Here is a 55,954-nt window from a genome sequence, read left to right on the forward strand (position 1 = left end):
GGTTCGGAAAGGCCTCGAGGAACGCTGCCAGCTGGTTGCCGAGGATCGGCAGCAGCAGCAGAAGGATGAGAATGAACGCGAGTACGAAGATGAAGAGGATGACGATGGTGGCCCCGAGCCTGGGCAAACCGAACGCCTCCAGCCGGTCTGCGACGGGATCGAGCAGATAGGCCAGCGCCATGCCGGCGACGAAGGGCAGCAGGATCGGGCTGAACAGGTAGATGAACAGCGCAAACAGCGCGAAGGAGACCAGCCAGAAATTGATCTGTCGCTTGAGCGTCACGAAATCTCGTCCCTTGCTGGTGTCAGTCTGTTCTCCGTCCCCCAGCAGATAGGCAGCCGCGCCGGGGAGCGTCAAGGAGGCCCCCCGCCGGGATCTGCCATTTTCCCTCTTCACCACAGGCTGAGGGGCTCCCTTTCGCGCCCGTGACGCTCGATGCGGCTTTTCCGCCCCGCGCCTGTGCAAACAGGGCCCGGTTTCGCTTGCATTCCGGCGCTTCTGTGTTTGTATGCGCGCCCTGTACGGGTTTCGGAGACATGACAAGCATGAGCGAGGCGACCCCCTCCCCCAAGAACGGCCTGAGCTATGCCGACGCGGGCGTCGACATCGACGCGGGCAACGCCCTCGTGCGGCGGATCAAGCCGTTCGTGAAGGCGACGGCCCGTCCCGGTGCCGACAGCGAGATCGGCGGCTTCGGCGGCCTGTTCGACCTGAAGGCGGCCGGCTTCACCGACCCGGTCCTTGTCGCGGCCAATGACGGCGTCGGCACCAAGCTCAAGATCGCCATCGACAGCTGCGCACACGCGACCGTCGGCATCGATCTCGTGGCCATGTGCGTCAACGATCTCGTCGTGCAGGGTGCCGAACCGCTCTTCTTCCTCGATTATTATGCCTGCGGCGCGCTCGACGTCGACGTCGCCACCGACGTGGTGAAGGGCATTGCCGAGGGCTGCCGCATTTCCGGCTGCGCGCTGATCGGCGGCGAGACCGCCGAAATGCCGGGCATGTACGGCAAGGGCGATTACGATCTTGCCGGCTTCGCCGTCGGCGCGGCCGAGCGTGGTACCCTGCTGCCGCGCCGCGACGTCTGCGAAGGCGACGTGCTGCTCGCGCTCGCCTCCTCCGGCGTGCATTCCAACGGCTTCTCCCTGGTGCGCAAGATCGTCGAGCATTCCGGTCTCGAGTGGAGCGCCGATGCTCCGTTCGCATCCGGCGCGAGCCTTGGCGAAGCGCTGATGACACCGACCCGCATCTATGTGAAGCCGCTGCTGGCGGCGCTGAAGGCCGGTGCCGGTATCAAGGCGCTCGCCCACATCACCGGCGGCGGCCTGCCGGAAAACCTGCCGCGCGTGCTGCCCGACCATCTGGGCGCCCGCATCGACCTCTCCGCCATCTCCGTCCCGCCGGTCTTCGGCTGGCTGGCCAAGGCCGGCGGCGTTGCCCAGTCGGAGATGCTGCGCACCTTCAACTGCGGCGTCGGCATGGTCGTCGCGGTTGCAGCCGAGACGGCAGACGAAGCGATGGCGATCCTGACCGCCGAGGGCGAGACGGTGAGCCGCATCGGCGCCCTCGAGGCACGCACGGGCGACGAGGCTGTTGTCTTCGACGGAGCCCTGGCGCTTTGACCTCTGCCCCTTCCGCTTCCGGCCGCAAGCGCACGGCGATCCTCGTCTCGGGGCGCGGATCGAACATGACCGCCCTGCTGTCGGCAGCGGCCGATCCGGCCTTTCCCGCGGAAATCGTCGCGGTGATCGCCAACGTGCCGGACGCTCCCGCCCTCGACAAGGCGCGCGCAGCCGGCATCGAGGCCGTGGCAGTCAACCACCGCGGCCAGGGCGGACGGCAGGCCTTCGAGGAAAAGCTGGATGCGGAGCTGCGTGCCCGCAATGTGGAGCTGGTCTGCCTGGCAGGCTTCATGCGCATCCTGACGCCCTGGTTCGTGGAGCGCTGGCACGACCGCCTGCTCAACATCCATCCGGCGCTGCTGCCGGCCTTCAAGGGCCTCGACACGCATGCGCGGGCGCTGGCGGAAGGCTGCCGCCTGCATGGCGCGACGGTGCATTTCGTTCGCGCCGAGATGGATGCCGGACCGATCATCGCACAAGGCGCAGTCGCCGTACTCGATGACGACACGCCGGCAACGCTGGGCGCGCGCGTGCTCGAAGTCGAGCACCGCATCTACCCTCAGGCGCTTGCGCTGGTAGCAGCCGACGCCTTCCAGATCGACGGCATGCGGGTGCACCTGAAATCCGGCGCGGATGCGGCCCAGCCGCCGCTGATCGCCCCCAAGGGGTGAGACGCACGAGGCGGCCGGGCGCTCAGCCCACCGCCCGGCACCCTGCAACGCCCCCGTTCTCGGCCGCCGCTTCCCTGGCCCTGTTTTCTTCCAGTCGATGGCGCCACCACTCCGCATAGAGCCGCTTGCGGCTACGGGGTGGGCGCGCGTCCAGCACCGTCATCTCCAGCATCCGGTCCGTACGGAAGTTGCGATAGTTCTGCCGCAGCTCGCACCAGGCAGCCAGCACCCGGGCATGCTCGAAAAAGGCGAGAACGATGGGCCAGATCACACGGCGCTCGGGCGGACGATCGGGAACCTGGTAGAGGATCTCCACCTTCCGCTCCAGCCGCAAGGCCTCCCGGAGCCGCAACAGCTCGATCCGGTCGCCCGGCAGCTCGCAGGGAGGCGGGGCGTAGAGCGGCGCATCCAGAAATCCATCGCGCAGCCCTTGCGGCAGAACCGTCGCGATCTTGGCGACGCCATCGCGCGCAGTGCGCCGGATCGCCTCGTCGCCGCGCCCCTCCACCATGCGCAGGCCGAGCATGATGATCTCCAGCTCTTCTGCCGTGAACATCAGCGGCGGCAGGTCGTAGCCTTCTTCCAGCACATAGCCGACGCCGGCCTCGCCGGCCACCGGCACGCCGGAGGCCTGCAGCGCGGCGATATCGCGATAGAGCGTGCGCAACGACACTTCGAGCTCGGCGGCAATGGCCGCACCGCTGACCGGCCTGCGGTACCGGCGCAGGATCTGGAGAACCTGCAGCAACCTGTCGGCACGACGCATCACTTTCCCTTCCGCTGACATATTGCCACCTGATGCTGACAGTATGCTGTCAGGAAGGGTTGGCTACAAGACGCGAGCCAGACGCAAACCCCAGGAGATGCCTCCATGCTCGTTCTCGTCAACTTTCCCGCACCGCCGGAAATTCGCAGTCTCTCGCCCTTCTGCTACAAGGCGGAAGCGCTGCTGGCATTGGCCGGCTGCGACTACCGGCTGGAGCCGACCACCGATCTTGCCGCCCTGCCCCATGGCAAGGTGCCGGTGCTCAGGGATGGCGACCTCGTCATCCCCGACAGTTCTCTGATCCAGCGCCATCTGGAACGCCATCACGGACTTGCTATCGACGACGCGCTCACCGGCGTCGAACTGGCCATGTCGGAGGCCTTCCGCCGCATGGTTGAGGAGCACCTGCGTTGGACGATGGTCCATGCCCGCTGGATCGATCCTGCCGGCGAAGGGATGATGCTTTCCACTGCCCTCGCCGGGGTGCCCGAGGAGATGCGGCGGGACGTGTTCATGGGCCTGCGCGAGAACATCCGCAAGACACTGCATGCACAGGGCATCGGCAGGCATGCGCCGGAGGAGATCTACGCCTTCGGCTGCACGGCTCTCGACGCCATCGCCGCCTTTCTGGACGACAAGCCCTTCTTCATGGGCGACCGCCCGACCACGGTCGATACCAGTATTGTCGGCGTCGTGCTCAACATCCTTGCGAGCGATGTCGACACGCCGCTGATGCGCCACGCGGCCGCGATCCCGACACTGGCCGACTATGCCTTGCGGTTCGAGCGCACGGTGTTCGGCCCGGCAGCGCGCATCCCCGCAACCTTGCGCGGCGAACAGGCGGCCTGACGCCGCCTGCCTGCTTCCCTCGGTGCCGCGGGTGCGTAGGGTCAGTCCTTGCGCACCCACACGGCGGTATCGTGGAAGGCCGCCCCGCCATACGGCGCCACGGCATCGGCTCCGGTCAGCGTGTTGATACCGCGGCCGTCCGGATAGGCATCGTTCGGCCAGATCCCCTCGGCCACCACGACGCCGGGCTTCAGCCCCTCGGTGAGGCGCGCATGCAGGATCACCGCGCCGCGCCGGTTGCCGATGCGGATGCGGTCGCCGTCGGAGATCCCGAGCCTTTCGGCATCCATCGGCCCGATCATCAGGTCCGGCCGCCCTTCCTTGTCGCGGGAGGACGCCGTCTCGTTGAAGGTCGAATTGAGGAACGAACGCGCCGGCGAGGTCGCAAGACGGAAGGGATGCTCCTCGTTCGCCGCCTCGTTCACCGCCCAGTGGTCGGGCAAGGTCGGCATGTCCGCGAAAGGTCCCATCGGGCCATCATTGGGCGCCGGCACCGTCGGCCAGTCCGGCTTGAAGCGGAACTTGCCGTCCGGCCAGTTGAACCCGTCGAGATAATGCGCCTTGCGGAAGTCCGGCTGGCAGTCGACCCAGCGGTCACGCTCGATTTCCTCCAGCGAACCGAAACCGGAAGCCTTCAGCATCCAGTCGATATGCTCGCGCACGCTCATGGCGAAACCCGGATGTTCGGCCGCGCCGACACGTCGGGCGATCTCATTGAGCACATAGACGTTCTCGCGAGTCTCGCCCGGGGCTTCGGCCAGCTTCGGCCCCAGCAGCAGATACTGGTGTCCGCCGCCCTTGTAGATGTCGTCATGCTCGAGAAACTGCGTCGCCGGCAGCACCACATCGGCCATCTTCGCCGTTTCCGTCATGAACTGCTCGTGCACACAGACGAAAAGGTCCTCGCGGGCGAAGCCCTGCTTCACCAGTTCCTGCTCTGGCGCCACCGACACCGGGTTGGTGTTCTGGATCAGCACCGCGGTCACCGGCGGGCCGCGGCGCAAGGCCTCGGCATCGCCCGTCAGCACCCGGCCGATCTGGCTCTGGTCGAGTTGCCGCACCGCCGGATCGATCAGCGAGTGCCCCTCGATCATCGACTTGTCGAGCGTGTAGATCGCACCGTTGTTGTGAAACGCGCCGCCGCCTTCGTACTGCCAGGCGCCGGTCACGGCCGCGATGCAGGAGGCCGCGTGCATCGAGACGGCGCCATTGCGCTGGCGAGTGAACCCATAACCGAGGCGGAAGAACGTGCGCTTCGTCTGCCCGACCATGCGGGCGAAGAGCTCGATCTCCTCCACCGAAAGTCCGGTGATCGCCGCCGCCCATTCCGGCGGGCGCTGCGCCACATGCGCCTCCAGCTCGTCCGGGCAGTCGGTGTAGCGGGCAAGGTAGTCGCGGTCGGCATGCCCGTCGCGGAACAACACATGCATCACCGCACAGGCGAGCGCCGCATCCGTGCCGGGCTTCAGGACGAGGCCGAGATCCGCCTGTTTCACGGTCTGGGTCGGGTAGACGTCGATGGCGACGATCTTCGCCCCGCGCGTCTTGCGTGCGGTGATCGCATGAGTCATCACGTTGACCTGGGTCGAGACCGCGTTGGTTCCCCAGATCACCACCATGTCGGCAACCGCGATCTCCCGCGGATCGGGCCCCGCGAGCCGCCCGGTCCCGGCGATATAGCCCGTCCACGCCGGATTGGTGCAGATCGTGTCGAACTGGCGCGAGTAGCCCTTGGCATGGCGCAGGCGGTGGATCGAGTCGCGCTGAACCAGTCCCATCGTACCGGCATAGTGATAGGGCCACACGGCCTGGGCCCCGTGCTCGGCCTCGGCCTTCAGGAACGCGGCCGCAACCAGATCCAGCGCCTCGTCCCAGGAGATGGGCTCGAAGCGCCCCTCTCCCTTGGCCCCGACCCGCTTCAGCGGCTGCGTCAAGCGATCCGGATGATAGAGCCGGTCGGAGTAGCGCGCGACCTTGGCGCAGATGACGCCGGCCGTGTAGGCATTCGCCCGCGCGCCCTTGATCCGTCCAATGCGTCCGTCGGCGAACAGTTCGACCTCCAGCGCGCAGGTGGACGGACAGTCGTGCGGACAGGCGGAAGCCTTCAGAACCGGATCTTTGGCAACGGGGGCGTTCATGCGTCTCTCGCGGGCAAGGAAAACGGCGGCAAGGCTCACTCGCACCAAGCCGTCATGTCAAGGACCAGTGGCCGTACAAAAAGAAAGGGCCGGCACAGCGGCCGGCCCTTCCAGATAGCGTTGGCTGCGATGTCGCGATGCGACTTCAAACCTTAGCCGACGATTTCGGTCTCGGAGAACCAGTAGGCGATCTCCTGGGCGGCGGTGTCCGCGCCGTCGGAGCCGTGCACCGAGTTCTCGCCGATGTTCAGGGCGAAGGTCTTGCGGATGGTGCCCTCGTCGGCATTGGCCGGGTTGGTGGCGCCCATCACTTCGCGGTTCTTGGCAATGGCGTTCTCGCCTTCCAGAACCTGCACGACGGTCGGGGCCGAGCACATGAACTCGACCAGCTCGCCAAAGAACGGACGGTCCTTGTGCACCGCGTAGAAGCCCTCGGCCTCGCGACGCGACATCCACACGCGCTTGGAAGCGACGACGCGCAGGCCGGCATCCTCAAGCATCTTGGTGATCGCGCCGGTCAGGTTGCGACGCGTCGCGTCCGGCTTGATCATCGAAAAGGTGCGCTCGATCGCCATTATCGTTTTCCCGTTGTTGTCCGGCGGAGCCTCGCGCCCTCGCGGGCCCCGCCTGTCCGTGCCTCAAAGCCGGACACTGCTTGATCTCGTTGCGCCCGTGAGCGGGCGCGCCATGCGTATAGCCGGGGATGAGCGCCCCCGCAAGGCGCAAGGGACGCCGGATTCTGCTGTTTTCGGGAAAGATTCAGGCTGCCGGAACGCTGCGTCCGAAGCCGTCGAACAGATCGAGGCAGCGCTCGCGCCATTGCCCGACAGGCGATCCCGGCTCGATGAACTGGAACGGGCTGGTGATCCGTGCCCATTGCAGGGTGCCGAACAGCAGGTAGTCGGTGTGAAGCGGCGCATCGCCCCCGATGAAGGGCTGGCTCTTCAGCATCAGATGCAGCGGCAACAAGGCGGTCCCCAGCTCGGCGAGCCTGTCCTCGCGTCCGGCCTGGACCTCCTCCAGGGTCATGCCGAAACGGGCCTCGCGCGTCTCGCGAAAATAGACCTGGTCGGCCGGGCCGAGCACGTCCCAGATGTCCTTGATGATGAGCCGCACGATCAGTGAGCTGATCGAGGCGTTGACCCAGCCCTCGATCAGCTTGGCCGCGGCGCGCCCGCCCTCGCCCCCGAACAGGCTCGGCCGGTCCGGATAGGCCTCCTCCAGATAGGTGGCGATCGCCCAGCTGTCGCAGATCGTCCGCTCGCCATCGACCAGGATCGGCACCGTCTTGCCGACATCCGGCGCGATGGCCGGGATCTCGCAGAAGGGCTTGGGCCGGCATTCGAAATCGAGCCCCTTGTGCTTCAGCGCCATCCGAATGCGCCAGGCGTAGGGACTGAAGGGGCGCCCCGCATCGGCGCCGCACAGCTCATAGAGAACAAGGCTCAAGGTTTCGCTCCACTTTTCCTTGGATCGCGTTCGCGATGTCGGAGCGAACCTTATCCCCCGCATGGCGCCGCTCCAAGCGGCGCCGGCATCTCGGCAGCCCAGCCACAACCCAAAGGAGAGAGCACGCGGACAACAAAACCCAAGGATTGAACTTCAAGAAATATGCCGTTACGTCAACGATTTAAAGAGCCTCGTTTGCCCCACGTATTTACTGAAGCTTCAGTAGTTTCTCGTACCTACTGCAGCATCTTCAGTTCACGAGGTCGCCTCCCCTATGTCCATCAAACAGAAAATGCTGACGCTTGTCGGCGGCACATTGGCTGCCCTGCTTCTTGTCGCGGCGGTCCAGATCTACTCGCTCTACGGCTCGATGATGCACGACCGCCGCGAACTCGTTCGCACCCAGGTCGAGACCGCCGTGACGATGATCGAAGCCATCGCCCAGGACGCACAGGCCGGAAACCTGTCGGTGGACGAGGCTCAGCGGATCGCCAAGAACCTCCTGACCTCGATGCGCTTCAACGGATCCGACTACTTCGTTGTCATCGATTCCTCTCAGGCGAACCAGGGCGTCGTCGTCACCCACCCGAATCCGAAGATCGTCGGCCAGAACCTGTGGGCTTCCAAGGATGCCGACGGTACCGAATACGTCGTCGGCCAGGTCAAGTCCGCGCGGGCGGGCGGCGGCTTCACCGACTACTACTTCCCGCGCCTCGGCGAGACGGAGCCCTCCCCGAAAGTCGCCTACTCGGACGGTTTCGCTCCCTGGCAGTGGGCCGTGTCCGCCTCGCTCTATGTCGATGACGTGACCGAGGCCTTCTACGGCGAGCTCCTGGTCAGCGCGCTTTGGATCCTTCCGCTCACTGCCCTGATCGGCATCGCCGCCTTCCTGCTGGCCAACAGCATCAGCCGGCCGATCGCCGCGATCACCGATGCCATGCGGCATCTTGCGGCCGGCGACCTTTCGGTGTCCGTGCCGGGCGCCGGGCGCAAGGACGAAATCGGCCAGATGGCCGATGCCACCGAGGTGTTCCGCGACGGCATGCTGCGCGCGCAGGATCTCTCCGCCTCGCAGATCGAGGAACAGCGCAGCCGCGAGCAGCGTGCGCTGCGCATCGAGGAAATGACCCGTCGCTTCGACGAAAGCGCCTCCGCGCTGCTGACGGCTGTCACCTCCTCGGCCGGCACCATGGAAAACAACGCACGCTCCATGGCCAACATCGCCGAAAACACCAATGCCCGCTCCACGACGGTCGCCACTGCGGCCCAGCAGGCTGCCGCCAACGTCCAGACGGTTGCCTCCGCGACCGAGGAACTGTCCTCGTCGATCTCCGAGATCAGCTCGCAGGTCTCCAAGTCGTCGCAGATCGCCTCCCAGGCGGTCGGCGAGGCTCAGCGCACCGACAGCCAGATCCAGGGCCTTGCCAACGCGGCCGAAAAGATCGGCCAGGTGGTGAGCATGATCGCCGCCATCGCCGAGCAGACCAACCTGCTGGCGCTGAACGCGACCATCGAGGCCGCCCGCGCCGGCGATGCCGGTCGTGGCTTCGCGGTCGTCGCCGCCGAGGTCAAGGAGCTCGCCTCCCAGACCTCCAATGCGACCGAGGAGATCACCGCGCAGATCGCCACCATCCAGAGCGAAACCCGCACCGCCGTCGGCGCCGTCCAGTCCATCGGTCGTACGGTGGAAGAGATGAATGCCATCGCCGCCGCGATCGCTGCTGCGGTCGAGCAGCAGGGCGCGGCCACCGGCGAGATCGCCCGCAACGTGGAAGAAGCCTCGCGCGGCACCCAGGACGTGACCGAGAACATTCTCGGTGTCTCCCATGCCGCCAGCGAGACCCGTACCGCCGCCGACGACGTGGCGTCGGCAGCTGCCGCCGTCAATCGAGACGCCGCAGCACTCAAGCAGGAAGTCGAGAGCTTCCTGACGGGCGTGCGCGCCGCCTGATCTGCCTCGGCAACGAGTGACGAAAACCAGAGCGCCGGCCTTCGGGTCGGCGCTTTTTTATGCCGGCGACGCTGCGGCATCCGCGGCGCACCGGCCTTGCCGCACGGCCCGCCAGCATTGCCTCTCGCGAAGCGCAAAGTGACAGGCTATGATCTTGCTCTCGCCCGATTATCGTTCACGCACATGGGGATAGACATGAAGCCGTCGTCGGAGGATTTGCTCGCCGGCCTGCTCGACTGGGTACGCATCGAGACGCATACGCCGGATGTCGAGGGGCTCAACCGGCTGATGGATCTCGTGGCCACACAAGCCATGGCTTTCGGCGCGACCACGGAGCGTTTCCCCGGCCGCGACGGCCATGGCGACCATTTGCTGGTCCGCTCCCCATGGGGCGACCATTCGAAGCCGGGCATTCTCTTCCTGTCCCATCTCGACACCGTTCATCCGCGCGGGACCATCGACAAGGACCTGCCGATCCGCGTGGAAGGCGACCGCTGCTACGGTCCCGGCATCTGCGACATGAAGGGCGGCGCGTATAACGGACTTGCCGCCATGCGTGCGGTCGCTGCCGATATCGAGGCCGGCAGCACGCCCCCTGCCCTTGCCGTCAGCATTCTCTTTACCTCGGACGAGGAAGTCGGCAGCCCGACCTCGCGGGCGCTGATCGAGCGCATCGGCGGCGCGGCCAAATACGCCCTTGTGACGGAGCCGGCCCGCAATGGCGGCCATGTGGTCACCGCCCGCAAGGGCGTCGGTCGCTTCACGCTGAAGGTGGAGGGCCGCCCCGCCCATGCCGGCGCCCGCCACTGGCAGGGCCGCAGCGCGGTGACCGAGCTTGCCCACCAGATCATCGCGCTGGAAGCAATGACGGATTACGACCGCGAGATCACCGTGAATGTCGGCGAGATCAGCGGCGGCACCGGAACCAATGTCGTGCCGCAATTCGCGACGGCCGAAATCGACCTGCGTGTGCCGACGCTCGCCGCTGCCGATGAAATGGTCGCCCGCATCACCGGCCTCACGCCGAAGACCCCGGATACGAAGCTGACAATCACCGGCGGCATGAACCGCCCGCCTTTCGAGCAGTCGCCCGCAAGCAAGACGCTCTTCGACCATGCGGCGCGGCTGGCCGGGGAGATCGGTTTCGAACTGATCGGCGAGACGACGGGCGGCGGATCCGACGGCAACTTCATCGCCGACAAGGTTCCGACCCTCGACGGCCTCGGCCCGGACGGCGACGACGTGCATACGCTCAACGAGCACATCTTCATCCCGTCATTGGGCGAGCGGATGCAACTCATGGTCCGGTTGATCGAAACGCTGAACTGAGGAAAACGCCTGTCGGCCGGGCTCATTGAGTGCCGGCCGACAGTGTTTTGAAATCAGTCAGGCAGCCGCTTTCCGTCGGCACCGAAATAGTGCAGGTGCTCGGACGCGCAGGAAAGATGCACCCGCTCGCCCGCGGCCGGAACCTCGTGCCCGCCTTCGACCCGCACGATCATGCGTTCGCCGTCGTCGAGCTCCACATGGGCCAGCGTTTCCGCCCCCAGGGCCTCGGCGATCATCAGCTTGCCCGACAGCACCGCCGCGCCTTTCGCACAGAAGGAAAGATGCTCGGGCCGCACGCCGACCGTATCGAGCGCGCCTGCCGCACCGCCGGTCTCCGCCACCTTGCGCAGCAAACCGCTCGCCTGGAGCCGCGCCGCCTGCAGGAAATTCATCGGCGGGGAGCCGATGAACCCGCCGACGAAGACCGTTGCCGGCTTGTGGTAGACCGATAGCGGCGTCCCGACCTGCTCGGCATTGCCCCCGTTCATGACGATGATCCGGTCGGCCATGGTCATGGCCTCCACCTGATCGTGGGTCACGTAGAGCGAGGTGACACCGAGACGGCGCTGCAGCGTCTTGATCTCCACGCGCATCTGCACGCGCAGCTTGGCGTCGAGATTGGACAGCGGCTCGTCGAAAAGGAAGACCGAGGGCTTGCGCACGATCGCTCGGCCCATGGCGACGCGCTGGCGCTGGCCGCCCGAAAGCTGGCGTGGCTTGCGGTCGAGATAGGGCTCGAGCTCCAGCATCTTAGCGGCCTGCGCGACCCGCTCGGCAATCTCCGGCTTCGCAACACCTGCGATCTTCAGGCCGTAGGCCATGTTGTCGAAGACCGACATGTGCGGATAGAGCGCGTAGTTCTGGAACACCATGGCGATGTCGCGCTCACGCGGCTCCAAATCGTTGACCACCCGGTCGCCGATACGGATCTCGCCCGACGTCACGGTTTCCAGACCTGCCACCATGCGCAGCAGGGTGGACTTGCCGCAGCCGGACGGCCCGACGATCACGATCAGTTCGCCATCGGCGATCTCCGCATCGACCCCGTGGATGACCTGGGTGGTGCCGTAGGACTTGCGGACGTTCGAAAAAGCGATCTTCGCCATGAAACCTATTTCTCGCTTTCCACGAGACCCTTCACGAAGAGCCCCTGCATGAAGATGACGACGGCGACGGGCGGCAGCATCGCCAGCAGCGTGGTGGCCATGATCACCGGCCAGTCGGCGATATCGTCGCCGGACGGGAACATCTGCTTGATGCCCATCACGATGGTGTTCATTTCCGGCTTGGTGGTGATCAGCAACGGCCAGAGATACTGGTTCCAGCCGTAGATGAAGAGGATCACGAACAGCGCGGCGATGTTGGTCCGCGACATCGGCAGCAGGATGTCGAGGAAGAAGCGCACCGGCCCTGCCCCGTCGACCCGCGCCGCCTCGATCAATTCGTCCGGAACCGTGAGAAAGAACTGGCGAAACAGGAAGGTCGCCGTCGCGGAAGCCACCAGCGGCAGGATGAGGCCCGTATAGGAATTGAGCATCCCGAACCCTGCGACGACCTCGTAGGTCGGCACGATGCGCACCTCGACCGGCAGCATCAGGGTGAGGAAGATCATCCAGAAGAACGCCATGCGGAACGGGAAGCGGAAATACACGATCGCATAGGCGGAGATGATCGAGATGGCGATCTTGCCGATGGTGATACCGAGCGCCATGACGCTGGAGTTGAACAGCATCAGGAGGACCGGCGAGTTGACGCCTCTCGTCAGCGCAGCCGTGTAGTTCTCGATCAGATGCGGCCCGGGGATGAGCGGCATCGGCGGGCGGGCGATCTCCGGCTGCGTCACCGTCGAGGCGACGAAGGCCATGTAGATCGGGAAGCAGATGATCGCGATGCCGACGATCAGCCCGATATGGGTCAGCCAGATGCCGAGCCCGCGTTTTTCGACCATGCCGCTCATCAGTAGTGCACCTTGCGTTCGATATAGCGGAACTGGACGACCGTCAGCAGCCCGACCACGAAGAGCAGGATCACCGACTGGGCGGCCGAGGACCCGAGGTCCTGGCCGACGAAACCGTCGGAGAACACCTTGTAGACGAGGATCGTCGTCGCCTGCTGCGGACCGCCGCCGGTGATCGTGTGGATCACGCCGAACGTCTCGAAGAAGGCGTAGACGACATTGACCACCAGCAGGAAGAACGTGGTGGGCGACAGCAGCGGAAAGACGATGGTCCAGAACCGGCGGGCGAAGCTTGCCCCGTCGATGGCCGCGGCCTCGATCACGCTTTTCGGGATCGCCTGCAGGCCGGCGAGGAAGAACAGGAAGTTGTAGCTGATCTGGCGCCAGGCGGAGGCCACGACGACGAGCCCCATCGCCTCTTCGCCGTCCAGGACGTGATTCCAGTTGTAGCCCATTGCCTTCAGGTACCAGGCAACAAGACCGACATTGGGATTGAACATGAACAGCCACAGCACGCCGGCGACCGCCGGGGCCACCGCATAGGGCCACACCAGCAGCATCTTGTAGGCGCTCGATCCCTTGATCACCCGGTCGGCCATGACCGCGAGCCACAGCGCCGCGCCCATGGAGACGAACGTCACCAGGGTCGAAAAGATCACCGTCGTCTTGAACGAGGCGAGATAGTAGCGGTCGCTCAGCAGGAACTCGAAGTTGCCGAAGCCGACGAACTGCGAGGAAAGACCGAAGGGGTCTGGAATATAGGCGGACTGGTAGATCGCCTGGCCCGCGGGCCAGAAGAAGAAGACGAGTGTCACCAGGATCTGCGGCGCTAACAGCAGATACGGCAAGACCCGACTATTGAAGACGACGCGTTTGTGCATGGCGCGCTATTCCGGCTGCTCTGTCCGCCGGGTCTAGCCGACGGGCGAAAACGGCCCGGCAGGCTGCCGGACCGTTTCCCGTTTCTTGGAATGGGCAACGGATGCGGGACATGTCCCGCATCCGCGACCGTTTCAGGGGATCAGCGGTTGGCCTGCTCGAAGCGGCGCAGCAGCTGGTTGCCACGCTCCACCGCGTTGTCGAGCGCCTCCTTGGCCGACTTGTCGCCGGCCCACACCGCTTCCAGCTCCTCGTCGATGATGCCGCGGATCTGGTCGAAGTTGCCCAGACGCACGCCCTTCGAGTTGGCGGTCGGCGCCTTGCCGGTCATCTGGATGACGGCAATGTCCGTGCCCGGGTTGGCGTCGTAGAAGCCGGAGGCCTTGGTCTGCTCATAGGCAGCCATGGTGATCGGCAGGTAGCCGGTGTCCTGGTGCCACTTGGCCTGGATGTCGGCGGACGACAGGAAGTTCAGGAACTCCGCGACGCCGGCATATTCTTCCGGCTCATGGCCGGACATCACCCACAGCGAGGCGCCGCCGATGATCGTGTTGACCGGAGCGGCCTCGACCGAATCCCAGTACGGCAGCGGGCGGATGTCGAAGGCGAACTTGGCCTCGGACTTCACGCCGGCGTAACCGGCCGAAGATTCGGTGAACAGGGCGCACTCGCCGGCGCGGAACTGGGCACCGCTTTCGTTGCGACGGCCGGCATAGATGAACTTGCCGTCCTTGGCCCACTGGCCCATCGCCTCGATATGCGCGACCTGAACCGGTCCGTTGAAGGACAGCTCAGTGTCGACGCCGCCGAAGCCGTTCTCCTTCGTCGCGAAGGGAACGTCGTGATAGGCGGACAGGGTCTCCAGATGCACCCAGCTCTGCCAGGCGGTGGTCAGCGGGCAGGCCGCGCCGGACGCCTTCAGCTTGTCCAGCACCTCGCCCACCTTCTCCCAGGTGCTCAGGTCTGTGTTCGGATCGATGCCGGCCGCCTCGAGCGCATCGCGGTTCACATAGAGAACCGGGGTCGAGGAGTTGTACGGCAGCGACAGCATCTGACCGTCGGTGGTGGTGTAGTAGCCGGCAACCGCGGCCAGGTAGGCGCTCTGGTCGAACTCCTTGCCCGTCTCGGCCATCAGCTCGTAGACCGGCTTGATGGCGCCCTTGGCGCCCATCATCGTGGCGGTGCCGACCTCGAAGACCTGGAGGATGTGCGGCTGCTCGCCGGCACGGAAGGCGGCGATGCCGGCATTCAGCGCCTCGGAGTAGTTGCCCTTGTGCGAAGCGACCACGACGTAGTCGCTCTGCGAGGCATTGAACTTCTCGACCTGCTCGTTCAGCAGATCGCCGAGGCGACCGGTGAAGGCGTGCCACCACTGGATCTCGGTGGCGGCGAAGGACACGGTGGTGCTGCCGGCAAGCATCGTTGCGGCGACCAGACCGGCCAGCGTCTTGCGATAAGCCATAGTTTGCTCTCCCAAAGCTCGGGCACCCGGCCCGACATGCGGTTCTGGGCAACGCGGCCTCCGGTATAGAAGACGCGTTGAACGAAAATGTCCGCATTTCGTATTTGTTTCATATGAACGCCAGATGTCGCTCACATGAACATTAAGCGACACTTCCATGACAGACGCAAGAGCCCGAAGACAAGCGGGAAATCGCTGATCCACACCGTTCCCCTAGGGCATGTGGGCAAGTTGGTCACTTTCGTGTCATGCGTGCCCCTTAGCCCCCTGGCAGACCTTTTGCCGGCGGAACGAAGATCGCCCTCCGCGTCAACCGGGCGCCCACGTTTTCCCCGCTCCTTTCACACGAAATGCACACCGCCCGGATTCCCCTTCCTCCCTCCCCCTGCCTCCGGTAGGAACAAGGGCACACGAGGGGAAGTGAGAATGAAGGGTCCGGTTCCGGCGAACGACACAACCGCCGCGGCGATGCGCGTTGCCCCGCATAATGCGGAGGCCGAGCGTCAGCTGCTGGGCGCGATCATCGTCAACAACGAGACCTATTACCGCGTCTCCGACTTTCTCGAGCCCGAGCACTTCTTCATCGCTCCCCACCGGGAGATCTACGAGAAGGCCGGCCAGCTGATCCGCGCCGGCAAGGTCGCCTCGCCGATCACGCTCAAGACCTTCTTCCCGCAGGATGCCCGCATCGCCGACATGTCGGCCGCGCAGTATATCCTCCGGCTCGCAGCGGACGCCGCCTCGGTCATCAACGCCGAGGACTATGGCCGCGCGATCTACGACCTCGCGATCCGCCGGACCCTGATCCGCATCGGCGAGGACATGGTCAACATCGCCTTCGACGCGCCGATCGACATGCCGCCGACGGCGCAGATCGACGATGCCGAGCGCCGCCTGTTCGAACTGGCGGAAAAGGGCCGTACCGACACCGGATTCGTCTCCTTCGGCGACGCGCTGACCGCAACCATCGAAATGGCCGCCGCCGCCTATCAGCGCGAAGGCGCGCTGTCGGGCATCGCCAGCGGATTGCGCGATCTCGACGGCCTGATGGGCGGCCTGCAGCCGTCGGATCTCATCGTGCTTGCCGGCCGTCCCGCCATGGGCAAGACCTCGCTCGCCACCAACATCGCCTACAATGTCGCCGAGGCCTACATGGCCGAGGAGCAGCCCGACGGCACGATGAAGACCGTCAACGGCGGCGTCGTCGGCTTCTTCTCGCTGGAAATGTCGGCCGAGCAGCTGGCAACGCGTATCATTTCCGAGCAGACGGAAATCTCGTCCTCGAAGATCCGCCGCGGCGACATTTCCGAGCACGACTTCGAAAAGCTCGCCGCTGCCGCCCAGACCATGCAGCTGGTTCCCCTGCATGTGGACCAGACCGGTGGCATCTCCATCGCCCAGCTGGTCGCCCGTGCCCGCCGGCTCAAGCGCCAGCGCGGCCTCGATCTGCTGATCGTCGACTACATCCAGCTGCTCACCGGCTCGCAGAAGAACAGCGGCAACCGCGTGCAGGAGATCACCGAGATCACCACCGGCCTCAAGGCGCTGGCCAAGGAGCTGAACGTCCCGATCATCGCGCTGTCCCAGCTGTCGCGTCAGGTGGAATCGCGCGACGACAAGCGCCCCATCCTCTCGGACCTTCGCGAATCCGGCTCGATCGAGCAGGACGCCGACGTGGTGATGTTCGTGTTCCGCGAGGAGTATTATCTCGGCAAGACCATGCCCGAGGAAGGCACCGAGGAGTACGTCAAGTGGGAGGAGAAGCTTGACAGGGTGCGCAACCGGGCCGAAGTGATCATCGCCAAGCAGCGTCACGGCCCGACCGGTACAGTGAACCTGCACTTCCAGGGCGAGTTCACCCGATTCTCCGACCTCGCCGACCCGGACCGATTCCCCGAGCCGCAATGACGCGGCCAGAGCCTGGACCAGGGATGTGATCGATAACCACTCCGGCGCCAGCGCCACGCCTCTCATCGACAACGGCCGCATCACCGTAGACCTTGCCGCTCTTGCAGCGAACTGGCAGCGGCTCGCCGGCCTGATGGCGGAGGGCGCCGCATGCGGTGCGGCGGTGAAGGCCGACTGCTACGGGCTGGGCGATGCGCCGTGCCTGCAGGCGCTCTGGGCCGCCGGCTGTCGGACCTATTTCGTTGCAACGCCGCAGGAAGGCGCGGCCGTGCGTCGCCACCTGCCGGATGCTACGGTCTACATTCTCAACGGGCTCTATCCGGGTGCAGCCGGCTTTTACGCCGCCAACGGACTGCGCCCCTGCCTCGGCTCGCCGGACGAGATTGCCGACTGGCGCAATGCCGGCGCGCCGCTGCCCGCAGCGCTTCATGTCGACACCGGCATCAGCCGCCTCGGTCTGACGGCGGAGGAAGCCTCGGCGCTGGCCGCGAGCCTGGCCGATGGATCGCCGCTCGAGCTATCGCTGATCATGTCGCATCTGGCCTGCGCCGACGCGCCGGGCGACCGGATGAATCAGGCCCAGCTGGCGCGCTTCCGGGCGCTTGCGGACCTGTTCCCCGGCGTGCCGCGCTCGCTCGCCAACTCCGCCGGCATCTTCCTCGGTCCGGACTTCCATTTCGAGCTCGCGCGGCCGGGCATTGCCCTTTATGGCGGCCAGGCCTCGGCGATGGAGGAGAGCCGGCTCGATCCCGTCGTCACACTCGAGGTGCGGATCCTCCAGGTCCACACGCTGCCCAAGGGCGCGCCCATCGGCTACGGCGCGACCTTCACCGCACCGCGCGACATGCGCGTTGCCATGGTCGCGGCCGGCTATGCCGACGGGTTCCTGCGCGCGGCCGGCTCCACAGACAGCAAAGCAGGTGCGGAAGCCTGGCTCGCCGGCCATCGCCTGCCGGCCCTCGGTCGCGTTTCTATGGACATGAGCGCCTTCGATATCAGCGACGTGCCGGAAGACATTGCCGTGCGGGGCGCCTTCGTGGAGCTGTTCGGCCGCAACGTCTCCGTCGACGAGACTGCCAGCCGTGCCGGTACCATCGGCTACGAACTGCTGACGTCTCTCGGCCACCGCTTCGCCCACCGTTATGTCGGCGCGCCCTCGGATGGCGGGGAGCGGCCCTGATGGCCAAGCGCGGCACAAACTACGTCTGCCAGTCCTGCGGCGCGGTCGCGTCCAAATGGGCCGGCCGCTGCGACAGCTGCGGCGAGTGGAACACCCTGGTCGAGGAACGCAGCGGCGGCGGGGTCGGCGGCTCGCCCACGGCCGCCGGACGCAAGCGAGGACGCGTGGTGCCCCTGGTCGGCCTTGCAGGCGAAAGCGACACGCCTCCACGCATCGAGACACGGGTTGGCGAGCTCGACCGCGTCACCGGCGGCGGATTCGTGCGCGGCTCGGCCCTGCTCGTCGGCGGCGATCCGGGCATCGGCAAGTCGACGCTGCTGATTCAGGCCGCCGCCCGCATCGCCAGGCTCGGCCACCGCGCGATCTATATTTCCGGCGAGGAAGCGATCGATCAGGTGCGCCTGCGCGCCATGCGCCTAGGCCTGTCCGACGCCCCCGTCGGCCTTGCGGCGGAGACCAGCGTCGAGGACATCCTCGCCACCCTGACGGACGGCCCGCCGCCGGCCCTCGTCATCATCGATTCGATCCAGACCCTGTGGTCGGAGATGGTCGAGTCCACGCCCGGCACCGTCACCCAGGTCCGCGCTTCCGCGCAGGCCCTGGTGCGCTACGCCAAGTCGAGCGGCGCCACGGTGATTCTCGTCGGCCATGTCACCAAGGACGGCCAGATCGCCGGCCCGCGCGTGGTGGAGCACATGGTCGATGCCGTCCTCTATTTCGAGGGCGACGGCGCACACCAGTATCGCATCCTGCGGTCGGTCAAGAACCGCTTCGGCGCGACGGACGAGATCGGCGTCTTCGAGATGACCGACAAGGGGCTGGCCGAAGTGGCCAATCCGTCTGCGCTTTTCCTCGGCGAGCGCTCGGGCCGCACGCCGGGATCGGCCGTCTTCGCAGGGCTGGAGGGCACGCGCCCGCTGCTGATCGAGATCCAGGCGCTGGTCGCCCCCTCGCCTCTCGGCACCCCGCGCAGGGCGGTCATCGGCTGGGACAGCGCCCGCCTTTCGATGATCCTTGCGGTGCTGGAGGCGCGCTGCGGCGTGCGCTTTGCGCAGAACGATGTCTACCTCAATGTTGCCGGCGGATTGAGGGTCAACGAAACGGCCGCTGACCTTGCCGTTGCCGCTGCGCTCGTCTCGTCTCTCAGCGGGGTTGCCCTTCCCGCCGATTGCGTCTATTTCGGCGAGGTCAGCCTCTCGGGGGCGGTCCGAGCGGTCTCTCAGGCCCAAAGCCGTCTCAAGGAAGCCCGCAAGCTCGGTTTCACCTCGGCCTTCGTGCCGGAATCGAACGCCGGAGACGGCGCGAACGACGGTGGGCAGGTGACGGGGCTGAGCGAGCTGACGGATCTGGTCGCCCAGGTGGCGGCAAGCTCCGCAGGCGCATCCGAGCGGGACTAGGGGCCCGGACGGATCTGGCGGCCGGCAGCGTCCGATCGCTGCACGCGCCGGGCAAGGCAATGAACACCGCGCCCGACCCACGCGGAGAACTGGGTCGACAGGGCGTCTTGCGACGCGATCAGGGACCAGGCCGAGCGATGCCGATCACGCTTCTCGACGGAATCCTTCTCGTCATCATGCTCCTGTCGGCCGTTCTGGCCATGATCCGCGGCTTCGTCCGCGAAGTCCTGTCCATCGCCTCCTGGATCGCGGCTGCCGTTGCCGCCTTCTACCTGCATGGCCATGTCGTTCCCTTCGTGCGCCAGTACATCAACAACGACAACGTTGCCCTAGGCGTTGCCGCGGCCGCCGTCTTCCTGGTTACGCTGATCATCGTCAGCTACATCACGATGCGCATTTCCGACTTCGTGCTCGACAGCCGCATCGGCGCGCTCGACCGCACGCTCGGCTTCGTTTTCGGCGCCCTGCGCGGCCTTCTTCTGGTCGTCGTCGCGATGATGTTCTTCAACTGGTTCGTGCCGCAGGACCAGCCCGCCTGGATCGCCACGGCCAAGTCCAAGCCCGTGATCGACTCGATCGGCAACCGGCTGGTCAACGCCCTTCCGGAGAGCCCGGAAAACACAATTCTCAACCGCATCCGCAATCGCTCCGACAGCGCCCCTGCCGGCACGACGGAAACGCCCGCCACACCGGCACCGGCCGGCGAGGAGCAGGGCTATACCGACAGCGAGCGTCGCGGGATCGAGCAGTTGACGACCTCGGGGTCGTCCACCAACTAAGGCACGTCCGCTAAACGGACCGCATCATGTGACTGAATTCCCCTGTGCCACGGACGGACCGCCCTGCGGTGCCGTCCCTGGTGCGTTTTGAAGGCCCGTCCGGCGGACGCCTCCGCCGCCTGCGGGCAACCAGGAGCCAAGGCCATGGCCTACGCCGATAATCACACCGCCCCCCATCACGCAGACAGCCACGGTTCCGACCGCGACGCAGCCGCCAGGGACTTCTGGCGCGAGGAAATCGAAGGCGACCGCCTCCATGAGGAATGCGGCGTGTTCGGCGTTCTCGGCCATGACGACGCCGCTGCAATCACCGCGCTCGGCCTTCACGCCCTGCAGCACCGCGGCCAGGAAGCCGCCGGCATCGTCACATTCGACGGCAACCAGTTCCGCTCCGAGCGGCATCTCGGCCTCGTCGGCGACCACTTTTCCGACGCCGAGACGATCCGCCGGCTGAGCGGTCCCTACGCCATCGGCCACGTGCGCTACTCGACCTCCGGCGAGACGATCCTGCGCAACGTCCAGCCGCTCTTTGCCGAGCTCGACGGCGGCGGCATCGCCGTGTGTCACAACGGCCACTTCACCAACGCGATGACCCTGCGCCGCAAGCTCATCAAGGAAGGCGCCATCTGCCAGTCCACTTCGGATTCGGAGGTGGTGCTCCAGCTGGTGGCGCGCTCGCGCAAAGACAAGATTGTCGACCGCTTCATCGACGCCATTACCCAGATGGAGGGCGCCTATTCGCTGGTCGCCCTGACCCGCAAGAAGCTGATCGGCGCGCGCGACCCCTATGGCATCCGCCCGCTCGTCCTCGGCGACCTCAACGGCGCCCCGATCTTCGCCTCCGAGACCTGCGCGCTCGACATCATCGGCGCCAAGTTCATCCGCGAAGTGGAGAACGGCGAAGTGGTGGTCTGCACCCCCGGCGGTATCGAAAGCTTCTTCCCCTTCGGTCGTCGCCCTGCCCGCCCCTGCATCTTCGAGTACATCTACTTCTCCCGCCCGGATTCGATCCTCGGCGGGCGCAGCGTCTACGACGTGCGCAAGGAGTTCGGCCGCCAGCTCGCGCTGGAAACGCCGGTCGAGGCGGATGTCATCGTTCCGGTACCCGATTCCGGCGTTCCGGCGGCACTCGGCTTTGCCCATGCGTCCGGCATCCCCTTCGAGCTCGGCATCATCCGGAACCACTATGTGGGCCGCACTTTCATCGAGCCGACCCAGCAGATCCGCACCCTCGGCGTGAAGCTGAAGCACTCCGCCAACCGTGCCCAGATCGAGGGCAAGCGCGTGGTGCTGGTCGACGACAGCCTGGTGCGCGGAACCACGTCGCTGAAGATCGTACAGATGATCCGCGATGCCGGCGCCCGCGAGGTGCACTTCCGCCTCGCCTCCCCGCCGATCCGCTTCTCCGACTATTACGGCATCGACACGCCGGTTCGCGAGAAGCTGCTGGCGGCCAAGTACAGCCTCGATGAGATGCGCAACTATATCGGCGCGGACAGCCTCGCCTTCCTTTCGGTCGACGGCATCTACAAGGCCATCGGCTACGAGGGGCGCAACAACGAGGCGCCGCAGTTCACCGACCATTGCTTCACCGGCGATTATCCGACGCCGCTCACCGACATGGCTGAGGACGGAGATGTCACGCACCTGCCGCGCCTCGTCGAAGTAGGATAACGGACAGAACATGACCAAACGCTTCGAGGGACGGATTGCCGTCGTTACCGGCGCCTCCCGTGGCATCGGCTATTTCACCGCCAAGGCACTGGCCGCCGAGGGAGCGCACGTGATTGCGCTCGCCCGCACGGTCGGCGGCCTGGAGGAGCTCGACGACGAAATCCGTTCGGAAGGTGGCCAGGCAACGCTCGTTCCCGCCGACCTGACGGACTACGACGCCCTCGACCGTCTCGGCGCGGCCATCTTCGAACGGTGGGGCAAGCTCGACGTCCTGATCGGCAATGCCGGCATTCTGGGCGGCCTGTCGCCGCTGGGGCATGTCTCCCCGCGCATCTGGGACAAGGTGATGGCGATCAACGTCACCGCCAACTGGCGCCTGATCCGCTCGCTCGATCCGCTGCTACGCCAGTCGGATGCCGGCCGCGTTCTGTTCCTGTCCTCCGGTGCCGCCCACAAGTGCAAGGCCTTCTGGGGCCCGTACTCCGTGTCGAAGGCCGCCCTGGAGGCCCTGGTGCGCACCTATGTCGCCGAGACGGCGCAAACGCCGATCACCGGCATGCTGGTCAATCCCGGCGCAACGCGCACCGCGATGCGGGCCGAGGCGATGCCGGGCGAGGACCCGCAGACCCTGCCGCATCCGTCCGAGGTGGCAGCGTCCCTGCTCGACTTCGTGGCGCCGGCCAACACGGCCAACGGCAAGCTTTTCGACTTCCCGTCGAAGGAGCTGCGCGACTTCGTACAGGTGTCGTCGTAACGCCGTCACAGGTCTCCCGGACGGCTAGAAACGAAAAAAGCCCTGCGTCCACGACGCAGGGCTTTTTTCTTGAACCTATACGTTCTGCCAGGAAGCCGGAGGCCGCGGACTACGGCGCGTCGTCCTTGTCGTCCTCGCTCAGGTGGTCGAGATCGGTTTCCTCATCCTCGGCCGCCAGACCGTCTTCATCCGTGTCGTCCGATACCGGATCCGCCTTGCGATAGCGCTGGTACCAGTGCCAAGCGAAGGGAATCGAGACCAGGTAGCCGGCAGCCCCGACCGCCAGAACTTCGAACGGGTAGCTCGCCAGCAGCGCCACCAGGAACACCGCCGCCACGAAGAGCGGCAGCACGAGATCGCGGCGCACGCGCGTGCCCAGCTTCTTGCCCGAGAAGGTCGGCAACCGGCTGACCATCAGCAAGGCGATCGCGACCACATAGACCGCGACAGCGGGCGCCAGTTCCGGCCAGTGCGGCAGAATGCCGACGAACTCGAGATAGACCGGGAACAGCACGCTCAAGGCGCCGGCCGGAGCCGGCACGCCGGTGAAGAAGTTCACGGCCCAAGCCGGCTTGTTCGGATCGTCAATCGACACGTTGAAGCGGGCAAGCCTGAGCGCTGCCGAAATCGCGAAGATCAGCGCCGCGATCCAGCCGATGGACCGCACTTCCTGCAGCAGCCAGGAATAAAGGATCAGTGCCGGCGCAACGCCGAAGTTCACAAAGTCGGCGAGGGAATCGAGTTCCGCACCGAATTTCGACGTGCCCTTGAGCAGCCGCGCGACCCGTCCGTCCAACGCGTCCAGCACCGCCGCGATGACGATGGCGCCGATCGCATAGTCCCAACGCGCCTCCAGCGCCATCCGGATGGCCGTGAGGCCGGAGCACAGCGCCAGCAGCGTCACCAGGTTCGGCAGGATCAAGCGCAGCGGCACCCGGCGAAAACGCGGGGCACGACCGCGCCGGCGGCGCGTGGGGCCTGGATCGTAGGGGGCAAAGGGTCCGGTCATCCGTTCCTGCCGATCAGCTGATGCGCGTGAGCACGCTGCCGCGCGTCTCGCCGCCGAGTTCCGCGACCACGGTCTCGCCCGCAATCATCGTCTGACCGACGGCGACCTTCACGCTGGCCTCGTCCGGCAGATAGACGTCGAGCCGCGAGCCGAAGCGGATCAGGCCGAAGCGCTCGCCCGCACCGATATTTTCGCCCTCGCGCACGAAGCAGACGATACGCCGCGCCACAAGGCCGGCGATCTGCACCACGCCGATGCGGGTTTCCCCGCTCTCGATAACGAGGCCGTTGCGCTCGTTCTCCTCGCTCGCCTTGTCGGATTCGGCGTTGAGGAAGCTGCCGGCGCGATAGGCAACGCGGGTGATGCGGCCACCGAACGGCGCGCGGTTCACGTGGCAGTTGAAGACATTCATGAAGATGCAGACGCGCATCATCGGTTCGCTGCCGAGCTCCAGCTCCCGCGGCGGCACCGCCTGCCCGACCTGACAGACCGTTCCGTCGGCGGGCGAAACGATCAGATCGTCGTCGATGGGCGTCACGCGCTGCGGGTCGCGGAAGAAATATGCGACCCATGCGGTCAGGATCAGACCGATCCAGAACAGCGGGTCGACGAACCACCCGACGATCAGCGTCGCCGCACCGGCTCCGGCAACGAAGGGCCAGCCCTCACGGTGGATGGGGACGAAGGTCTTGGTGATCGTATCGGTCAGCGACATGGATGGTTCCGTTTATGACGGCCGGTCGCGGAACGAAAGGTTCCGCAGACAAGGCGAACCCGCCCCTTTTGCACCGGAGCGGGTCGCAAAATCAATCCATGGCGGCACCATGCCTCAGGCAAGGCAGCTTTCGCCTCCTATTCCGCAGGCACGTCCTCGCCGGCACGCGGCCCGCGCACCACGAAGCCTTCACCATCGGCAGTGGCGGCTCGCAGCCGTTCCTCCGCCTCGCTCGCCTCCTGCTGGCGCGCCCACATGGACGCGTAGAGCCCGCCCTTCGCCAACAGCTCCGGATGCCGGCCGCGCTCGACGATGCGGCCCTTTTCCAGCACCAGGATCTCGTCCGCATTGACGACGGTCGACAGACGGTGGGCGATCACCAGGGTCGTGCGGTTGCGCGAGACCTGGTCGAGCGCCGCCTGGATTTCCCGTTCCGTATGGGTGTCCAGCGCCGAGGTCGCCTCGTCGAGGATCAGGATCGGCGGCGCCTTCAGGATCGTGCGGGCAATCGCCACGCGCTGCTTCTCGCCGCCCGACAGCTTCAGTCCGCGCTCGCCCACCTCGGTGCGGTAGCCTTCCGGCAGCGCCGCGATGAAGTCGGCGATCTGGGCCATGCGGGCAGCCTCGTGCACCTCCGCCTCGGTTGCCTCGGGGCGGCCGTAGCGGATGTTGTAGGCGACCGTGTCGTTGAACAGGACCGTGTCCTGCGGAACCATGCCGGTCGCCCGCCGCAGGCTCTCCTGCGTGACGTCCCGCACGTCCTGCCCATCGATGGTGATGCGTCCGCCCGTCACGTCGTAGAAGCGGAACAGCAGCCGCGAAATGGTCGACTTGCCAGCCCCCGACGGCCCGACGATGGCGACCGTGCGCCCGGCCGGAACCTCGAAGGCAATGCCCCGAAGGATCGGCCGGTCGGCATCGTAGTGGAAGGTGACGTCCTCGAAGCGCACGGTGCCGCCTTGAACGGCGAGCGGCGCGGCGCCCGGCCGGTCGGTGATCTCGGCCGGCTGGCCGAGCAGCTGGAACATCGCCTCCAGATCGGTGAGCCCCTGCCGGATCTCGCGGTAGAGGAAGCCGATGAAGTTCAGCGGGATCGAAAGCTGCAGCAGCAGCGCGTTGATCATCACGAAATCGCCGAGGGTCTGGGTGCCGGCCATCACAGCCCGGGCCGACATCACCATGCAGATCGCCGTGGCGATGCCCAGGATGACCGCCTGGCCGAAGTTGAGCCATGCCAGCGAGGTCCAGGTGCGGGTGGCAGCGCGCTCGTAACCGGCCATCGAGCGGTCGAAGCGCTCCGCCTCCATCTGCTCGTTGCCGAAATACTTCACCGTCTCGAAGTTCAGCAGGCTGTCGATGGCCTTGGAATTCGCCTCGGTGTCATTGTCGTTCATCTCGCGGCGGATGGTGATGCGCCAGTTCGAGGTCTGCACTGTGAACCAGGTGTAGGCGACGATCATGACCGCAACGACGGCAACGTAGATCCAGCCGAACTGGTACCAGATCACCGCAGCCATCACGCCGAATTCCATCACCGTCGGAATGCCGTTGAGGATCGTGAAGCGGACGATGTTCTCAATGCCCTTCACGCCGCGCTCGATCACCCGCGACAGGCCGCCGGTACGCCGGGCCAGATGAAACCGCAGCGACAACGCATGCAGGTGGCGGAAGGTCAGGAACGCGAGTTGGCGCACCGCATGTTGGCCGACACGGGCGAACAGCGCGTCGCGCAGCTGGTTGAAGCCGACGAACAGCACCCGCGCGACATTGTAGGCGATGACCAGCATCACCGGCGCCACCAGCCAGGCGGGCAGCACGTCGAGACCGAGCGTGCCGCCGGCAGCCGACGCATCGCCCTGCTGAACGGTCAGCGCATCCGTCGCCCATTTGAAGAAATAGGGAGAGAGCACCGTGACGATCTTCGCCACGACGAGTGCCAGAACGGCAAGGCCGACCCGGGCCTTGAGGTCCGGACGGTCGGACGGCCAGATATACGGCCACAACTGGCCGAGGGTGCGGAAAGTCGAGACCTCGTCCGCCGATATGCGGGGCGCGGGGCCGGGTACGCCTGAGCGGCGGCTGGTCATTCCGTGTCCTTTCGACAGACATCCATGCGTGGCGCGCTCGCCTGCCCCGATACCTCGCCGCAGCATGTCGCGGCAAAAAGCTCTGCGGCGGCACCCTCGACCAGCGCCCGCGCGCCTGCCGTAAGGCGATAGTGGCAGCAGCGGCCGTTCTCCTCCGCCTCGATCAGACCCGCCTCGCGCAGGATGGCGAGATGCTGCGAGACGGTGGACTGCGCCAGCGGCAGACCGCGAACGATGTCGCCGCAAAAGGCACCAGCGCAGGCAGCGAGCGAGGAAACGATCTCCACCCGCACCGGATGCGACAGAGCCTTGAAGATGCGGGCGAGCCGCTCGCTGTCGATGGCGGCAGCAAGCGGGCGGGCCGGCTCGTCGCGGAGCCGCACAGCGGTTCGGTCACGCATGGAATATCCATTCATCGTAATTTACCGATGGATGGGTTCTAATCCGCAGGCCGCCAGCCGGCAAGCGAGGACACAGCTTTTCTTTTTCTCTTCGCAACGAAAAAGGGCGCCCCCTTGCGGGAGCGCCCTGCTCTTGGCTCTGGTTCGCAGGCCGGGAAGATCAGAACTTCAGGCTCGCTCCCACGGTGAAGGTGCGTCCACGTCCCGTCGCCACCCCCGAATAGGCTTCGGCAAATCCGGCATTCGCCGCCATGTAGGACAGGTCTCCCACATTCTCCACCGACGCAAAGAGCTTTCCGTGTTCGCTGAACTGCCACGAGCTGTAGAGGTCAAACAGGACATAGCTGTCGATCGGAAGCGAATTCTGCTCGTCCACAAATGCCTGCACGCTGTCGCCGACATAGTGCATGCGTCCGCCGAACGTGAGTTTCCGGCCCAGGAACCGCGCGCCGATGTCGACAGTGGCGTAGTCGTCCGGCAGGCGTCCGACATCGTTGCCGATCCCGGCGAAATACGGCAGGGGCTGCTTTGTGTCGGCAATCGTGACCGCGACATTGGCATAGGCGAAGCCCGCGTCGTAGCTGCCCTCGATCTCGAACCCATTCATCCGCGTGGTGCCTGCCAGGTTGACCCAGCGCTGCACCGCCCGGCTCTCGCCCGGCTTGCGGTCGAGCCCATAGGTGATGAAATCCTCAATGCGATTATCGAAATAGCCGAGCTTCAGCCGCAGCTTGTCCCCCTGGACGGCAAGGTTGTCCGCAGTGATGTTGGCGCCGATGTCGAGCCCCCACATCTTTTCCGGCACCAGGTCGAGATTGCCGGCAATCGGATCCCCGACGCCGTTGAAGTTGTGCCCGCCGGGATAGAACATCTCGGATGCCGTCGGCGCACGGTAGCTGCGCCCATAGCTCGCATAGAGCTGCAGCCAGTCGGTCGCCCGCGCGGCCAACCCGATGCGCGGGTTCCACTCCTCTCCGCCCCGCGAGGCAAGCTCGGCCGGGCATGCCGGCCCGCCGGCCGGGCAACCTCCTCGTCCCGGCGCGGTGTAGCCGCGTACGCCGTCGAGGTCCCAGGTGTCGTAGCGCAGGCCCAGCGTCAGGTCGAAGATGCCGTAGGAGGCCGTCGCCTCGGCGAAGGTGCCGGTTTTCACCAGCGTTCCGTCGGGATTGGCGCCGCGCTGGTCGTTGCCCTCATAGTCGTCATGCGAGAAGGCAAAGCCGTAATGGAGCTTCAGCCCCACCGCTCCGAAATCGGCCCGGCTGGTATTGGCAAGGTCGAAACCGGTTCCAGTCTGCTTGCCGCGCCGGCCGGCGAAGACGCCCCCTGCCCCTTCGAAGGCAAGATCGGTGATGTTGTGATAGGCGTTGGCCCTCAGGTCGAACCAGTCGCTGTCGGGCGTGAACTCGTAGTTCGCCGTGTAGGTCTGGTTATCGATTGCCCAGTCGTAGCCCCCGCTCTGGACGTAGAATGAGTTGGAGTACCAACGCCCGCCAAGCTTTACGCGGTGGCTGGAGTTGGGTGCCACGGCGACCTTGAACAGGCCCGACTTCGGCATCTGCGAGGGGTCGAACGGCACCTTCCGGCCATCGCCATTGTCGTAGTGGCCGGCCTCGGAAAGACTGTAGGCCCCAACCACACTGATATCGCCTTCGCCGAACGCGGCCCGGGCCGCGCCCGCCGCCATGCCCGACCAGCCGTAATCGTTGGTGCCGGCGCGCCAGGTGGTCATCGCGCCAAACGTCGAACCGGGCTTGAGAACGTCTTCGGGCTCCAGCGTGCGGAAATTGACCCCTCCGGCCAGTGCGCCCATGCCCTCGGCTCCGGTCACCGGGCCGCGGGTCACGCCGACACCCGCCACCAGGTTCGGGTCGACATAGACAAAGTTGTCGAACGTGCCGCCATGGCCCGACAGGTTCGTGAAGGTTTGCGGCACCCCGTCGATGGTTGAGTTCACCCGCCCGAAGCCTTGCAGGCCGCGCACATTCGGCGTGATACCGGGCTGGTCGGACGACTGGCGCGTGAACGTGCCGGCATTCGAGCGCAGCGCCTCGTTGACGTCGCCGCCGAACCTGTCCTGCAGCACTTCGCCGCTCGTATAGCTCGCCGCCGCGTTGCGCTGATAAGGGGTGGTTTCGAAATTCGCCCAAGGCACCGTGATGCGCCGGAGGATCGTGGCCAGACCGGAGGTCGCCTCCCCCTCCTCGCTGGTACTTGTGTCCTGCGCCGATGCGGTGAAGGGGGCGGCCGTCAGCGCCGCCAGCCATAGGGTCACGAATGCGGCCTGCCTGCCGCGGTCGCCAAATCTGCTCACTTGAAGCCTCCTGTCGTGCGATTGTGTCGCTGGCGGCTCGAGCAGAAGGTCTGCAAAGGCATGCTGGCTGTGGCGGCGCGCCGTACCCCCGGCGCGCCCTTGCAGCCGCAACCTAAAAATATGACTCATAGAGTCAAGTTTTAATTCTTAGGAATTTCAAAGCCTTGCGTGACGCAACGGCAAAACGTTTCGGATCTTGTGAACAACAAGTCAGGGAGCCTAGCTGCGCGAGCGCTCGTGTCTGACCAGCGTGTCGGTGGTGAAGATGGCCAGCGAGATCCAGATGAGACCGAAGGTCGCCAGCCGCACCGGCTCCACATCCTCGCCATAGACATAGAGCGCCAGCAGAAACTGGATGCTCGGCGCGATGTACTGCATCAGGCCCACTGCCGTCAGCGACAGCCGCCTTGCACCGGCGGCGAACAGCGCCAGCGGCACCGCCGTCACGACACCGGTGCCCAGCAGCAGCAGGAACAGGCCTGGCCGGTCGACCGGCCACACGTCCGCCATTGCAGCGCTCCCGCCGGTAACACCGGCATAAACCAGATAGGCCAGGGCAAACGGCGCCAGCACGATCGCCTCGACCATCAGTCCGGGCGAAGCGCCAACCGCCACCGTCTTGCGCACGTAGCCGTAGACGCCAAAGGAGAAGGCCAGCGCGACGGAGACCCAGGGAAACCCGCCAAGCGCCATTGCCTGCACGGCAACGGCAATGCTCGCCAGCACGATTGCCACCGTCTGCCAGCGGCTCAGCGTTTCCTTGAGCACCACGAGCCCGATGGCGACCGAAACCAGCGGATTGGCGAAATAGCCAAAACTCACTTCCAGAATACGCCCGCGCTCCACCGCCCAGATGAACACCAGCCAGTTGATGGAGATCACCGTCGCCGACAGCGCCAGCTTGGACAGCGTCGCGGGATCGCACAGGATGGCTCCCACCTCCCCGAGCTTGCCGCGCAGCCCCAGGAAAATCGCCAGGAACAGCACCGACCACAGGATCCGGTGGGCAACCACCAGATCCGCCGGGATCGCCGACGTCCACTTGTAGTAGGCCGGCAGGAAGCCCCACAGCAGGAAAGCCGAGAGGGCGAAGGCAAGGCCGAGGCGCCGCTCGGCGTCGGCCGCCGCGGCTGTCGGTTGGGAGGTCATGGTCGCGTGGTCCGCTGGGCTGCGAGGCTGCCCGTCAGAGCCCGGCCTTCAGCAGCGTGTAGGTGTGGGAATCGATGAGCGCCTGAAATGACGCATCGACGATATTGCCCGAAACGCCGATCGTGAACCAGCGTTTGTGCGTCCTCTTGTTGTAGCTCTCGATCAATACGCGCGTTACGGCATCCGTGCCGCCGTTGAGGATACGCACCTTGAAGTCGGTCAGCTCCATCTCGTCGACGACCGACTGGTAGCGCCCCAGGTCCTTGCGCAGGGCCGTGTCGAGCGCATTGACAGGACCGTTGCCCTCGCCCACCGACATATGCGTCTCGCCGTCGATGTCGATCTTCACCACCGCCTCGGAAACCGTGACCAGCTCGCCGATGGCGTTGAAGCGGCGCTCGACCATCACGCGGAACGAATGCACATCGAAATAGCGCGGCACCTCGCCGAGCCTGCGGCGCGCCAGCAACTCGAACGAGGCATCCGCCGCCTCATAGGCATAGCCCTGTGCCTCGCGCTCCTTGACGTCCGCCAGCAGCGTGTCGAGCCGCGGGTCGGCCTTGTCGACGGCGATACCGAGCCGGGCGAGCTCGCCGATCAGGTTCGACTTGCCGGCCTGGTCGGAAACCAGGACCCGGCGCCGGTTGCCGACGGTCTCCGGCGGCACATGCTCGTAGGTCTCCGGCTCCTTCAGGATCGCCGAGGCATGGATGCCGGCCTTGGTGGCGAAGGCGTTCTCACCAACATAGGGCGCGTGCCGGTCCGGTGACCGGTTGATGATCTCGTCGAAGGCGCGCGAGATCGAGGTGATGTCGGCCAGCGCCTCTGTGCTCACGCCCAGCTCGAACCGGTCCTTGTAGGGAGACTTGAGCATCAGGGTCGGCACGAGCGTCACAAGGTTGGCATTGCCGCAGCGCTCGCCGATGCCGTTGAGCGTGCCCTGGACCTGGCGCACGCCGGCTGCGACGGCCGCCAGCGAATTGGCGACCGCGTGCCCGGTATCGTCATGCGCGTGAATGCCCAGACGCGCGCCGGGCACATGCGCGGTGACTGCTCCGACGATCTCCATGATCTCCGAGGGCAGCGTGCCGCCATTGGTGTCGCACAACACCACCCAGCGCGCGCCGGCCTCATAGGCGGTCTTCGCGCAGGCCAGTGCGTAGGCGGGGTTGGCCTTGTAGCCGTCGAAGAAGTGCTCGCAGTCGATCATCGCCTCGCGGCCGCTCGCCACCACCGCCTCGACGCTGTCGCGGATCGAGTCGAGGTTCTCCTCGTTGGTGCAGCCCAGCGCCACGCGCACGTGGTAGTCCCAGCTTTTGGCGACGAGGCACACCGCCTCCGCCGCCGAGCCCAGGATCATCTGCAGCCCCGGATCATTGGCGGCCGAGCGCCCTGCCCTCTTGGTCATGCCGAAGGCGGTGAAGGTCGCCGCCGCCGTGCGCTTCGCCTCGAAAAAGGCCGTGTCGGTCGGATTGGCGCCCGGATAGCCGCCCTCCACGTAGTCAACACCCAGCCGGTCCAGCAGCTCCGCAATCACGATCTTCTCCTCCACCGAGAAGTCGATGCCGGCCGTCTGCGCTCCATCGCGCAGCGTCGTGTCGAACAGGTAGAGGCGTTCGCGTGTCATGGTCTGGTCCTTGGGGTCGCCGGCCTTTGCGGCCGGTCGTTCGTGGATGGGATCCGGCTGTGCCGGTCAGGTCTTCTTGCGCGGCAGGTGAGAGGGAGCATTCGACCAGGCGTCCTGCGGCCACTCGTCGGGCGGCCAGCTCTGCGTCTCCTGGTCGGGGTGCTGGTTGGAGCGGATGGAAGCGAGGAACGAAGCCGCCTCGAGGTCGTCCATCGTGTCGCGCTTGGGCAGCGACGACACGGCGTCGACATAGGGGAGCTTCGCCTCCACGCCGTACTGGATGGTCGGGGAGATCTCTTCCGGATGGTCGAATGCACCGATGGCCAGCGCCAGCTTGTCGCCCGGCTCCTCATAGGTGAGCGGCGTCCCGCAGGACGGGCAGAAGCCGCGGGTCACATGGTTGGAGGAGCGAAAATGCGCCGGCTCGCCGCGCGTCCATGTCAGCTGCGGGCGCTCGATCGCGACCAAGGGCGCATAGAACCCGCCGAAGGCCTTCTGGCACATGCGGCAATGGCAGATCGAGGCATTGCCCAGCGCGCCCTCGACACGGAAGCGGATCGCCCCGCACTGACACCCACCGGTCTTCACTGCGTTGCTCTCAGTCATTGCACCAACTCCCAGGTGGTCACGCGCTTGCCAGTGGCGGCGTCCTTGCCGTCCTTCAGCACAACGCCGGCATCCGCCAGTTCAGCGCGGATGCGGTCGGCCTCTCCCCAGTCCTTCGCCTCGATGAAGGCAAGACGCTCGGCGATGCGGGCATCCACCTTCGCCACCAGTTCGGGATCGGCGGCCGCTTCCTGAACCGCCTCGACGGCAGCACGGATTTCGGCAAGGTCGAAGCCGAGGAAGCCCAGCGCATCGGCAAGGGCCTGGGCAGCTGCGGTATCGCCGCTGCGGGCCTCGCGCGCGAGCCCGTGCAGAGCGGCAATGGCCCGCGGCGTGTTGAGGTCGTCGCACAGCGCCTCGACCAAGGCTTCCGGTGGCTGGGCGTCCGTCGACGGTTGCACGCCCGCACGATTGATCAGATCGTCCCAACGCTGCAGCAGCCCTTCCGCCTCTTCCAGGGCCTTTTCGGTGAAGTCGAGCGGCTGGCGATACTGCGTCATCAGGAGGACGAGCCGGATGGCCATGCCCGGCCAGCGACGACCGCCCACCTTCTCGGTCTCCAGCAGGTCATGCAGGGTGATGAAGTTGCCGAGCGATTTCGACATCTTCTCGCCTTCTACCTGCAGGAAGCCGTTATGCAGCCAGTAGCGCGCCATCAGCTTGGTGCCGTGCGCGCAGCAGGACTGGGCGATCTCGTTCTCGTGATGCGGGAAGATGAGATCAAGCCCGCCGCCATGGATGTCGAAGACGGGGCCCAGGTGATGGGCGCTCATCACCGAGCACTCGATATGCCAGCCCGGACGCCCGCGTCCCCACGGGCTGTCCCAGCCCGGCTCGTCCTCGGATGAGAGCTTCCACAGCACGAAGTCGCCGGGGTTCTTCTTGTGGGCATCGACCGCGATCCGGGCGCCGGCCTTCTGGTCTTCCAGATTGCGCTTGGACAATTCGCCGTAAGCCGGCATCGAGCCGGTATCGAACAGCACCTCGCCTTCCGCCTCGTAGGCATGGCCCTTGGCGATCAGCGTGCCGATCATCTCGATCATTCCGCCGATATGGGCAGTGGCGCGCGGCTCGTGCGTAGGCGACAGGCAGCCCAGCGCCTTCACGTCCGCATGGAACTGATCGGCGGTCTTGCCCGTTACCCTGGCGATCGCATCGTTGAGCGGGAGGTCGGGATAGTCGCGCAGGGCCCGCGCGTTGATCTTGTCGTCCACGTCGGTGATGTTGCGCACATAGGTGACGTGGGCCTGCCCGTAGAGATGGCGCAGCAGGCGGAACAGCACGTCGAACACGACGACGGGCCGGGCATTGCCGATATGGGCATAGTCATAGACCGTCGGTCCGCACACATACATGCGCACGTTCCCGGCGTCCTCCGGCTCGAAGTCTTCCTTCGCCCGAGTCAGCGTGTTGGTCAGTTTCAATCGATGAGCGGGAAGCATGATCGGTCGTCTCCTGGCCGGCTGGCCGGGGCGTCCGTCTCATCTCCCTTGCCGGAGAGCTTCACGCATGAGGGGAACGGCCACAGCCAGCTTTGTCGCTAGCTGCAAATAATGAGAATCGAAATGGTCTTCCGATGGGCCGTGCACATGGCAAGTGTTCTGACCCGTTTGCCTGGCCCGGTCAAGCGCCAAAAGGCGGTTTGCCGCGCTTCGCAGCGGCTTTTCGCTGGCGTCCGCGGCGTGTCCTGCATCACACTGGCCTTGAGGAGACTCCGTCATATTAGGGCTGCGGCTCCACCGTATGATGGAGGACATTTGTGGGAGGAAATCATGAGCTCTTTCGCCTGTAAGACCCGGTTCCGGCCGGTTGCGCTCGGGCGTCTCGCCAGCGCGGCCCCGGCGCTCGCCCTTGCTGTGCTGCTGTCCGGCACTGCGGTGCCGGCGTTTGCCCAGTCCGCCCTGCCGGTGGAAAGCGCTCCTACGGGCAGCATCCAGGTGGGCGAAGCGCACCTGCCGACCGATCCGCTCGCCATGGCGATTGCCCGCGAGCTGTCGGTCAACACGACCGTGATGCTCGACGCGTCGGCCAATGCCGGCAGCGAGGAAGAGCTCGAGCTCGGCATCCAGGGCTATTACGAGAACCGCGTGTTCCAGCCCCTGTGGGTCAGCGACCAGGGTCTCAACCCCCATGGCGAACTCCTGCTCGGCGCCTTCGAGAAGGCCGGCGACCACGCGCTCGACCCGGCCGATTATGCTCCCGACCGACTGCGCCAGCTGGCCAGCACAGCCACCGATATCGACAGCCTCGCGGAGCTGGAGGTCGCGATCTCCAACACGTTCGTCACCTATGCCAACCATCTCACGGCCGGCCGGGTGAAGCCCAACGAGGTCAACCGTTCGCTCAACCTCTTCCCCAAGGCGCCGGATCCGGCAATGCTGCTGGAATTCGTCGACACGTCCGAGGATTTCGCCTCCGCCATCGAGGGGCTCTCTCCCAACACGCCCAACTATGCAAGGCTGAAGACGGCGCTTGCTGACTACCGCGCCAAGGAGGCCGCCGGCGGCTTTACCGTCGTTCCCGAAGGCGAGACCCTGAAGCCGGGCATGACCGACACACGCGCAGAAGCGCTGCGCACCCGTCTGGCCGAGCAGGATCTCTTCACCCCCGGCAGCCATTCGGGCGATGTCTATGACGGCGCGCTGGTCGAGGCGGTGAAGCTGTTCCAGGAGCGCCACGGCCTGGAGGTGGACGGCGTCATCGGCAAGAACACGCTCGCCGAGATCAACGTGCCGATCTCCAGGCGCATCGACCAGATGGAGCTCAACATGGAGCGCCGGCGCTGGATGCCGGACGATCTCGGCTCCCGCTATGTCTTCGTCAACCTGGCCGACCAGAACCTCAAGGTCGTTGAGAACGACAAGACCGTGCACACGACCCGCGTGGTCGTCGGCAAGCCGTACCACGCCACCCCGGTCTTTTCCGACGAGATGACCTATGCGGAGGTGAACCCCTACTGGACGGTGCCCTACTCCATCGCCACGACGGAGTACCTGCCGATGCTCCAGCGCGATCCCGGCTCCCTGCTGGCGAAGAACATCCGCGTCTTCTCCGGCAACCGCGAGATCGATCCCTGGTCGGTCGCCTGGGGCTCCTACAGCCGCGCCAGCTTCCCCTTCACGCTGCGACAGGACCCCGGCGAGGGCAATGCGCTCGGCCGCATCAAGTTCATGTTCCCGAACAAGTTCAACATCTACATCCACGATACGCCATCGAAGTCGCTGTTCGACCGGGCCCAGCGCTCCTTCAGCCATGGCTGCATCCGCGCCGAGGACCCGTTCGACCTCGGCCAGGCGCTGCTCGGCCCGGACGGCTGGACCAAGGACAAGCTGGAGGCGGTGCGCAACAGCCGCGAACGCCGGGTGATCAAGCTGTCCAAGCCGCTGCCCGTCCACCTCACCTACCTGACCGCATGGGTGAACAAGGACGGTTCGGTCCACTTCCGCCGCGACATCTACGACCGCGACAAGGTGCTGGCCAAGGCGATCGCCCAGTTGCGGCCCGCCAATCTCTGACGGACGGATCGCCCGTCCCGCTCGCTCACACAGAAAGGCGCCGCCACGCAAGGGGCGGCGCCTTTACCATTGTGAACGGCACATAAAAGGGCGCCTCAGCACGGGTTCAGCCGCGCCATTGCATGATCGGCGCAGTTCAAGGCCCAGCGTATCGGAGCCAGTGCCATGCAGACGATCTTCCCGACCTCCATCACCCGCCGCGGCGCCCTCATCCGCCAGCTTGTCGCCGCCTCCCTGTTCGGCGCCTTGATGCTGGCTCCCGTTGCGGGATTCGTTTTCGCCACGGATTTCGGAGCCCGCAGCCACAGCGCGCTGGCGTTCAATGCACAGTCGGTGTGCAGAAGCGGCGAAATCAGCTGTAATCTTAACTCTCAGGCTCATAGTTCGCCTTTTAGCAATCGCTGATATCTTGCGCGGATTGAATTGTTCCACTTTAATGCCGCGACTTCGAATTGCAGGCGGTCAAAGCCCTTCCGGCAGGAGGGCGTCGCTGCTGTAGCTCGAGGCCGGTAGGTCGGCAGTTGCGGGATCTGGACCGCCTGCGGTACCCAGGGCCTTCGGTAAGGATGGAAATGATCGACGCGCTTCAGGAAAAGGCCGAGGACGCGGCGAGCTTTCTCAAGATGCTCGCCTCCGCCCCGCGCCTCATGCTGCTGTGCCATATGGCCAACGGCGAAACCAATGTCGGACAGCTCGCCGAACTTACCGGCATGCGCATGCCGACCGTCTCACAGCAACTCGCCCTGCTCCGGGCCCAGGGGCTGGTGCGCACGCGCCGCGAGGGCACGACGATCTATTACAGCCTCGACAGCGAAGTCGCGCAGGACGTCCTGTCTCTGCTGCAGAAGCACTTCTGCCCGCCCGAGACGATGGCCCGGGCCACCAACCGGCTGGAGACCAGCAGCGCCGGCTGACGGGCAGCGCGGCACCTGGTAGCGCCGCGCGTTTTCCCCTTTCGCATGACAGCGACGGTCAGTCGTCCAGCCAGTCCGCGCAGCGCGGGGCATCCGCCTCGCCCCAGGGCATGATCGGCACCGTCGAGGTCGAGTTCTTCGGGCTGCCCTCGATGATCTTGTCGGAATAGACGAGATAGACCAGTACGTTCCGCTTGGTGTCGCAGCCCCGCACGATCCGCATCTTCTTGAACAGGAAGGATCGGCGCTGGCGGAACATTTCCTCGCCCTGCTCGAACTTCGCCTTGAAGGTCACCGGCCCCACCTGCCGGCAGGCGAGCGAGATGTCGGAGACTTCCTCCGCAACGCCCAGCCAGCCCGAAACGCCCCCCTTTTCCGGCACCGTGAAATGGCAGGCCACCCCGTCGATCAGCGGGTCGTCCACCGCATACGTGGCCAGCTTGTGATCCGGCGTCAGGAACTTCCAGACCGTCGACTTCTTGAAAATCAGGTCCGGCTCGTCGGCCGACAGGGCCGGCTGCGCCAGGGCCGCGACGCTTGCAAGGGCGAGAACGGCGGCCCGCAGGAAGGATTTCATCGTCTCAATCTCCCGGTATGGTCGACCCGCATATGGGGGGCGGCCGGAAAGGGCGCAAGCGATGCGCCGGCGGACCTCAGATGAAGAGCTTTCCGATGTGAACGACCGCAACGAGCGGCGAAGGCGTCGACAGCAACGCCAGGGCCGCAAGGCTGAGAAGCCCCAACACCAGGTTGGCGCCGGCCAGCCCGCGCTCTCCGGCTCTTGCGGCCATGCGCCAGCAGGTGCCATGGGTCAGCATGACAAGCACGGCCAGAACACCCGCGGTCAGCATCCCCCGCTCATCCTGCACGCCGGCATGAAACAAGACCATCGGCAGGAAGGCGCCGGCCAGCGGCAGCAGCAAGACGTGGTTGAGCACCGTCCACACCAGAGCGGGGCTTTGCGGTTTCGGCGGTGCGGCGGCGGCCTTTTCGGGTGCCGGTGCCTTGTCCGTCCGTTCTGCCGTTTTCGCCATCCTGTCGCTGTTCCTGTATGAAACTTCGTCGCCCCGCCCATACCTGACTGCCACGCTCGGCCCCTGGCTGCAAGACGATCCGGTGGCACCCGGTGTCGCACCCTTGCCGGACTCGCGGCAATGGTTAGAATTGAAACGATACATGCGATTATTGCCGCTGCCGGCCGGGCACGCCTGTCTCCCGGCAGCAGCCGAAAGCGAGCAGTCCATGAGCAACGATCAAAGGCCTCTCGAGCTGGAGGGGTTTCTTCCCTATCGGCTCAACGTGCTTGCCGAGACCGTCAGCCAGTCGCTAGCCGGCATCTATCGCCGTGACTATGCCATCAGCGTGCCGGAGTGGCGGATCATGGCGACCCTGGGCCAGTTCGGCACGATGACCGCCAAGGAGATCGGCGAGCACAGCCGCATGCACAAGACCAAGGTTTCGCGCGCCGTCGCCAGTCTCGAGCATCGCAGCTTTCTTCAGCGGACCGCCAACACCCGCGACATGCGCGAGAGCTTCCTGCAGCTGACGGAAAAAGGCATCGCCGCCTATCGCAAGCTGGTGCCGGAGGCGCACCGCTTCATAGAGGCGTTGGTGGCGCCGCTCGACCCTGCCGACAGGCAGGTGTTCGACCGGGTGCTGGAGCAACTGGCGCGGCGCGCAGAGGAACTGAGCGCGGATCTCGAAGGCTCCAACGCGCCCGCCTAGGCGCGAATTTACTAAAAGTTGAGCATTTCCTTGTGCCGCCCCGCGACCTGACGCCATAGTCGGCCGCGTTGGACCCTGGCTACGGTCAGGCAACGCTCTTTTGCTCAAGCGGATCGCATCGATGGCTCTGGAAACCGGCATTGGAAAAGGACTGCTGCGCGGCCTCGTGGCTGCGGGCCTGATCCTTGCCGTCAGCGGCCCGGCCATTGCTGCCAGCTGCTCGGCCCTGCGTGCCGAACTCCAGCAGATCTCCGCCGGCGGCTCGCGCTCTCCCGAATATGCCAAGTGGGACGATGCCCACCGCGCCCAGTCGCAGGCCTTGGGGCTGGCCGAGCGCGACTTCCGCCATCTCGGCTGTGGCGGCGCCGCCAGCGCCCCGTCCTGCAAGGGGCTGAAGCCTAAGATCGAGCGCATGCGCGCCAACCTTGCCAAGATCGACCGTCAGCGCGCCCGCCACGCCGGCAGCCGCAGCACCGGCCGCGAGGCAGCCTTGCGAAAGGCCCTCGCCCGCCAGAACTGCGATGCCCCGCAGCAGGCCCGCGCGCCTGCAAATACCGGCATCCGCTCTGCTCCGCCCTCCGGCGGCGGCTTCCTCTCGCTGTTCGGCATCGGCCGGGGCAACGGCGCGGTGACGCATCAGGCCGCCGTGGAGCCGCAGCGGACGGAGACGCGGCCGCGCTCGACCGTGCGCTTCAGCTCCGGCGACAACGCCACCATGGTTCGCCGGCCCTCCGGACCGACCTACCGGACCATGTGCGTGCGCATGTGCGACGGGTTCTTCTTCCCCGTCAGCTTCTCCACCGGCGAGGAGGGCTTCGGCCGCGATGCCGCCGTGTGCCGCTCCATGTGCCCAGGCGCGCAGGCCGAACTCTTCGTCCATCGCAATCCGGGCGAGACGGTCGAGAACCTCGTCTCCATCACGGGCATGCCCTATGGCGACCTGCCCAACGCCAACCGGTTCCGCGTCGCCTATGTGGAAGGGTGCGGCTGCCAGCCGAGCGCCGACCGCCAGACCATGGCAAGTCTGATCCGCAGCGGTGACGACGAGGCCGCCAGCTACCTGCGCGATGTCGACGTCGAGGCCGGCGTGAAACAGGAACTGCGCAGCGGCGTCACGCCCGACGGGATCGGAGCCGACGACGCACAGCAGGCCATCGAAACCCTGCAGCTGCAGGACCCGGACACGCGCACCAACATGGAGCTCGGCTATTCGCCGGTGCGCCAGGGTCCGTCGCTGCCGGTTCTGGGCTCCCCCTCGCGCCACAAGGCGGAAGTCGCCACCTCGGCCGAGCTGCCGGCCGAGAACGCCGACACGGAAGGCTCGTCGGAGCCTCCGGCCGAGCGCAATGTCAGGATAGTCGGGCCGCGCTATTTCGTTGCCCAATAAGCGGCAGCAGGGCTTTCATGTCCGGCCCGTGCTCTTCGCCCGTCAGCGCCTTGCGCAGCGGCAGGAACAATGCCCGCCCCTTCCGGCCCGTTCGCTCCTTGAGCGCACCCGTCCAGGCTCCCCAGGTGGTCTCGTCGTAGGGCTCCTGCGGCAGAAGCTCTGCCGCCTCGCGAAGGAACGCACCGTCTTCCTCGGCAACCGACAGCGGCTGTGGTGACGTCACCGCCCGCCACCAGCGCGCAGCATCCGCCACCGTCTCGCAATTCTCCCGCACCGCCAGCCAGAAGGCCTCGCCCCCCGGATGCGTCTCGGCGATACCAAGGCCCGACAGCCTGTCCGCGACGGCGGCATATGGCAGGGCATGCACCAGCTTCGCATTGAGCGGCCGCAGCTCCTGCGGATCGAACTTCGCCGACGAGCGCGACACGTCGGCCAAATCGAAGATCTCCGCCAGCCGGGACAGGTCGTCCGCCGGCTCCACCGCATGGCTGGTACCGGTCAGAACCGCCAGCGAGGCAACCGACATCGGCTCGAACCCATCCTCGCGCAGCGAGCGCAGCGACAGCGCGCCCTTGCGTTTCGACAGGCCTTCGCCGGAAATCGTCGTCAGCAGGTTGTGATGGCCGAAGATCGGCGGGGCCGCGTCCAGCGCCTCGAAAATGGCGATCTGCACGCCGGTATTGGCCACATGGTCCTCGCCGCGGATGACATGGGTCACCCCGGCGGCGATGTCGTCGACGATAGAGGGCAGCGTATAGAGATAGCTGCCGTCCTCGCGCACCAGCACCGGATCGGACAGCGACGCAAGATCGATGCTCTGCGCCCCGCGGCACAGGTCGTCCCAGCTGCGCTCCACCCGCCGCGTGACGAAAGGATCGCCGTCGTGGTTCGGCAGCAGGAAGCGCCAGTGCGGCCGTCGCCCCTCCGCTTCCAGCCGCGCCCGCTCCGCGTCATCGAGGCGTAGCGCCGCCCGGTCGTAGACCGGCGGGCGCCCGAGCGCGCGCGCCCTTGCGCGTCGCCGCTCCAGCTCGTCCGACGTCTCGTAGCAGGGATAGAGCAGTCCGGCCGCCTTGAGCTTTTCGGCCGCCGCATCGTAGAGCGGCAGCCGGTCCGACTGGCGGAAGCTCTCATGCGGCGCGATGCCGAGCCAGCCGAGATCCTCCGCGATCGCTGCGGCGAACTCTTCGGTCGAGCGCTCCTTGTCGGTGTCGTCGTAGCGCAGGATGAAGCGCCCCTCGCGGCGCAGCGCGAAGAGCCAGTTGATCAGCGCCGGACGGGCATTGCCGATGTGCAGGAAGCCCGTGGGTGACGGGGCGAAGCGAACGGTGACTGTCATGGCCACCTCTTAGCCGGAAGCAGGTTCCCCCGCAACGCCGCCCTCCGCCGGGCGCTGCCGCACATGGCGCGACACCAGCGTGAGGGCCAGCGCCGCCAGCAGGCAGTAGAGCGCCATGGCATAGACCTGCAACGAATACGGCACGCCGGCATCGATCAGATAGCCGGTGAGGCCCGGCCCCAGCGCCGAGGCAAAGACCATCATCGCCACCGTCACGGAGCGGATCGAGCCGAGGTGCCGCGCGCCATAGATCTCCGGCCACAGGGCGCCGAACAGGGTAGAGCTGAACCCGTAGCTGATGCCGAGCAGCGCCATGAAACCGAACGCGGCGAAGGGGTGAGTCACCGTCCCCAGCAGCACGCAGGCGAGCCCCAGCGGCAACAGGAAGGTCGGCAGCAGCCGCAAGGCTGTCACCTTGTCCACCAGATAGCCGGCCAGCAGCGCGCAGCTGATGGTCATCGCCGACATGGCCATGAAGGCCGAGGCGAACAGTTCCATCGACCAGCCGCGCAGCTCCACCAGATAGACCTGATGGAAGAAGATCGTCGTCCCGATGAAGGGCGGCGCCAGCGTGCCGGCGGAAATGATCCAGTAGGCCGGATCGCGCAGCACCTCCGCGCGGGTCCATTGCCGCTGCGCCACCGGGCGCTCGTCCGTGTGGATGGTGCCGCGCGGCACCCGCTCGACCTTCAGCAGCAGGAGCAGCGCCGGCAGCGCCACCAGCACCAGCACGGCAACGCCCAGCCACCATGTGCCGCGCCAGCCCAGCAGGCCGGCCAGCGTGACGAAGACCAGCGGCAGGCTCGCCTCGCCGCACTGGATCCCGAGCGAGGCGATGGAGACCGCGCGGCCGCGCTGCGCATCGTACCAGCGGCCCATCGCGGTCATCGCCACATGGGTCATCATGCCCTGGCCGAACAGCCGCAAGCCGTAGAGCACCACGAACAGCATGGCGACCGAGGAGACGCTGGCCATCCCGGCGGTGAACAGCGCGAGCCCCGCCACCACGCCGCCGGCAACCAGCGCCAGCGGGAAATTGTCGACCACCTTGCCGACGAAGGTCAGCGACAGCGCCGAGCACAGGGTCGCGGCCATGTAGAGCCCGCCGAACGCGCCGTGGCTCAGCCCGAACTCGGCCCTCAGGTCTCCCGCCACCAGCGAGATGAAATAGGTCTGCCCGAAACTGGAGAAGAAGGTCAGCAGCAGTCCGGCCGCAAGCCAGCGGAGATTGTCGCGCAGGAAGGTGAAGAAGGGCATGGCAGCAATCCGCGGCAAAAGTGGCAAGTCCGCAAGCCGGCAAGCCCGCCTCCCGCACCAAGCCGGAGCATGGCGCGGAGCGAAGGGCGGTGCGACCGCAGGTCGATCATCATGTGGAGCGCAGGCCGGCGGCACCGGTCGCAGGACCAGGAAAGAGCGGTCAGGATAGAGAAACTTCTCGCCCGGCGAAAGAGATCGTCCTTTTCGACAAGGCCGGCGGGTTCAGGCGGACACAGCCCCTCCCCGCTGTCTCCACGCCAGAACGGCAAGGCACACGAGCGCCGCCAGCGCCAGCATCGCCAGCCCCGAGGCATAGACCGCCACGCCCGCGACACCGGCACTGTCGAGCACAAGGGTCACCAGCAGCGGCCCTGCTGCCATCGCGACATTGCTCGGCAGCGACAGGTTGGCCGCCGCGCGCGCATAGCGGCTTGCCGAAAAGAAGCTGAGCGGTAGCAGCGCACGTGTCAGTGCCGAAATGCCCGAGCCGAAGCCGTAGAACGCAATGAAGAGATAGAGCAGCGAAGCCTGCCCGTCGGCGAGGAGCAGCAGCAGGGGCGAGCCCACCAGCAGCGCGGCGGCAATGAGGCCCGAGGTCAGCGGCGTTGCGAACCGCCCCGCCAGAATATCGGCAAGCCGCGCCGTGATCCCGAGCACCGAGCGCAGGGCGCCGAGTTCCAGGGCCAGAGCCGGCGACGCACCCGACATCTGCAGCAAGGCGATCAGCGACGGCGCGAGACCCGTGGTGACCAGGCTGAAGACGATGGACACCAGCGCGATCAGCCAGAAAGCAAGGCGCGCCTGTGCCTGCGTCAGCCGCAACGGCTCGACAGCGGCGGCCGCGGCCCGCGCTGCACCTCCGTCCTCGTCGCGCGGCGACGGCAGGGCGAAGAGATAGAGCGGGCACAGCGCTGCTTGTGTTCCGGCTGCTGCCAGCATCGCCATGCGCCAGCCGATCGCCCCTTCCAGAAGGCTCCACAGCGGCCAGGCGACGGCGGCCGACAGCCCGGTGAAGATCATCAGGATGCCGATGGAGCGCCGGGCACCCGCCCCTTCCCGCTCGACCACCGCCGCGTTGCACGGCACGGTCAGGCCGAGTGCGCCGCCGATCCCCATCACCAGCCAGGCGGCGTAGTAGAGCACGACACCCTGCGCCAGGCTCATGGCGAGAAGCCCCGCCGCCATGGTCGCAGCTCCCGCTGCGAGCACCCTTGCAGCGCCATGCCGCTCGATCAGCCGTCCGGTCAGCGGGCCGGCGAACCCGCCCAGAAGCATCATCGCCGTCAGGCCGCCGAAGGCGAGCGCGTTCGACATCCCGAGCTCGGCGGTGATCTGCCGACCCAGCACGCCGGGCATGTCGAAGGTCGTTCCCCAACCGACGATCTGGCCGGCGGCAAGGATGGCGACCAGGCGAAGCCTGTCGAGACGCATGGTCCCTCGCGCGAGGGCTCGTGTGGCAGGAGCGGCAGCAGCCCGGCCGGGCTTGGCTGCCACTGAAAGACGCGGCCTAGCTGCGGTCGCGGAAGCGGTTGGTGATCGGATAGCGGCGGTCGCGGCCGAAATTCTTGCGGGTGATCTTCACGCCCGGCGCCGACTGCCGGCGCTTGTACTCGGCGATGTAGAGCAGGTGCTCGATGCGGTGGATCAGCTCGCGGTCATGGCCGCGCGCCTCGATATCGCCCACCGACATCTCGTTCTCCACCAGACATTCGAGAATGTCGTCGAGCACGTCATAGGGCGGCAGCGAATCCTGGTCCGTCTGGTTCTCGCGCAGCTCCGCGGTCGGCACCTTGTCGATGATGTTGACCGGGATCACCTCGCCGGCAGGACCGAGCAGGCCGTCCGGCCGGTTGGCGTTGCGCCAAGCGGCGAGCCGATAGACCTGCGTCTTGTAGAGGTCCTTGATCGGGTTGAAGCCGCCGTTCATGTCGCCGTAGAGCGTCGCATAGCCGACGGACATTTCCGACTTGTTGCCCGTGGTCGCGACCATGGAGCCGAACTTGTTGGAGATCGCCATCAGGATCGTGCCGCGCGCGCGCGACTGCAGGTTCTCTTCCGTCACGCCGCTGTCGGTGCCGGCGAACAGGCCCGAAAGTCCTTCCGAAAAGCCCTCCACCGCCGGGGCGATCGCCACCGTGTCGTAGCGCACGCCGAGCGCCTTGGCGCAGGCTTCGGCATCCACGAGGCTCTCCGTCGAGGTATAGCGATAGGGTAGCATCACGCAGTGGACCTTGTCGCCCCCCAGCGCATCCACCGCCATCGCCGCCACCACCGCACTGTCGATGCCGCCGGACATACCCAGCACCACGCCCGGAAAGCGGTTCTTGTTCACATAGTCGCGAAAGCCTAGGACGCAGGCCTGCCAGCGCGCGGCATCGATATCCGGCAGATCAGCCTTCGGCCCGTTCTCGCAGACCCAGCCTCCATCCGCATCGCGGCGCCAGTCGGTGATCGCGATCTCCTCGACGAACTCGCCCATCTGGAAGGCAAGGCGCCGGTCCGCCTGCAGCGCGAAGGACGCGCCGTCGAACACCAGTTCGTCCTGGCCGCCAAGCTGGTTGCAATAGACCAGCGGCAGGCCCGTCTCGACCACGCGCTGCACCATCACCTGCAGACGCACCTCGGGCTTGCCGGCATAGAAGGGCGACCCGTTCGGCACCAGCAGCAGCTCCGCGCCGGTCTCCTCCAGGCACTCGCACACTTCCTCGGTCCACGCATCCTCGCAGACCGGCAGGCCGATACGGATGCCGCGAAAGCCGACCGGTCCCGGCAAGGGGCCAGCCTGGAACACGCGCTTTTCGTCGAACTCGCCGTAGTTCGGCAGATCGTATTTGAACCGGACACCCTCGATGCGTCCGCCGTCGATCAGCGCCACCGCATTGTGCAGCTTGTCGACCTCGCGCCACGGCAGGCCGATCACGACACCGGGCCCGCCATCGGCGGTGTCGGCGACCAGCTCGTCCAGCGCTGCCCGGCAGGCGGCGACGAAAGCGGGCTTGAGCACCAGATCCTCCGGCGGATAGCCGGACAGGAACAGCTCCGACAGCAAAACGAGATCGGCCCCGGCGGCGGCGGCTTGCGCACGGGCGCGGCGCGCCAGCGCCAGGTTGCCCTCCACGTCGCCGACGGTCGGGTTCATCTGGGCCACCGCCAGCCGCAGCCTGTCGGCAGGGCCGGAAGAGACGGTTTTCAGGGAGGATTCGGTCGGTGTCGCGCTCATGAAAACGGGTGTAGCCCGGCCCTTGCGCTTGCGCAATCGGCGAGAGCGCATGAGCGGGCCGCGCAGCGCGCGTCGCTGCCCCTGGGGCCGCGGAAGGTCTCTCGACTACAGGTAGACAGTGCCCTGCCCGCCGGCGGAGCGCTGCGCCTTCAAGGCTGCCGCCGCCACTTCCGGCGCCGGCATTGCCGACGGCTCATAGCTGCCTCTTGGGGCCGGCCGCAACCGGTCCACCGCCCGCACGAACGGCCTGTGCTCGGTCAAGACCCGCTGCAGGCGCTGGTAGAGCATGGCCGGCGAAACCGGTTTTGCCAGGAATTCGTGGATGCCGAGCTCCACTGCCTTGAGAACAACGGGCTTGCGCGCATCCGCGCTCACCATGATCACCGGCGTGGTGGCCACGCCCGTATCGGTGTCGCTGCGCAGGATCGAAAGAAACTCCGCACCGTTGAGCGGCGACATCACCCAGTCGCAGATGACGACATCGGGCTTTCGCTCCAGCGTTACCGCCAGACCGTCCGCTCCGTCCGACGCATCCGAGATACGCCGAATGCCGAACCCGTTCAGGATCGCCCTGAACAGGCTGCGCATATGCGAGTTGTCGTCGATAACCAAAACCGACACTGCTGAAAGGTCGAGTAACATGCCGTTCGGTCCCCTCCCGATTGGCTCATACTTATAAATATACGAAATACGGAAATATTTCGTTACGTAAGTTTCAGACGATAACATCGACTGCTGGGGCGCTCATCTGCTCGTCCGACCTGCGGCCTCGGCGCGCGATCCATACCCGCAATACCTTTCGGGAAGCCTACCGCCCGGCGCGGCAGGGCACGAAAACGACAACGCCGCCGGGAGGATCCCGGCGGCGTCGATGACGATTGCGTGCTCCGGCAGTGAACCGAAGCGGCTCAGGCGATGGCCGCCTCGCGCTCCGGATTGCCGCGCAGGTCGCGCTCCTTGCGGACGTTCTCGGCCACCATGAAGGCGAGCTCGATGGCCTGCTCGGCATTGAGCCGCGGGTCGCAATAGGTGTGGTAGCGGTCGGCGAGATCCTCGGCCGTCAGCGCCCGGGCACCGCCCGTGCACTCGGTGACGTTCTTGCCGGTCATCTCCACATGGATACCGCCGGCATAGCTGCCTTCCGCCCGGTGCACCGCGAAGAAGGCCTCGACCTCCCGCATGATGCGGTCGAACGGACGCGTCTTGTAGCCACCGGCGGTGATCGTGTTGCCGTGCATGGGATCGCACGACCACACCACCTTCCGGCCCTCGCGCTCCACCGCGCGCACCAGCTGCGGCAGGTGCTCGAACACCTTGTCCGCGCCGAAGCGGCAGATCAGCGTCAATCGGCCGGCCTCGTTGGCCGGGTTCAGCGTGTCGATCAGCTGCAGCAACTCGTCGGCCTTCAGGCTCGGGCCGCATTTCAGGCCGATCGGGTTCTTGATGCCGCGGAAGAACTCGACATGCGCATGGTCCGGCTGGCGGGTGCGGTCGCCGATCCACAGCATGTGGCCGGAGGTCGCGTACCAGTCGCCGGAGGTGCTGTCGACGCGGGTCATCGCCTGCTCGTAGCCCAGCAGAAGGGCCTCGTGGCTGGTGAAGAAATCGGTCGAGCGCAGCTGCGGCGCGCTGTCCGGGTCGATGCCGCAGGCGCGCATGAACTCCAGGCTCTCCGAGATCCGGTCGGCGAGCACCTGGTAGCGATGGCTCTGCGGGCTATCCTTGACGAAGGACAGCATCCAGCGATGCACGTGGTCGAGATTGGCGAAACCGCCCTGCGCGAAGGCGCGCAGCAGGTTCAGCGTCGCGGCCGACTGGCGGTAGGCCATGACCTGGCGCTGCGGATCCGGCTCACGGGATTCCGGCGTGAAGGCGATGTCGTTGACGATATCGCCGCGGTAGCTCGGCAGCTCCACGTCGCCCTGCTTCTCCATCGGCGAGGAGCGCGGCTTGGCGAACTGGCCGGCGATGCGGCCGACCTTCACCACCGGCTGCGCCGAGGCATAGGTGAGCACGACGGCCATCTGCAGGAAGACGCGGAAGAAGTCGCGGATGTGGTCCGCGTGGTGCTCCGCAAAGCTCTCCGCACAATCGCCGCCCTGCAGCAGGAATCCGCGACCTTCGGCCACTTCGGCGAGCTGGGCCTTCAGCTTCCTCGCCTCACCTGCAAAAACGAGCGGCGGAAAGTCGGACAGGCGGCGCTCCACTTCCGCGAGCGCGTCCGCGTCGCGATACTCGGGCACCTGCACGATCGGCATCGACCGCCAGCTATCCGGTGTCCAGTTCTGCGCCATTGTTCCAACTCCGTATAAACGACCTTCGGCAAGATCTTGTGCCTGCAGGCATCCGCTCCGGTTGCGTGTTTCGTCTGTCCCCGCTCGCCCGATCATATGTTGCGTGGGCGACGGGTGCCGGGCGTTATACACGCGGCAGCGTGGCGAGGCCACAGATAACGTCGCAACGGATGAGCCAGCAGAGTGGCACTGCAAGCGCTCCGAAGGTCCGCAATGCTGCCGATCACATTCCCGAGAGCAGCGGCCGACAGTGCTCGTGCCTCTTGCACGTGGCTGCCGTCTGACTCATTATCCGGCGTCATGGAGAGTCGTGCCCGCCTCTTTGCTGCAACTCTGTGCCGCCTCGTTCTCGTGGCGATGATTGCGCTTGCAGGTGCCACCGCCGGCAATCTGAGCGACGCCTTTGCCGCAGCGGTCCCGGCCGCTCGCCAGCAAGCCCACATTCACGCCCCGTCGCCGATGGTTGCCGCACACGCAGCCGACGACGCGCATGCAGCCGGTCACGGCAGCGCAAGATCTCACGACATGGCGCCGCACGCCTCGCACGGACAGACGCCCGAAGGCTCCCACCACCAGACGGGCTCCACGGTCGACTGTTGTCTCTCCTTCTGTTTTCCCGGACTGGCCGAAGATTGCGCCCCCGGTTTCGCGCATCTTCCCGCTGCAAAGCCGGAGAGCGACCATGCGGTTCGCCTCGAGCCGCAACCGCCCCACCCGACCGACCGCCCTCCTCGAGCCTGACAGGCCGGCCTGAAAAGGCCGTTGCCGCGCGGTGAACCCGCGCGGCCGCATCCTGTCATTCTCGAGGACTTGTCATGATATCCAGACTGCTTGCGGCCCTCGCGCCGCTGGCGGTGGCCGCCTGTGCCACCGTCCCGGCAACCGTGTCCGGTTACGGACCGCTGCCGGAAGACCCGCACGCCGCCACCGTGCCTTTGCGACCGGCCAGCGTCGTCGCTCCCTACGAGCACCGCATTCCCGTGGAGCCGGGCAACTGGCGGGACCTGAACGACCGCCAGGCACCGGGCGGAGGTGCGTCATGAGGCCCTCCCTTCGTTCCCTCGCCGTGTTGACGGCGCCCCTGCTGCTCGGCGGCTGCATCGCCACGGCTGCTACGGATGCCTACGGGCCCGGCGATGCCGGCTTCGTCACCGTCGCCGGCCAGGTGGCACCAGCGCTCGGCGGCAACACCCCCACATGGGTCCAGACCCCCGAGCAGGCCCGCGCGGCCTCCGAGCGCGTGCGTTCCATGGTCCACAAGAAGACCATCAGCGCCGAAACCGCCGTTCAGGTGGCCTTGATCAACAATCGCGGCCTGCAGGCGGCCTATTCGGATCTCGGCATCAGCGCCGCCGATGCCTGGCAGCAGACCCTGCTGCCGAACCCGAACATTTCGGTCGGCCTGCTCGGCATCGGCCAACCCGGCCTGGTCGCCTTCAAGACCATCGAGGGGATGGTCGCCAACAACATCCTGGCCCTCCTGACGCACAAGCGGCGCAGCGAGATCGCCGAGACCCGCTTCCGCCAGGCGCAGATGCGGGCGGCGGAGGAAACCCTGCGCGTTGCCAACGAGACGCGCAGCGCATGGATCGAGACGGTCGCCGCCTTCGAGACGGTCGCCCTCCTCAACCAAGCCCGTCAAGCCGCCGATGCGGCCTCCGAGCTTGCCGAAAAGCTCGGCGAGACCGGCGCCATGCCCAAGGCTGCGCAGGCGCGCGAACACGCGTTCAACGCGGAACTGGTCGGCCAGATCGCGGAGGCCCGGCTTGCCGCGCGGCTCGCCAAGGAAAAGCTCGCCCGCGCGATGGGGCTATGGGGCGCGGACACCGCGTTCTTCGTGCCCGACGCGCTTCCCCCGCTTCCCGGCCGCCTGATGAACAAGGAGCATGTCGAGCGGGAGGCGCTGCAGCGCCGGGTCGACCTGCAGATCGCGAAGATAGAGCTGGAGGCTACGGCCCGCGAGCTCGGACTGACCGAGGCGACCCGCTACGTCACCGATCTCGGCCTCGTCGCCGGCTTCGAAAGCGAGCGCGAGAAGGAGGACGGCAAGACCCGGCTCACCGGCACGGCCCAGGTGGAGCTGGATTTCGCGATCCCGATCTTCGACAGCGGCGCGGCCCGCATGAAGAAGGCGGAGTTCACCTACATGCGTGCCGCCAATCGCCTGGCGGAACGTGCGGTCAACATTCGCTCGCAGGCGCGCTCCGCCTATCTGGCCTACCGCGCCTCGCACGAGATCGCCCGCCACTACCGCAACTCGGTCCTGCCCCTGCGCAACCAGATCGAGGAGGAATCCCTCCTCACCTACAACGGCATGATCACCAACACGTTCGAGCTGCTGGCCGATACCAGGGCGCGGATCGGCACCGTCCTGATGGCCTCACGCGCCAAGCGGGACTTCTGGCTCGCGGAAGCGGGCCTGGCCGCCGCGATCCATGGCGGCGGTGAAGCCCCGGCCGCAGGCGGTGGCAGCGAAGCCGCGGTCGCCGATGCCGGCGGCGGCGGACATTGATGGCGAAGGAGACTGCAATGCTGAACAGACGTCAGATCCTGGGCGCCGGCGCTGCGGGCGCGGCCCTCGTGTCCTCCACCGCCTGGTCCCAGACCAGCAATCGCGGACTGCCTGAGGCGGCGACGATGGACACGCCCGCAACCCAGGCCCCGCTCACCCCCACCTCGGGCCCGGACTACAACCCCGTCGTTACCCTGAACGGCTGGACCCTGCCCCACCGCATGAACAACGGCGTCAAGGAGTTCCACCTCGTCGCCGAGCCGGTGGAGCGGGAGCTTGCCGACGGCATGACCGCCTTCCTGTGGGGCTATAACGGCCAGTCCATCGGCCCGACCATCGAAGCGGTCGAGGGCGACAGGGTGCGCATCTTCGTCACCAACCGCCTGCCCGAGCACACCTCCGTGCACTGGCACGGCATGATCCTGCCTTCCGGCATGGACGGCGTCGGCGGCCTGTCGCATCCGGGCATCCCGCCGGGCAAGACCTTCGTCTACGAGTTCGACCTCGTGAAGAGCGGGACGTTCATGTACCACCCGCACGCCGACGAGATGGTGCAGATGGCCATGGGCATGATGGGGTTCTTCATCGTGCATCCGAAGGACCCGGCCTTCATGCGTGTCGACCGTGATTTCCTGATCATGCTCAACGCCTTCGACATCGATCCCGGCTCCTACGTGCCGAAGATCATGACGATGACCGACTTCAACCTGTGGACCTGGAACAGCCGGATCTTTCCCGACATCGATCCGCTCGTCGTCGGACTGGGAGACCGGGTGCGGGTGCGCGTCGGTAACCTGACCATGACCAACCACCCCATCCACATGCACGGCTACGACTTCGAGGTCACCTGTACGGATGGTGGCTGGGTGCGCCCTGAGGCGCGCTGGCCGGAAGTGTCCATCGATATTCCCGTCGGCGCCATGCGTGCCTACGAGTTCGACGCGGTCCACCCGGGCGACTGGGCGATCCACTGCCACAAGTCGCATCACACGATGAACGCCATGGGCCACGACGTGCCGACCTTCATCGGCGCCGACAAGCGCTCGGTCACCGCGAAGATCCGCAAGCTACAGCCCGAATACATGCCGATGGGCTCCAACGGCATGGCCGAAATGGGCGAGATGGAAATGCCCCTGCCCGACAACACGGTTCCGATGATGGCCGGCTGGGGGCCCCATGGCCCGCTGGAAATGGGCGGGATGTTCTCCGTGGTGAAGGTCCGCGACGGCATTCAGCCGGGCGATTACGCCGATCCCGGCTGGTACGAGAACCCGCCCGGAACACAGGCTTGGGAGTGGGCCGGCGAACTGCCGGACGTCACCCGTGCCGACAGCCCTTCCACCACGCTCACCGATGCTCCGGCCAGCGCACCCGCACAGCGTGCCTCACACCGGCAGCATGGCGGCTGAGGCCGCTCCATACCCCGAAACGGAAAGGACAGAACATGCAGACAAAGACCATGAAGATGCTCGCCGTGGCCCTCTGCGCCCTCGCGCTCGGTCAGGGCGACGCGATCGCCGCCGGCACTCATGCCGGAGGCCACGGGGACAAGATGGCCGCCGGCACCCCCGGCGAGGCATCACAGGCGACGCGCACCGTACGTGTCGAACTGAAGGAGACCGAAGACGGCATGGCGATTGATCCGGCGGCCCTTCAGGTGCGCCAGGGCGAGACCATCCGCTTTCTCGTTCGCAACGTCGGAGAGATCGAGCACGAGTTCGTCATCGACACGCCGGTCCGCAACCAGGAGCACAAGAAGGTGATGGCCCAGTTCCCGGACATGGAGCACGACGATCCCAACTCCGTCCGGCTCGAGCCGGGCGCCGAGGGCGAGGTCGTGTGGACCTTCAGCAATACCGGCAGCTTCGAGTTCGCCTGCCTGATCCCCGGTCACTACGAGTCCGGCATGCATGGCGACATCGACGTCGCACACAAGTGAGCAGCCCCTCCCCAACGAAAAGGACGACAAGATGAAACTCGCAACAGCCTTCGTCGTAGCCCTGCTCCTCGTCTCCGGAGCGTCTACCGCGCTCGCGGCAGAGTTCACCAAGGGCGTGGTCAAGAAGGTCGACCTTCGCGCCAAGAAGGTCACCATCGTCCATGAGGAACTGACATCCCTCGACATGCCGGCCATGACCATGGTCTTCCGCGTCGCCGAAGAGGCGATGTGGGAGCATTTGCAGGAAGGCAAGGAGATCGAGTTCGTCGCCGGACGAGTCAACGGCAAGATCACCGTGACCGAACTGAAGTGACGCGGCGCGCCGGAGCGGCATCCTCCGCTCCGGCGCGTGCCTCACGCCTCGATGTGGCGAAGCCCCGTGCCGGCCAGCTGATCGTCGAACAACGCCAGCAGGTCGGCATCCAGCACCTGCGCCCGCGGATAGCGCGGCGCACTCCGGTCGGCCAGCATCGGGGCGTCCCAGCCATCCGTCGTCTCGATGAAGTGGCGCACGCCCTCCTCGCCCCAGAAGGCGTAAAAGCCCGCCAGCACGCAATCGACATAGCTCTGCAGGATCGGGTGCTCGTCGGTGCCCGGCCGGCGGATCTCGCTGTCCGCCTCGTAGAGAAAGGCGCTCGCAGCTCCCGCCGTTCCGTCCTTGTCCCGGCGGAAGGACGGGCCGATGCCGTCGATCCGGCGATAGCGCCGCTCGCGGGCGTCGAGCTCGGCAAGCCGTTCGGCCGGCTCGCTCACCATCACCCCGCGGATCGCCGTATCCGCCGCCCGGCGCACCGTCAGCGTGCAGACCTTCGGCAGGTTCTCCGCCCCCTCCGGACGCCACCACGCGCGCCATTCGCGTCGCCAGCCAGACAGGGTGCCGGCCTCGGCCAACGCCTGCGCTCCCAGCGTGCGTGTGTTGACGAGCGATCCGTAACCGAAATACGTGATGGTCATGCCCTGCGTTTCCGTAAGCTGCAATCCAGCGACGAAAGCCCTCCTGCCCCCGTCTTCCCGTCCGTCTCTCCTGCCTAGAGGATCGCTCCGCCCATGACCACCATCCCCCGCGCGCAATCTTCCGGCTGGACCGACGCCGACACCGCCCGCCTGCGCACCGATACGCCGGCCGCCGCCCGCCTCGTCCATTTCAACAATGCCGGCGCCAGCCTGCCGCCCGCGCCGGTCCTGGCCGCCGTGAAGGCGCATCTCGACCTCGAGGCGGACATCGGCGGCTACGAGGCCGCCGACCGGGCTGCCCATGCGGTCGCCGACTTCTATCCTGCCGTCGCTGCTCTGCTGGGCGCCGCCCCGCACGAGATCGCCTATGTGGAGAATGCCACCCGCGCCTGGGACATGGCCTTCTACTCGATCCCGTTTCGCCCCGGCGACCGGGTGATCACCGGCCGCGCCGAATACGTCTCCAACTATGTCGCGCTGCTGCAGATGAAGGCCCGCGCCGGCATCGAGATCGACCTGATCGACGACGACGAGACCGGCCAGATCGACCTGAAGGCGCTCGAGGCGGCGATCACGCCGAAGACCCGGCTGATCGCCCTCACCCACGTCCCGACCTTCGGCGGCCTCGTCAATCCGGCCGAGGAAGTCGGCGCCGTCGCCCGCCGCCACGGGGTGCTCTACCTGCTGGATGCCTGCCAGTCCGCCGGCCAGATCGCCCTCGACGTCGCCCGCCTCGGTTGCCACATGCTCTCCGGCACCGGGCGCAAGTATCTGCGCGGGCCGCGCGGCACCGGCTTCCTCTATGTCTCCGACGCGGTGCTCGACCAGCTGGAGCCGGCCTTCATCGATCTGGAAGCGACCGAGTGGATCGACGCCGACAGCTATCGCCTTGTCGAGGGCGCGCGCCGTTTCGAGAATTGGGAGCGCTATTTCGCCGGCCAGATCGGCCTCGGCGTTGCCGTGCGCTATGCGCTGGAGACCGGACCGCATCGGCTGGAGGACCGCATCTCGGCGCTCGCCGCCCTGCTGCGCAGCGAACTCGCCAAGCTCCCGGGCGTCGCGGTGCACGACCGCGGCACGCGCAAATGCGGCATCGTCACGCTGACGGTGGAAGGCGAAAGCCCGGCGGAAACGCGCGCACGCCTCACGGCGACCGGCATCAACACCTCGGTCTCCTCCGCCTCCTCCGCACGCATCGACCTGCCCCGTCGCGGCCTCGACTCGGTCCTGCGCGCCTCGCTCCACGCCTACAACACGGAAGTGGAGATCGAGACCCTGCTGAAGGCCTTGCGGGACGGGTGAGGCCAGCCGAAACGAAAAACCCCGCCGGACGGTCGCGTCCGGCGGGGTTTTTTGTGTCCAAAGCTCTGATCGGCCGTTCAGCCCTGCGCCCCGAACGCCTCGGCGTCCGCTTCCTTCAGCGAGACGGACTCGCCGCAGCCGCAGGCCGAGACCTCGTTGGGATTGCGGAACACGAAACCGGAGCGGAACTTCGTCACTTCGTGATCCATCTCCGTGCCCAGCAGGAAGAGCGCCGCCGAGGGCTCGATGAAGATCTTGACGCCCTTGTCGTCGATCACGTCGTCGCCCGGCTTCGCCTCCTCGACGAGGCTCATGTCGTATTCCATGCCGGCGCAGCCGCCCTTCTTGATCCCGACGCGCAGGCCGAGAACGGGCTTGGCCGAATTGCCGACGATCTCGCGCACGCGCTCGGCGGCGGCGTCCGTCAGCTTCAGGACCTGGAATCTGGAACCCATATCCGTTTCCCCGATTCTAGCGGTTAGTCACCCGAATCTGAAGTTCGTCACATTTGGCGGCGTGCTCTGAACGAACTTCAGATTTAAAAGGGTGACTAGCAAGTTTATGTTTCTAGTGTGGTTTTCGAATTTGAAATACGCTCTGACGGTCGCTGCCAAAACGAGGCGTATTTCAAATTCACCACACTAGCAGGTGCAAGATGCACCCGCGTTACCCCACAATATAGGGCCTGGCGCGGGCTCTTGCCAGTTCGCTCGGACCATCCGGCAGATCTGGCACTCAATACCAGTTGAGCGCCACCTTGGCCTCTTCCGACATTCGGTCGGGCGTCCACGGCGGATCGAACACCATCTGCACGTTGACGTCGCCGACCCCGGCGACCGCACTGACAGCGTTTTCCACCCAGCCCGGCATCTCGCCGGCGACCGGGCAGCCCGGCGCGGTCAGCGTCATGTCGATGGCGACCGAG

The 55,954-nt window shown here is 66.3% G+C and carries 51 protein-coding genes (2 of these 51 cut by a window edge); 22 read left to right on the forward strand and 29 right to left on the reverse strand.

The window, feature by feature from the left end; genetic code table 11:
- Positions 1–283: the 5' end (the start) of an AI-2E family transporter gene (locus H7H34_RS11460; protein WP_185925260.1), read on the reverse strand. Its footprint begins 854 nt before the window's first position; the window shows 283 of its 1,137 coding nt (coding positions 1–283); its start codon is at positions 281–283; its stop codon lies beyond the left edge, outside the window.
- 263 nt (positions 284–546) lie between these two features.
- Here H7H34_RS11460 and purM point away from each other — a divergent pair, with 263 nt between their 5' ends.
- Positions 547–1,626: a phosphoribosylformylglycinamidine cyclo-ligase gene (purM, locus tag H7H34_RS11465; protein WP_185925261.1), complete on the forward strand. Its 1,080-nt coding sequence runs from the start codon at positions 547–549 to the stop codon at positions 1,624–1,626.
- On the forward strand, positions 1,623–2,297 hold the full coding sequence (purN, locus tag H7H34_RS11470) for a phosphoribosylglycinamide formyltransferase (protein ID WP_120267788.1): 675 nt from the start codon (positions 1,623–1,625) through the stop codon (positions 2,295–2,297). The genes purM and purN overlap by 4 nt, the downstream gene beginning before the upstream one ends.
- Positions 2,298–2,319: 22 nt before the next feature.
- On the opposite strand, the gene H7H34_RS11475 is transcribed toward purN, so the two are convergent.
- Positions 2,320–3,063: a helix-turn-helix transcriptional regulator gene (locus H7H34_RS11475; RefSeq protein ID WP_120267787.1), complete on the reverse strand. Its 744-nt coding sequence runs from the start codon at positions 3,061–3,063 to the stop codon at positions 2,320–2,322.
- A gap of 105 nt (positions 3,064–3,168) precedes the next feature.
- On the opposite strand from H7H34_RS11475, the gene H7H34_RS11480 reads away from it, so the two are divergent.
- On the forward strand, positions 3,169–3,912 hold the full coding sequence (locus H7H34_RS11480; protein ID WP_185925262.1) for a glutathione S-transferase family protein: 744 nt from the start codon (positions 3,169–3,171) through the stop codon (positions 3,910–3,912).
- Positions 3,913–3,953: 41 nt separating this feature from the next.
- Here the strand turns inward: H7H34_RS11480 and H7H34_RS11485 are convergent, their stop codons facing one another.
- The 3 genes from H7H34_RS11485 to H7H34_RS11495 form a co-directional block, all read right to left on the reverse strand.
- The gene (locus H7H34_RS11485; protein ID WP_185925263.1) at positions 3,954–6,050 is read right to left on the reverse strand and encodes a molybdopterin-containing oxidoreductase family protein; all 2,097 of its coding nucleotides are present in this window, start codon (positions 6,048–6,050) and stop codon (positions 3,954–3,956) included.
- Positions 6,051–6,202: 152 nt separating this feature from the next.
- On the reverse strand, positions 6,203–6,625 hold the full coding sequence (gene ndk / locus H7H34_RS11490) for a nucleoside-diphosphate kinase (RefSeq protein ID WP_120267785.1): 423 nt from the start codon (positions 6,623–6,625) through the stop codon (positions 6,203–6,205).
- 184 nt (positions 6,626–6,809) lie between these two features.
- Entirely contained in the window at positions 6,810–7,499 is a 690-nt protein-coding gene (locus tag H7H34_RS11495; protein WP_185925264.1) for a glutathione S-transferase family protein, read from the reverse strand.
- Positions 7,500–7,773: 274 nt separating this feature from the next.
- Here H7H34_RS11495 and H7H34_RS11500 point away from each other — a divergent pair, with 274 nt between their 5' ends.
- Positions 7,774–9,450 (forward strand): methyl-accepting chemotaxis protein, encoded by a 1,677-nt coding sequence (locus H7H34_RS11500; RefSeq protein WP_185925265.1) that lies wholly within the window; start codon positions 7,774–7,776, stop codon positions 9,448–9,450.
- 195 nt (positions 9,451–9,645) lie between these two features.
- Positions 9,646–10,779 (forward strand): M20 family metallopeptidase, encoded by a 1,134-nt coding sequence (locus H7H34_RS11505; protein WP_245165055.1) that lies wholly within the window; start codon positions 9,646–9,648, stop codon positions 10,777–10,779.
- 53 nt (positions 10,780–10,832) lie between these two features.
- Here H7H34_RS11505 and H7H34_RS11510 read toward each other — a convergent pair whose 3' ends face one another.
- The 4 genes from H7H34_RS11510 to ugpB form a co-directional block, all read right to left on the reverse strand.
- Complete coding sequence (locus tag H7H34_RS11510) at positions 10,833–11,885, reverse strand: sn-glycerol-3-phosphate import ATP-binding protein UgpC (RefSeq protein WP_185925266.1); 1,053 nt, start codon at positions 11,883–11,885, stop codon at positions 10,833–10,835.
- Between the two features lie 5 nt (positions 11,886–11,890).
- Positions 11,891–12,727, reverse strand: a complete 837-nt coding sequence (gene ugpE, locus H7H34_RS11515; protein ID WP_067218063.1) for a sn-glycerol-3-phosphate ABC transporter permease UgpE — start codon at positions 12,725–12,727, stop codon at positions 11,891–11,893.
- A gap of 8 nt (positions 12,728–12,735) precedes the next feature.
- On the reverse strand, positions 12,736–13,617 hold the full coding sequence (gene ugpA, locus H7H34_RS11520; protein WP_120267780.1) for a sn-glycerol-3-phosphate ABC transporter permease UgpA: 882 nt from the start codon (positions 13,615–13,617) through the stop codon (positions 12,736–12,738).
- 140 nt (positions 13,618–13,757) lie between these two features.
- The gene (gene ugpB, locus H7H34_RS11525; RefSeq protein ID WP_209006204.1) at positions 13,758–15,077 is read right to left on the reverse strand and encodes a sn-glycerol-3-phosphate ABC transporter substrate-binding protein UgpB; all 1,320 of its coding nucleotides are present in this window, start codon (positions 15,075–15,077) and stop codon (positions 13,758–13,760) included.
- Positions 15,078–15,503: 426 nt separating this feature from the next.
- Here ugpB and H7H34_RS11530 point away from each other — a divergent pair, with 426 nt between their 5' ends.
- The 6 genes from H7H34_RS11530 to H7H34_RS11555 all read left to right on the forward strand — a co-directional run bounded on the left by H7H34_RS11530 (position 15,504) and on the right by H7H34_RS11555 (position 22,769).
- Positions 15,504–16,985, forward strand: a complete 1,482-nt coding sequence (locus H7H34_RS11530; RefSeq protein WP_120267779.1) for a replicative DNA helicase — start codon at positions 15,504–15,506, stop codon at positions 16,983–16,985.
- A 25-nt stretch (positions 16,986–17,010) separates the two neighbouring features.
- Positions 17,011–18,165, forward strand: a complete 1,155-nt coding sequence (alr, locus tag H7H34_RS11535) for an alanine racemase (protein WP_371811387.1) — start codon at positions 17,011–17,013, stop codon at positions 18,163–18,165.
- Positions 18,165–19,562, forward strand: coding sequence for a DNA repair protein RadA (gene radA / locus H7H34_RS11540; protein ID WP_120267778.1), 1,398 nt, complete (start codon positions 18,165–18,167; stop codon positions 19,560–19,562). The genes alr and radA overlap by 1 nt, the downstream gene beginning before the upstream one ends.
- 137 nt (positions 19,563–19,699) lie before the next feature.
- On the forward strand, positions 19,700–20,341 hold the full coding sequence (locus tag H7H34_RS11545) for a CvpA family protein (RefSeq protein WP_120267777.1): 642 nt from the start codon (positions 19,700–19,702) through the stop codon (positions 20,339–20,341).
- Between the two features lie 144 nt (positions 20,342–20,485).
- Complete coding sequence (gene purF, locus H7H34_RS11550; RefSeq protein ID WP_120267776.1) at positions 20,486–22,015, forward strand: amidophosphoribosyltransferase; 1,530 nt, start codon at positions 20,486–20,488, stop codon at positions 22,013–22,015.
- 10 nt (positions 22,016–22,025) lie between these two features.
- The gene (locus tag H7H34_RS11555; RefSeq protein WP_185925267.1) at positions 22,026–22,769 is read left to right on the forward strand and encodes an SDR family NAD(P)-dependent oxidoreductase; all 744 of its coding nucleotides are present in this window, start codon (positions 22,026–22,028) and stop codon (positions 22,767–22,769) included.
- A gap of 109 nt (positions 22,770–22,878) precedes the next feature.
- Here H7H34_RS11555 and pssA read toward each other — a convergent pair whose 3' ends face one another.
- From pssA to cysS, 9 genes are all read right to left on the reverse strand, one after another.
- Positions 22,879–23,778 carry a CDP-diacylglycerol--serine O-phosphatidyltransferase gene (pssA, locus tag H7H34_RS11560; RefSeq protein WP_120267774.1) on the reverse strand — a complete coding sequence of 300 codons (900 nt, stop codon included), beginning with the start codon at positions 23,776–23,778 and terminating at the stop codon, positions 22,879–22,881.
- A 13-nt stretch (positions 23,779–23,791) separates the two neighbouring features.
- Complete coding sequence (locus H7H34_RS11565) at positions 23,792–24,493, reverse strand: phosphatidylserine decarboxylase (RefSeq protein WP_120267773.1); 702 nt, start codon at positions 24,491–24,493, stop codon at positions 23,792–23,794.
- A gap of 137 nt (positions 24,494–24,630) precedes the next feature.
- Positions 24,631–26,580 carry an ABCB family ABC transporter ATP-binding protein/permease gene (locus H7H34_RS11570; protein WP_185925268.1) on the reverse strand — a complete coding sequence of 650 codons (1,950 nt, stop codon included), beginning with the start codon at positions 26,578–26,580 and terminating at the stop codon, positions 24,631–24,633.
- Positions 26,577–26,981 carry an ArsR/SmtB family transcription factor gene (locus H7H34_RS11575; RefSeq protein ID WP_185925269.1) on the reverse strand — a complete coding sequence of 135 codons (405 nt, stop codon included), beginning with the start codon at positions 26,979–26,981 and terminating at the stop codon, positions 26,577–26,579. The genes H7H34_RS11570 and H7H34_RS11575 overlap by 4 nt, the downstream gene beginning before the upstream one ends.
- Before the next feature lie 160 nt (positions 26,982–27,141).
- Positions 27,142–29,292 carry a TonB-dependent receptor domain-containing protein gene (locus tag H7H34_RS11580; RefSeq protein ID WP_371811388.1) on the reverse strand — a complete coding sequence of 717 codons (2,151 nt, stop codon included), beginning with the start codon at positions 29,290–29,292 and terminating at the stop codon, positions 27,142–27,144.
- A 219-nt stretch (positions 29,293–29,511) separates the two neighbouring features.
- Positions 29,512–30,441 carry an EamA family transporter RarD gene (rarD, locus tag H7H34_RS11585; protein ID WP_185925271.1) on the reverse strand — a complete coding sequence of 310 codons (930 nt, stop codon included), beginning with the start codon at positions 30,439–30,441 and terminating at the stop codon, positions 29,512–29,514.
- A gap of 34 nt (positions 30,442–30,475) precedes the next feature.
- Entirely contained in the window at positions 30,476–32,068 is a 1,593-nt protein-coding gene (cimA, locus tag H7H34_RS11590) for a citramalate synthase (RefSeq protein ID WP_185925272.1), read from the reverse strand.
- Positions 32,069–32,134: 66 nt separating this feature from the next.
- Positions 32,135–32,674, reverse strand: a complete 540-nt coding sequence (locus H7H34_RS11595; RefSeq protein ID WP_185925273.1) for a GFA family protein — start codon at positions 32,672–32,674, stop codon at positions 32,135–32,137.
- Complete coding sequence (gene cysS / locus H7H34_RS11600) at positions 32,671–34,116, reverse strand: cysteine--tRNA ligase (RefSeq protein WP_185925274.1); 1,446 nt, start codon at positions 34,114–34,116, stop codon at positions 32,671–32,673. Before cysS ends, H7H34_RS11595 begins: the two co-directional genes overlap by 4 nt.
- Positions 34,117–34,446: 330 nt before the next feature.
- Here cysS and H7H34_RS11605 point away from each other — a divergent pair, with 330 nt between their 5' ends.
- The 3 genes from H7H34_RS11605 to H7H34_RS11615 all read left to right on the forward strand — a co-directional run bounded on the left by H7H34_RS11605 (position 34,447) and on the right by H7H34_RS11615 (position 37,103).
- On the forward strand, positions 34,447–36,189 hold the full coding sequence (locus H7H34_RS11605; protein WP_209006205.1) for a L,D-transpeptidase family protein: 1,743 nt from the start codon (positions 34,447–34,449) through the stop codon (positions 36,187–36,189).
- A gap of 165 nt (positions 36,190–36,354) precedes the next feature.
- On the forward strand, positions 36,355–36,594 hold the full coding sequence (locus H7H34_RS11610; RefSeq protein WP_120267766.1) for a hypothetical protein: 240 nt from the start codon (positions 36,355–36,357) through the stop codon (positions 36,592–36,594).
- Between the two features lie 167 nt (positions 36,595–36,761).
- Positions 36,762–37,103, forward strand: coding sequence for an ArsR/SmtB family transcription factor (locus tag H7H34_RS11615; RefSeq protein ID WP_208996629.1), 342 nt, complete (start codon positions 36,762–36,764; stop codon positions 37,101–37,103).
- Between the two features lie 58 nt (positions 37,104–37,161).
- Here H7H34_RS11615 and H7H34_RS11620 read toward each other — a convergent pair whose 3' ends face one another.
- A complete protein-coding gene (locus H7H34_RS11620) occupies positions 37,162–37,680 on the reverse strand; it encodes a CreA family protein (RefSeq protein WP_185925275.1) in 519 nt (172 codons plus the stop codon).
- A gap of 76 nt (positions 37,681–37,756) precedes the next feature.
- A complete protein-coding gene (locus H7H34_RS11625; protein ID WP_185925276.1) occupies positions 37,757–38,137 on the reverse strand; it encodes a hypothetical protein in 381 nt (126 codons plus the stop codon).
- Between the two features lie 208 nt (positions 38,138–38,345).
- Between H7H34_RS11625 and H7H34_RS11630 the strand changes: the two genes are divergently transcribed.
- Together H7H34_RS11630 and H7H34_RS11635 are read left to right on the forward strand one after the other, a co-directional pair.
- On the forward strand, positions 38,346–38,828 hold the full coding sequence (locus tag H7H34_RS11630; protein ID WP_120268344.1) for a MarR family winged helix-turn-helix transcriptional regulator: 483 nt from the start codon (positions 38,346–38,348) through the stop codon (positions 38,826–38,828).
- Between the two features lie 121 nt (positions 38,829–38,949).
- Complete coding sequence (locus H7H34_RS11635; protein WP_185925277.1) at positions 38,950–40,215, forward strand: DUF2865 domain-containing protein; 1,266 nt, start codon at positions 38,950–38,952, stop codon at positions 40,213–40,215.
- Here the strand turns inward: H7H34_RS11635 and gltX are convergent.
- The 6 genes from gltX to H7H34_RS11665 form a co-directional block, all read right to left on the reverse strand.
- Positions 40,178–41,551 carry a glutamate--tRNA ligase gene (gltX, locus tag H7H34_RS11640; protein ID WP_185925278.1) on the reverse strand — a complete coding sequence of 458 codons (1,374 nt, stop codon included), beginning with the start codon at positions 41,549–41,551 and terminating at the stop codon, positions 40,178–40,180. The genes H7H34_RS11635 and gltX overlap by 38 nt on opposite strands.
- 9 nt (positions 41,552–41,560) lie before the next feature.
- On the reverse strand, positions 41,561–42,808 hold the full coding sequence (locus tag H7H34_RS11645; protein WP_185925279.1) for an MFS transporter: 1,248 nt from the start codon (positions 42,806–42,808) through the stop codon (positions 41,561–41,563).
- Positions 42,809–43,030: 222 nt separating this feature from the next.
- Entirely contained in the window at positions 43,031–44,239 is a 1,209-nt protein-coding gene (locus H7H34_RS11650) for an MFS transporter (protein WP_185925280.1), read from the reverse strand.
- Positions 44,240–44,315: 76 nt separating this feature from the next.
- Entirely contained in the window at positions 44,316–46,028 is a 1,713-nt protein-coding gene (locus tag H7H34_RS11655; RefSeq protein ID WP_185925281.1) for an NAD+ synthase, read from the reverse strand.
- 105 nt (positions 46,029–46,133) lie between these two features.
- A complete protein-coding gene (locus tag H7H34_RS11660) occupies positions 46,134–46,670 on the reverse strand; it encodes a response regulator (protein ID WP_158592630.1) in 537 nt (178 codons plus the stop codon).
- 266 nt (positions 46,671–46,936) lie between these two features.
- Positions 46,937–48,322, reverse strand: coding sequence for a class II 3-deoxy-7-phosphoheptulonate synthase (locus H7H34_RS11665; protein ID WP_185925282.1), 1,386 nt, complete (start codon positions 48,320–48,322; stop codon positions 46,937–46,939).
- 815 nt (positions 48,323–49,137) lie between these two features.
- On the opposite strand from H7H34_RS11665, the gene H7H34_RS11670 reads away from it, so the two are divergent.
- The 5 genes from H7H34_RS11670 to H7H34_RS11690 are packed head-to-tail and all read left to right on the forward strand — an operon-like array spanning position 49,138 to position 53,086.
- Positions 49,138–49,365, forward strand: a complete 228-nt coding sequence (locus tag H7H34_RS11670) for a hypothetical protein (protein WP_067215577.1) — start codon at positions 49,138–49,140, stop codon at positions 49,363–49,365.
- Positions 49,362–50,834, forward strand: a complete 1,473-nt coding sequence (locus H7H34_RS11675) for a TolC family protein (RefSeq protein ID WP_067215579.1) — start codon at positions 49,362–49,364, stop codon at positions 50,832–50,834. The genes H7H34_RS11670 and H7H34_RS11675 overlap by 4 nt, the downstream gene beginning before the upstream one ends.
- 17 nt (positions 50,835–50,851) lie before the next feature.
- Positions 50,852–52,243 (forward strand): multicopper oxidase family protein, encoded by a 1,392-nt coding sequence (locus tag H7H34_RS11680; protein ID WP_067215581.1) that lies wholly within the window; start codon positions 50,852–50,854, stop codon positions 52,241–52,243.
- A gap of 50 nt (positions 52,244–52,293) precedes the next feature.
- Positions 52,294–52,773: a cupredoxin domain-containing protein gene (locus H7H34_RS11685; protein ID WP_067218079.1), complete on the forward strand. Its 480-nt coding sequence runs from the start codon at positions 52,294–52,296 to the stop codon at positions 52,771–52,773.
- Between the two features lie 31 nt (positions 52,774–52,804).
- Positions 52,805–53,086, forward strand: coding sequence for a copper-binding protein (locus tag H7H34_RS11690; RefSeq protein ID WP_067215583.1), 282 nt, complete (start codon positions 52,805–52,807; stop codon positions 53,084–53,086).
- 41 nt (positions 53,087–53,127) lie between these two features.
- Here the strand turns inward: H7H34_RS11690 and H7H34_RS11695 are convergent, their stop codons facing one another.
- Positions 53,128–53,727, reverse strand: a complete 600-nt coding sequence (locus H7H34_RS11695) for a gamma-glutamylcyclotransferase (protein WP_185925283.1) — start codon at positions 53,725–53,727, stop codon at positions 53,128–53,130.
- 93 nt (positions 53,728–53,820) lie between these two features.
- Between H7H34_RS11695 and H7H34_RS11700 the strand changes: the two genes are divergently transcribed.
- Entirely contained in the window at positions 53,821–55,029 is a 1,209-nt protein-coding gene (locus tag H7H34_RS11700) for an aminotransferase class V-fold PLP-dependent enzyme (protein ID WP_185925284.1), read from the forward strand.
- Positions 55,030–55,106: 77 nt separating this feature from the next.
- Here the strand turns inward: H7H34_RS11700 and sufA are convergent, their stop codons facing one another.
- Complete coding sequence (gene sufA, locus H7H34_RS11705; protein WP_067333789.1) at positions 55,107–55,484, reverse strand: Fe-S cluster assembly scaffold SufA; 378 nt, start codon at positions 55,482–55,484, stop codon at positions 55,107–55,109.
- 280 nt (positions 55,485–55,764) lie between these two features.
- Positions 55,765–55,954: the end of an SUF system Fe-S cluster assembly protein gene (locus tag H7H34_RS11710; RefSeq protein ID WP_067215591.1), read on the reverse strand. Its footprint extends 197 nt past the window's final position; the window shows 190 of its 387 coding nt (coding positions 198–387); its start codon lies off the right edge, out of view — the gene reads right to left on this strand; its stop codon occupies positions 55,765–55,767.

Origin of the sequence: Stappia sp. 28M-7 (assembly GCF_014252955.1) — a bacterium.
Lineage (GTDB): Bacteria > Pseudomonadota > Alphaproteobacteria > Rhizobiales > Stappiaceae > Stappia.

What these genes read in the sequence shown, in the direction of transcription:
- purM (WP_185925261.1), top strand. Translation starts at nt 547, where the DNA reads ATGAGCGAGGCGACCCCCTCCCCCAAGAACGGCCTGAGCTATGCCGAC.
- H7H34_RS11475 (WP_120267787.1), bottom strand. Translation starts at nt 3,063, where the DNA reads ATGCGTCGTGCCGACAGGTTGCTGCAGGTTCTCCAGATCCTGCGCCGG.
- H7H34_RS11480 (WP_185925262.1), top strand. Translation starts at nt 3,169, where the DNA reads ATGCTCGTTCTCGTCAACTTTCCCGCACCGCCGGAAATTCGCAGTCTC.
- H7H34_RS11485 (WP_185925263.1), bottom strand. Translation starts at nt 6,050, where the DNA reads ATGAACGCCCCCGTTGCCAAAGATCCGGTTCTGAAGGCTTCCGCCTGT.
- ndk (WP_120267785.1), bottom strand. Translation starts at nt 6,625, where the DNA reads ATGGCGATCGAGCGCACCTTTTCGATGATCAAGCCGGACGCGACGCGT.
- H7H34_RS11500 (WP_185925265.1), top strand. Translation starts at nt 7,774, where the DNA reads ATGTCCATCAAACAGAAAATGCTGACGCTTGTCGGCGGCACATTGGCT.
- H7H34_RS11505 (WP_245165055.1), top strand. Translation starts at nt 9,646, where the DNA reads ATGAAGCCGTCGTCGGAGGATTTGCTCGCCGGCCTGCTCGACTGGGTA.
- H7H34_RS11510 (WP_185925266.1), bottom strand. Translation starts at nt 11,885, where the DNA reads ATGGCGAAGATCGCTTTTTCGAACGTCCGCAAGTCCTACGGCACCACC.
- ugpE (WP_067218063.1), bottom strand. Translation starts at nt 12,727, where the DNA reads ATGGTCGAAAAACGCGGGCTCGGCATCTGGCTGACCCATATCGGGCTG.
- ugpA (WP_120267780.1), bottom strand. Translation starts at nt 13,617, where the DNA reads ATGCACAAACGCGTCGTCTTCAATAGTCGGGTCTTGCCGTATCTGCTG.
- ugpB (WP_209006204.1), bottom strand. Translation starts at nt 15,077, where the DNA reads ATGGCTTATCGCAAGACGCTGGCCGGTCTGGTCGCCGCAACGATGCTT.
- H7H34_RS11530 (WP_120267779.1), top strand. Translation starts at nt 15,504, where the DNA reads ATGAAGGGTCCGGTTCCGGCGAACGACACAACCGCCGCGGCGATGCGC.
- radA (WP_120267778.1), top strand. Translation starts at nt 18,165, where the DNA reads ATGGCCAAGCGCGGCACAAACTACGTCTGCCAGTCCTGCGGCGCGGTC.
- H7H34_RS11545 (WP_120267777.1), top strand. Translation starts at nt 19,700, where the DNA reads ATGCCGATCACGCTTCTCGACGGAATCCTTCTCGTCATCATGCTCCTG.
- purF (WP_120267776.1), top strand. Translation starts at nt 20,486, where the DNA reads ATGGCCTACGCCGATAATCACACCGCCCCCCATCACGCAGACAGCCAC.
- H7H34_RS11555 (WP_185925267.1), top strand. Translation starts at nt 22,026, where the DNA reads ATGACCAAACGCTTCGAGGGACGGATTGCCGTCGTTACCGGCGCCTCC.
- pssA (WP_120267774.1), bottom strand. Translation starts at nt 23,778, where the DNA reads ATGACCGGACCCTTTGCCCCCTACGATCCAGGCCCCACGCGCCGCCGG.
- H7H34_RS11565 (WP_120267773.1), bottom strand. Translation starts at nt 24,493, where the DNA reads ATGTCGCTGACCGATACGATCACCAAGACCTTCGTCCCCATCCACCGT.
- H7H34_RS11570 (WP_185925268.1), bottom strand. Translation starts at nt 26,580, where the DNA reads ATGACCAGCCGCCGCTCAGGCGTACCCGGCCCCGCGCCCCGCATATCG.
- H7H34_RS11575 (WP_185925269.1), bottom strand. Translation starts at nt 26,981, where the DNA reads ATGCGTGACCGAACCGCTGTGCGGCTCCGCGACGAGCCGGCCCGCCCG.
- rarD (WP_185925271.1), bottom strand. Translation starts at nt 30,441, where the DNA reads ATGACCTCCCAACCGACAGCCGCGGCGGCCGACGCCGAGCGGCGCCTC.
- cimA (WP_185925272.1), bottom strand. Translation starts at nt 32,068, where the DNA reads ATGACACGCGAACGCCTCTACCTGTTCGACACGACGCTGCGCGATGGA.
- H7H34_RS11595 (WP_185925273.1), bottom strand. Translation starts at nt 32,674, where the DNA reads ATGACTGAGAGCAACGCAGTGAAGACCGGTGGGTGTCAGTGCGGGGCG.
- cysS (WP_185925274.1), bottom strand. Translation starts at nt 34,116, where the DNA reads ATGCTTCCCGCTCATCGATTGAAACTGACCAACACGCTGACTCGGGCG.
- H7H34_RS11605 (WP_209006205.1), top strand. Translation starts at nt 34,447, where the DNA reads ATGAGCTCTTTCGCCTGTAAGACCCGGTTCCGGCCGGTTGCGCTCGGG.
- H7H34_RS11610 (WP_120267766.1), top strand. Translation starts at nt 36,355, where the DNA reads ATGCAGACGATCTTCCCGACCTCCATCACCCGCCGCGGCGCCCTCATC.
- H7H34_RS11615 (WP_208996629.1), top strand. Translation starts at nt 36,762, where the DNA reads ATGATCGACGCGCTTCAGGAAAAGGCCGAGGACGCGGCGAGCTTTCTC.
- H7H34_RS11620 (WP_185925275.1), bottom strand. Translation starts at nt 37,680, where the DNA reads ATGAAATCCTTCCTGCGGGCCGCCGTTCTCGCCCTTGCAAGCGTCGCG.
- H7H34_RS11625 (WP_185925276.1), bottom strand. Translation starts at nt 38,137, where the DNA reads ATGGCGAAAACGGCAGAACGGACGGACAAGGCACCGGCACCCGAAAAG.
- H7H34_RS11630 (WP_120268344.1), top strand. Translation starts at nt 38,346, where the DNA reads ATGAGCAACGATCAAAGGCCTCTCGAGCTGGAGGGGTTTCTTCCCTAT.
- H7H34_RS11635 (WP_185925277.1), top strand. Translation starts at nt 38,950, where the DNA reads ATGGCTCTGGAAACCGGCATTGGAAAAGGACTGCTGCGCGGCCTCGTG.
- gltX (WP_185925278.1), bottom strand. Translation starts at nt 41,551, where the DNA reads ATGACAGTCACCGTTCGCTTCGCCCCGTCACCCACGGGCTTCCTGCAC.
- H7H34_RS11645 (WP_185925279.1), bottom strand. Translation starts at nt 42,808, where the DNA reads ATGCCCTTCTTCACCTTCCTGCGCGACAATCTCCGCTGGCTTGCGGCC.
- H7H34_RS11650 (WP_185925280.1), bottom strand. Translation starts at nt 44,239, where the DNA reads ATGCGTCTCGACAGGCTTCGCCTGGTCGCCATCCTTGCCGCCGGCCAG.
- H7H34_RS11655 (WP_185925281.1), bottom strand. Translation starts at nt 46,028, where the DNA reads ATGAGCGCGACACCGACCGAATCCTCCCTGAAAACCGTCTCTTCCGGC.
- H7H34_RS11660 (WP_158592630.1), bottom strand. Translation starts at nt 46,670, where the DNA reads ATGTTACTCGACCTTTCAGCAGTGTCGGTTTTGGTTATCGACGACAAC.
- H7H34_RS11665 (WP_185925282.1), bottom strand. Translation starts at nt 48,322, where the DNA reads ATGGCGCAGAACTGGACACCGGATAGCTGGCGGTCGATGCCGATCGTG.
- H7H34_RS11670 (WP_067215577.1), top strand. Translation starts at nt 49,138, where the DNA reads ATGATATCCAGACTGCTTGCGGCCCTCGCGCCGCTGGCGGTGGCCGCC.
- H7H34_RS11675 (WP_067215579.1), top strand. Translation starts at nt 49,362, where the DNA reads ATGAGGCCCTCCCTTCGTTCCCTCGCCGTGTTGACGGCGCCCCTGCTG.
- H7H34_RS11680 (WP_067215581.1), top strand. Translation starts at nt 50,852, where the DNA reads ATGCTGAACAGACGTCAGATCCTGGGCGCCGGCGCTGCGGGCGCGGCC.
- H7H34_RS11685 (WP_067218079.1), top strand. Translation starts at nt 52,294, where the DNA reads ATGAAGATGCTCGCCGTGGCCCTCTGCGCCCTCGCGCTCGGTCAGGGC.
- H7H34_RS11690 (WP_067215583.1), top strand. Translation starts at nt 52,805, where the DNA reads ATGAAACTCGCAACAGCCTTCGTCGTAGCCCTGCTCCTCGTCTCCGGA.
- H7H34_RS11695 (WP_185925283.1), bottom strand. Translation starts at nt 53,727, where the DNA reads ATGACCATCACGTATTTCGGTTACGGATCGCTCGTCAACACACGCACG.
- H7H34_RS11700 (WP_185925284.1), top strand. Translation starts at nt 53,821, where the DNA reads ATGACCACCATCCCCCGCGCGCAATCTTCCGGCTGGACCGACGCCGAC.
- sufA (WP_067333789.1), bottom strand. Translation starts at nt 55,484, where the DNA reads ATGGGTTCCAGATTCCAGGTCCTGAAGCTGACGGACGCCGCCGCCGAG.